The 57180-nt window shown below is 73.1% G+C and carries 52 protein-coding genes, 1 tRNA gene and 2 pseudogenes (1 of these 55 only partly in view); 32 read left to right on the top strand and 23 right to left on the bottom strand.

What is annotated here, in order from left to right; all coding sequences use genetic code 11:
* Positions 1-40: 40 nt before the first annotated feature.
* From IF129_RS10685 to IF129_RS10700, 4 genes are all read left to right on the top strand, one after another.
* Complete coding sequence (locus IF129_RS10685) at positions 41-1315, top strand: aspartate kinase (RefSeq protein ID WP_191209323.1); 1275 nt, start codon at positions 41-43, stop codon at positions 1313-1315.
* 476 nt (positions 1316-1791) lie between these two features.
* Positions 1792-2424 (top strand): SigE family RNA polymerase sigma factor, encoded by a 633-nt coding sequence (locus IF129_RS10690; RefSeq protein WP_191209531.1) that lies wholly within the window; start codon positions 1792-1794, stop codon positions 2422-2424.
* Entirely contained in the window at positions 2421-3665 is a 1245-nt protein-coding gene (locus IF129_RS10695; RefSeq protein ID WP_191209324.1) for a hypothetical protein, read from the top strand. The genes IF129_RS10690 and IF129_RS10695 overlap by 4 nt, the downstream gene beginning before the upstream one ends.
* 91 nt (positions 3666-3756) lie before the next feature.
* Positions 3757-4590: an SURF1 family protein gene (locus IF129_RS10700; RefSeq protein ID WP_191209325.1), complete on the top strand. Its 834-nt coding sequence runs from the start codon at positions 3757-3759 to the stop codon at positions 4588-4590.
* Here the strand turns inward: IF129_RS10700 and IF129_RS10705 are convergent.
* Both IF129_RS10705 and IF129_RS10710 read right to left on the bottom strand, forming a co-directional pair.
* Positions 4493-6349, bottom strand: a complete 1857-nt coding sequence (locus IF129_RS10705; protein WP_224754738.1) for a S9 family peptidase — start codon at positions 6347-6349, stop codon at positions 4493-4495. The genes IF129_RS10700 and IF129_RS10705 overlap by 98 nt on opposite strands.
* 71 nt (positions 6350-6420) lie before the next feature.
* Positions 6421-7416, bottom strand: coding sequence for a helix-turn-helix transcriptional regulator (locus IF129_RS10710; protein ID WP_191209326.1), 996 nt, complete (start codon positions 7414-7416; stop codon positions 6421-6423).
* A gap of 352 nt (positions 7417-7768) precedes the next feature.
* Here IF129_RS10710 and IF129_RS10715 point away from each other — a divergent pair, with 352 nt between their 5' ends.
* The 9 genes from IF129_RS10715 (at position 7769) to IF129_RS10755 (ending at position 17918) form a co-directional block, all read left to right on the top strand.
* Entirely contained in the window at positions 7769-7951 is a 183-nt protein-coding gene (locus IF129_RS10715) for a hypothetical protein (protein WP_191209327.1), read from the top strand.
* Between the two features lie 267 nt (positions 7952-8218).
* Positions 8219-9538 (top strand): MFS transporter, encoded by a 1320-nt coding sequence (locus IF129_RS10720; protein ID WP_191209328.1) that lies wholly within the window; start codon positions 8219-8221, stop codon positions 9536-9538.
* A gap of 12 nt (positions 9539-9550) precedes the next feature.
* A complete protein-coding gene (locus IF129_RS10725) occupies positions 9551-10861 on the top strand; it encodes an ATP-grasp domain-containing protein (protein ID WP_191209329.1) in 1311 nt (436 codons plus the stop codon).
* A gap of 9 nt (positions 10862-10870) precedes the next feature.
* Positions 10871-11656 carry a HalD/BesD family halogenase gene (locus tag IF129_RS10730; protein WP_191209330.1) on the top strand — a complete coding sequence of 262 codons (786 nt, stop codon included), beginning with the start codon at positions 10871-10873 and terminating at the stop codon, positions 11654-11656.
* On the top strand, positions 11649-12935 hold the full coding sequence (locus IF129_RS10735) for a fatty acid desaturase (protein ID WP_191209331.1): 1287 nt from the start codon (positions 11649-11651) through the stop codon (positions 12933-12935). Before IF129_RS10730 ends, IF129_RS10735 begins: the two co-directional genes overlap by 8 nt.
* Positions 12932-14299 carry a phosphoribosylamine--glycine ligase gene (gene purD / locus IF129_RS10740; RefSeq protein ID WP_191209332.1) on the top strand — a complete coding sequence of 456 codons (1368 nt, stop codon included), beginning with the start codon at positions 12932-12934 and terminating at the stop codon, positions 14297-14299. Before IF129_RS10735 ends, purD begins: the two co-directional genes overlap by 4 nt.
* Positions 14300-14305: 6 nt before the next feature.
* Positions 14306-15649, top strand: coding sequence for a diaminobutyrate--2-oxoglutarate transaminase (ectB, locus tag IF129_RS10745; protein ID WP_318153658.1), 1344 nt, complete (start codon positions 14306-14308; stop codon positions 15647-15649).
* The gene (locus tag IF129_RS10750; protein WP_191209333.1) at positions 15646-17298 is read left to right on the top strand and encodes a rhodanese-like domain-containing protein; all 1653 of its coding nucleotides are present in this window, start codon (positions 15646-15648) and stop codon (positions 17296-17298) included. The genes ectB and IF129_RS10750 overlap by 4 nt, the downstream gene beginning before the upstream one ends.
* Complete coding sequence (locus tag IF129_RS10755; RefSeq protein WP_191209334.1) at positions 17295-17918, top strand: GPP34 family phosphoprotein; 624 nt, start codon at positions 17295-17297, stop codon at positions 17916-17918. The genes IF129_RS10750 and IF129_RS10755 overlap by 4 nt, the downstream gene beginning before the upstream one ends.
* A 35-nt stretch (positions 17919-17953) precedes the next feature.
* Here the strand turns inward: IF129_RS10755 and IF129_RS10760 are convergent, their stop codons facing one another.
* Together IF129_RS10760 and IF129_RS10765 are read right to left on the bottom strand one after the other, a co-directional pair.
* The gene (locus IF129_RS10760; RefSeq protein WP_191209335.1) at positions 17954-18430 is read right to left on the bottom strand and encodes a RidA family protein; all 477 of its coding nucleotides are present in this window, start codon (positions 18428-18430) and stop codon (positions 17954-17956) included.
* Positions 18427-18585: a DUF4177 domain-containing protein gene (locus tag IF129_RS10765; RefSeq protein ID WP_003967454.1), complete on the bottom strand. Its 159-nt coding sequence runs from the start codon at positions 18583-18585 to the stop codon at positions 18427-18429. The genes IF129_RS10760 and IF129_RS10765 overlap by 4 nt, the downstream gene beginning before the upstream one ends.
* Positions 18586-18681: 96 nt before the next feature.
* On the opposite strand from IF129_RS10765, the gene IF129_RS10770 reads away from it, so the two are divergent.
* Together IF129_RS10770 and IF129_RS10775 are read left to right on the top strand one after the other, a co-directional pair.
* Complete coding sequence (locus IF129_RS10770; protein ID WP_191209336.1) at positions 18682-19755, top strand: ArsA-related P-loop ATPase; 1074 nt, start codon at positions 18682-18684, stop codon at positions 19753-19755.
* Entirely contained in the window at positions 19752-20942 is a 1191-nt protein-coding gene (locus tag IF129_RS10775; RefSeq protein ID WP_191209337.1) for an ArsA family ATPase, read from the top strand. The genes IF129_RS10770 and IF129_RS10775 overlap by 4 nt, the downstream gene beginning before the upstream one ends.
* Positions 20943-21019: 77 nt before the next feature.
* Here IF129_RS10775 and IF129_RS26255 read toward each other — a convergent pair whose 3' ends face one another.
* Positions 21020-21376 (bottom strand): WhiB family transcriptional regulator, encoded by a 357-nt coding sequence (locus IF129_RS26255; RefSeq protein WP_224754739.1) that lies wholly within the window; start codon positions 21374-21376, stop codon positions 21020-21022.
* Positions 21377-21896: 520 nt separating this feature from the next.
* Between IF129_RS26255 and IF129_RS10785 the strand changes: the two genes are divergently transcribed.
* Positions 21897-24281, top strand: a complete 2385-nt coding sequence (locus tag IF129_RS10785) for a transglycosylase domain-containing protein (RefSeq protein WP_191209338.1) — start codon at positions 21897-21899, stop codon at positions 24279-24281.
* Between the two features lie 74 nt (positions 24282-24355).
* Here the strand turns inward: IF129_RS10785 and IF129_RS10790 are convergent, their stop codons facing one another.
* A complete protein-coding gene (locus tag IF129_RS10790; RefSeq protein ID WP_191209339.1) occupies positions 24356-24811 on the bottom strand; it encodes a GatB/YqeY domain-containing protein in 456 nt (151 codons plus the stop codon).
* A gap of 135 nt (positions 24812-24946) precedes the next feature.
* Positions 24947-25636 (bottom strand): DUF4760 domain-containing protein, encoded by a 690-nt coding sequence (locus IF129_RS10795; protein ID WP_425579816.1) that lies wholly within the window; start codon positions 25634-25636, stop codon positions 24947-24949.
* Between the two features lie 35 nt (positions 25637-25671).
* On the opposite strand from IF129_RS10795, the gene IF129_RS10800 reads away from it, so the two are divergent.
* From IF129_RS10800 to IF129_RS10840, 9 genes and pseudogenes are all read left to right on the top strand, one after another.
* Positions 25672-26397: a dienelactone hydrolase family protein gene (locus IF129_RS10800; RefSeq protein WP_191209341.1), complete on the top strand. Its 726-nt coding sequence runs from the start codon at positions 25672-25674 to the stop codon at positions 26395-26397.
* 139 nt (positions 26398-26536) lie between these two features.
* Positions 26537-27232, top strand: coding sequence for a 4'-phosphopantetheinyl transferase family protein (locus IF129_RS10805; protein ID WP_318153661.1), 696 nt, complete (start codon positions 26537-26539; stop codon positions 27230-27232).
* A gap of 77 nt (positions 27233-27309) precedes the next feature.
* Positions 27310-28239 carry a metallophosphoesterase gene (locus tag IF129_RS10810; protein ID WP_191209343.1) on the top strand — a complete coding sequence of 310 codons (930 nt, stop codon included), beginning with the start codon at positions 27310-27312 and terminating at the stop codon, positions 28237-28239.
* Between the two features lie 61 nt (positions 28240-28300).
* A tRNA-Pro gene (locus IF129_RS10815) sits at positions 28301-28374 on the top strand.
* A gap of 394 nt (positions 28375-28768) precedes the next feature.
* A complete protein-coding gene (locus IF129_RS10820; protein ID WP_191209344.1) occupies positions 28769-29524 on the top strand; it encodes a hypothetical protein in 756 nt (251 codons plus the stop codon).
* 258 nt (positions 29525-29782) lie between these two features.
* Positions 29783-30550, top strand: a complete 768-nt coding sequence (locus tag IF129_RS10825) for an SDR family NAD(P)-dependent oxidoreductase (protein ID WP_191209345.1) — start codon at positions 29783-29785, stop codon at positions 30548-30550.
* Between the two features lie 26 nt (positions 30551-30576).
* Positions 30577-30948: a MerR family transcriptional regulator gene (locus IF129_RS10830; RefSeq protein WP_318153662.1), complete on the top strand. Its 372-nt coding sequence runs from the start codon at positions 30577-30579 to the stop codon at positions 30946-30948.
* 7 nt (positions 30949-30955) lie between these two features.
* Positions 30956-31138 (top strand): annotated as a pseudogene (locus IF129_RS10835) (AAA family ATPase); the annotation flags it as partial.
* Complete coding sequence (locus tag IF129_RS10840) at positions 31135-31695, top strand: phosphotransferase-like protein (protein WP_191209347.1); 561 nt, start codon at positions 31135-31137, stop codon at positions 31693-31695. The pseudogene IF129_RS10835 and the gene IF129_RS10840, both read left to right, overlap by 4 nt.
* A 32-nt stretch (positions 31696-31727) precedes the next feature.
* On the opposite strand, the gene IF129_RS10845 is transcribed toward IF129_RS10840, so the two are convergent.
* Both IF129_RS10845 and IF129_RS10850 read right to left on the bottom strand, forming a co-directional pair.
* Positions 31728-32585, bottom strand: a complete 858-nt coding sequence (locus IF129_RS10845; protein ID WP_191209348.1) for an NAD(P)-dependent oxidoreductase — start codon at positions 32583-32585, stop codon at positions 31728-31730.
* Positions 32582-33256: an HAD family hydrolase gene (locus IF129_RS10850; RefSeq protein ID WP_191209349.1), complete on the bottom strand. Its 675-nt coding sequence runs from the start codon at positions 33254-33256 to the stop codon at positions 32582-32584. Before IF129_RS10850 ends, IF129_RS10845 begins: the two co-directional genes overlap by 4 nt.
* Positions 33257-33368: 112 nt before the next feature.
* Here IF129_RS10850 and IF129_RS10855 point away from each other — a divergent pair, with 112 nt between their 5' ends.
* Positions 33369-34073 carry a nucleotidyltransferase domain-containing protein gene (locus IF129_RS10855; protein ID WP_191209350.1) on the top strand — a complete coding sequence of 235 codons (705 nt, stop codon included), beginning with the start codon at positions 33369-33371 and terminating at the stop codon, positions 34071-34073.
* A 43-nt stretch (positions 34074-34116) separates the two neighbouring features.
* On the opposite strand, the gene metG is transcribed toward IF129_RS10855, so the two are convergent.
* Complete coding sequence (metG, locus tag IF129_RS10860; protein ID WP_191209351.1) at positions 34117-35838, bottom strand: methionine--tRNA ligase; 1722 nt, start codon at positions 35836-35838, stop codon at positions 34117-34119.
* A 221-nt stretch (positions 35839-36059) separates the two neighbouring features.
* Positions 36060-36536: pseudogene (locus IF129_RS10865) on the bottom strand (CBS domain-containing protein); the annotation flags it as partial.
* A gap of 322 nt (positions 36537-36858) precedes the next feature.
* Here IF129_RS10865 and valS point away from each other — a divergent pair.
* On the top strand, positions 36859-39450 hold the full coding sequence (valS, locus tag IF129_RS10870; RefSeq protein ID WP_191209353.1) for a valine--tRNA ligase: 2592 nt from the start codon (positions 36859-36861) through the stop codon (positions 39448-39450).
* A 106-nt stretch (positions 39451-39556) separates the two neighbouring features.
* On the opposite strand, the gene IF129_RS10875 is transcribed toward valS, so the two are convergent.
* Positions 39557-40246, bottom strand: coding sequence for a hypothetical protein (locus IF129_RS10875; protein WP_191209354.1), 690 nt, complete (start codon positions 40244-40246; stop codon positions 39557-39559).
* A 170-nt stretch (positions 40247-40416) separates the two neighbouring features.
* Here IF129_RS10875 and IF129_RS10880 point away from each other — a divergent pair, with 170 nt between their 5' ends.
* Positions 40417-41640 (top strand): C40 family peptidase, encoded by a 1224-nt coding sequence (locus IF129_RS10880; protein ID WP_191209355.1) that lies wholly within the window; start codon positions 40417-40419, stop codon positions 41638-41640.
* Positions 41637-42257 carry a hypothetical protein gene (locus IF129_RS10885; RefSeq protein ID WP_191209356.1) on the top strand — a complete coding sequence of 207 codons (621 nt, stop codon included), beginning with the start codon at positions 41637-41639 and terminating at the stop codon, positions 42255-42257. The genes IF129_RS10880 and IF129_RS10885 overlap by 4 nt, the downstream gene beginning before the upstream one ends.
* 42 nt (positions 42258-42299) lie before the next feature.
* Here IF129_RS10885 and IF129_RS26705 read toward each other — a convergent pair whose 3' ends face one another.
* From IF129_RS26705 to IF129_RS10905, 4 genes are all read right to left on the bottom strand, one after another.
* Positions 42300-43619, bottom strand: a complete 1320-nt coding sequence (locus IF129_RS26705; protein ID WP_191209357.1) for a MinD/ParA family ATP-binding protein — start codon at positions 43617-43619, stop codon at positions 42300-42302.
* A gap of 101 nt (positions 43620-43720) precedes the next feature.
* Positions 43721-44242: a hypothetical protein gene (locus tag IF129_RS10895; RefSeq protein WP_191209358.1), complete on the bottom strand. Its 522-nt coding sequence runs from the start codon at positions 44240-44242 to the stop codon at positions 43721-43723.
* A 74-nt stretch (positions 44243-44316) separates the two neighbouring features.
* Positions 44317-44856, bottom strand: coding sequence for a hypothetical protein (locus IF129_RS10900; RefSeq protein WP_191209359.1), 540 nt, complete (start codon positions 44854-44856; stop codon positions 44317-44319).
* Positions 44857-45088: 232 nt separating this feature from the next.
* A complete protein-coding gene (locus IF129_RS10905; protein WP_191209360.1) occupies positions 45089-45961 on the bottom strand; it encodes a hypothetical protein in 873 nt (290 codons plus the stop codon).
* Positions 45962-46139: 178 nt separating this feature from the next.
* Here IF129_RS10905 and IF129_RS10910 point away from each other — a divergent pair, with 178 nt between their 5' ends.
* Entirely contained in the window at positions 46140-47345 is a 1206-nt protein-coding gene (locus IF129_RS10910; RefSeq protein ID WP_191209361.1) for a hypothetical protein, read from the top strand.
* Here the strand turns inward: IF129_RS10910 and IF129_RS10915 are convergent.
* From IF129_RS10915 to IF129_RS10925, 3 genes are read right to left on the bottom strand one after another with little or no spacing between them, the layout of a single operon-like run.
* The gene (locus IF129_RS10915) at positions 47333-47803 is read right to left on the bottom strand and encodes a hypothetical protein (protein ID WP_191209362.1); all 471 of its coding nucleotides are present in this window, start codon (positions 47801-47803) and stop codon (positions 47333-47335) included. The genes IF129_RS10910 and IF129_RS10915 overlap by 13 nt on opposite strands.
* 17 nt (positions 47804-47820) lie before the next feature.
* Positions 47821-48420 (bottom strand): hypothetical protein, encoded by a 600-nt coding sequence (locus IF129_RS10920; RefSeq protein WP_191209363.1) that lies wholly within the window; start codon positions 48418-48420, stop codon positions 47821-47823.
* Positions 48417-51287 carry a hypothetical protein gene (locus IF129_RS10925; RefSeq protein WP_191209364.1) on the bottom strand — a complete coding sequence of 957 codons (2871 nt, stop codon included), beginning with the start codon at positions 51285-51287 and terminating at the stop codon, positions 48417-48419. The genes IF129_RS10920 and IF129_RS10925 overlap by 4 nt, the downstream gene beginning before the upstream one ends.
* A 178-nt stretch (positions 51288-51465) precedes the next feature.
* On the opposite strand from IF129_RS10925, the gene IF129_RS10930 reads away from it, so the two are divergent.
* Complete coding sequence (locus IF129_RS10930; RefSeq protein WP_191209365.1) at positions 51466-52125, top strand: hypothetical protein; 660 nt, start codon at positions 51466-51468, stop codon at positions 52123-52125.
* Between the two features lie 52 nt (positions 52126-52177).
* Entirely contained in the window at positions 52178-52759 is a 582-nt protein-coding gene (locus IF129_RS10935) for a hypothetical protein (protein WP_191209366.1), read from the top strand.
* Between the two features lie 40 nt (positions 52760-52799).
* On the opposite strand, the gene IF129_RS26935 is transcribed toward IF129_RS10935, so the two are convergent.
* The 4 genes from IF129_RS26935 to IF129_RS10955 all read right to left on the bottom strand — a co-directional run.
* On the bottom strand, positions 52800-55502 hold the full coding sequence (locus IF129_RS26935) for an ATP-binding protein (protein WP_191209367.1): 2703 nt from the start codon (positions 55500-55502) through the stop codon (positions 52800-52802).
* A gap of 3 nt (positions 55503-55505) precedes the next feature.
* On the bottom strand, positions 55506-56147 hold the full coding sequence (locus tag IF129_RS10945; RefSeq protein WP_191209368.1) for a hypothetical protein: 642 nt from the start codon (positions 56145-56147) through the stop codon (positions 55506-55508).
* A gap of 54 nt (positions 56148-56201) precedes the next feature.
* On the bottom strand, positions 56202-56507 hold the full coding sequence (locus IF129_RS10950; protein WP_191209369.1) for a hypothetical protein: 306 nt from the start codon (positions 56505-56507) through the stop codon (positions 56202-56204).
* Between the two features lie 181 nt (positions 56508-56688).
* Positions 56689-57180: the end of a conjugal transfer protein gene (locus tag IF129_RS10955; RefSeq protein ID WP_191209370.1), read on the bottom strand. 999 nt of this gene lie beyond the right edge of the window; only the last 492 of its 1491 coding nucleotides appear in the window; its start codon lies beyond the right edge, outside the window; its stop codon occupies positions 56689-56691.

Raw genomic sequence — 57180 nt, forward strand, 5'->3', positions numbered from 1 at the left:
GGCGAAAGGGTCCGGTGAGACTGAGAATCGAGGAGCGCACGTGAGCCTAGTCGTGCAGAAGTACGGCGGCTCCTCCGTTGCCGACGCAGAGGGCATCAAGCGCGTCGCCAAGCGGATCGTCGAGGCGAAGAAGCGCGGCCACCAGGTGGTCGTGGTGGTCTCGGCGATGGGCGACACGACGGATGAGTTGATCGATCTCGCCAGTGAGGTGTCTCCCATCACCTCCGGCCGCGAGTACGACATGCTGCTGACCGCCGGAGAGCGTATCTCCATGGCCCTGCTGGCGATGTCCATCAAATCCCTGGGGCACGAGGCGCAGTCGTTCACCGGAAGCCAGGCCGGGGTGATCACCGACTCCGTGCACAACAAGGCCCGGATCATCGACGTGACGCCCGGACGCATCCAGGCCGCGCTGGACGAGGGCAACATCGCCATCGTGGCGGGTTTCCAGGGCGTGTCCCAGGACAGCAAGGACATCACCACCCTCGGCCGCGGCGGCTCGGACACGACGGCGGTCGCCCTGGCCGCCGCGCTGAACGCCGAGGTCTGCGAGATCTACACGGACGTCGACGGCGTCTTCACCGCCGACCCGCGGGTCGTCAAGAAGGCCCGGAAGATCGACTGGATCTCCTTCGGTGACATGCTGGAGCTGGCGAGCTCCGGCTCCAAGGTGCTGCTGCACCGGTGCGTGGAGTACGCACGCCGATACAACATTCCGATCCATGTCCGGTCGTCGTTCTCTGGCCTGCCGGGCACCTGGGTCAGCAACGAACCGCGAGTAGGGGACGACGCGATGGAGCAGGCGCTCATCTCGGGTGTCGCGCACGACACCTCCGAGGCCAAGGTGACGATCGTCGGCGTGCCCGACAAGCCGGGCGAGGCCGCCGCGATCTTCCGTACCGTCGCGGACGCCGAGCTGAACATCGACATGGTGGTGCAGAACGTCTCGGCCGCGTCGACGGGTCTGACCGACATCTCCTTCACGCTGCCCCGGACGGACGGCAAGAAGGCGATCGAGGCGCTGGAGCGGCGCAAGGCGCAGATCGGCTTCGACTCGCTGCGCTACGACGACCAGGTCGCGAAGATCTCCCTCGTCGGCGCCGGTATGAAGACGAACCCGGGCGTCACGGCCACGTTCTTCGAGGCCCTGTCCAACGCGGGCGTGAACATCGAGCTGATCTCCACCTCGGAGATCCGCATCTCGGTCGTCACGCGTCAGGACGACGTGAACGAGGCCGTGCGCGTCGTGCACACGGCGTTCGGTCTGGACAGCGACTCGGAGGAGGCGGTCGTCTACGGCGGCACCGGCCGCTGAGACACCCCGCCACCCCGGCCCGCGCTCGGCGGGCCGTCGGCGCGCGCCCGAGGGGGCGCCGGGACCCGGTTCCGGCGCCCCTCGGCCGTGCCGGGGGACGCCGACGCGCCCGGTGTCCGTGTGGCCGGCAAGGACCGCGCTTGCTGCTTCATATGACGGCGTTTGACGGCGTATGACGTCGTATGTGGAGCAGTTGTGATCAACCTGTGGTGGGACGGACTTGCTCACCGTGAGCCTGTGGCCGAAGATTTTCGCGGCGCCCGGAACCATGGAGCGCCCCGGCGCGTCTTCGCGGCTACCACCGCGGCCTTCAGCGTCGGTGGAGGGGCAGGGCGAAAGAGGCGAGTACGCATGGGGGCGTTCGTGGCGTCGTCGAGAACCACGCCCGACGCGTACAACCCTGACGGGGGGCAGCGTGTCATACAGGCGTGGCAGTGGCAGAGGTACTCGTGCAGACGACGGCGCCCCTCGGTGGCATGCCGGTGACGGCGCCCTGGTCGACCGCGCCGCGGCGCCCGGCGCCGACCGGTCGGCCCGCATCCGTCCCCGCCCCGGCCGCGGAGCGTCCCGGGCCGACGCCGGGCGCCCGCGCCGAGACTGACGACGCCGCTGTCGTGGGGACCACCGTCGACCACCTGACCGAGACCTACCGCACCCACTACCGCTCCCTGCTGGGCCTCGCCGCGCTCCTGCTGGACGACACCGCCTCCTGCGAGGACGTCGTGCAGGAGGCGTTCATCCGCGTGCACTCCGCGCGCCGCCGGGTGAAGGACCCGGACAAGACGCTGGCCTACCTCCGCCAGACCGTCGTGAACCTCTCCCGCTCCACGCTGCGTCGGCGCATCCTCGGGCTGAAGCTGCTCGCGAAGCCCATGCCGGACGCCGCGAGCGCGGAGGAGGGCGCGTACGAGGCGCTGGAGCGCGACGAACTGAAGCGGGCGCTGCGCGGGTTGCAGCGTCGTCAGCGGGAGGTGCTGGTTCTGCGATACTTCGCGGACATGACCGAGGAGCAGGTGGCCCAGGCGCTGGGCATCTCCAAGGGTTCGGTCAAGGCGTACGGTTCGCGCGGCATCGCCGCGCTCCGGGTGGCGATGGAGACACCGGCATGAGCTCGGGCCCAGAACGTGACGAGTCCCTCGACCCCGACGGTCGCGGCGGCGGCTCCGAGGGCGTCCCCGACGGTGGCTCCGGGGACGAGCCGGAGCTGCGACGGCTCCTGCGGGACGCCGTGCGCGACGTCGAGCCGTCCCACGACGCGTTGGAGCACCTGCGCCACGCGGTGCCCGCCCGCCGCGCCCGCAAGCGGCAGGTCATGGTCGGCGCGACGGCGGCCGTCCTGGTCGCGGCGGTGAGCGTGCCCCTGATGACCACCGGCGTCGTCCCCGGTCCGCTCGGGACCGACGAGCGGACCAACGCCGCGCACAGCACCGACGCCGGGGACGGCAAGCCCTACGGCGGCCGGGACAACGCCGGGGCCGACGGTTCCTCGGGCGCGGCCGCCGACGGCGGGCCCCGGGAGGACGGCGCCCCGGCGGCGCCGACCGAGGGCACCACGCGCTCCCCGGACGACCCGGGGCTCGGCTCGTCCTCACCGCGCTGCCTGCGCGACCAGCTCGGCGAGGCCGCCGCCCAGGTGGGCGACCCGGACGCGGGAGGGGTCGTCCACGGCTCCTTCCGGCTCACGAACGTCTCCGGCGACAGCTGCCGGGTGGACCCGGAGGACCAGCTGACGGCGACGGCGCAGGGTGAGGCCGACGCCGACGCCGTCACCGTGCTCGACCACACCGACGGCGGCCGGGCCACGGGCCTGCCGAGCCCGTCGACGTCGGAGCGGGCGCTGATCCTGCGGCCGGGCGAGTCCTACGAGGTGCGGTTCGCGTGGCTGCCCGACACCGCGCGCGGCCCGGCGGGCTGCCCGGTGCCCGAGCCGGAGCCCGAGCCGTCGGAGGGCGGCACGGACGGCTCGGCGGCCTCGGGCGGCGACGGCGGCGACGGCGGCTCCGGCGGGAGCGACGGCGGGAACGGCGCCGCCGCCGGTGGCGGTGACGGCGGTACGGAGGGCGGCGACCAGGTCGCGGGCGGCGGCGCCGGGGGCGACGGCGGCTCCGAGGGCGGCGAGCAGACTCCGCCCTCCGGCGACTCCGGGGCCGGCACGAGCGAGCCGTCCGGTATCAGCACGCTGTCCGACACCGGCACGGGAACGAGCGGCGGAGACGACGGCACGGGCGCGGCGACCGGCGTCGTGCTGCGCTACACCCCGGCCCCCGGGGAGCCGACCGTGCCCCGCGCCCACCTCGACGGCGTCTGCGCCGGAACGGTGTACCGGACGGCGCCCCTGCCGGTCGGCTGACGGCACCGCCCGCCGAGCGCAACGCCCGCCGGTCCCGCCGCGGGCGGGGGCGGCTCAGGGGCGCCGGATTCGCCCCCGTACCGTGGGATGCGTGTACCGGTTCCTGCTGACGCCCCGCTGGTGGGGGCTCAACGTCTTCCTCGCGCTCTCGGTGCCGTTCTGCCTCGTCATGGGCAGCTGGCAGCTCAGCCGCTTCGAGGACCGCGTCGACACCCAGCGCCGGTACGACCGGCTGGCCGAGCAGGGCGTCCGGGAGGACGCCGAGCCGCTGGCCGCACTGCTGCCGGTCACCAAGCAGACCTCGGGCCGGATGGCGGAGGCCGAGGGCCGGTACGACCCGGGCCACGAGTTCCTCGTGCCGGACCGCTCCCTCGGCGACGACCGGGGCTCCTACGTCCTGACGATGCTGCGGACCGACGACGGGTCCGCCCTGCCCGTGGTGCGCGGCTGGCTGCCGGGCACGCCCGACCCGGCCGAGGTGCCGCCCGCGCCGACGGGCGAGGTCCGTGTGACGGGCGCCCTCCAGGCGTCCGAGCACGGCGGTGCGACGGGTCTTCCGGCCGGGCAGCTCGGCACGATCAGCGCCGCCGCGCTGGTGAACCTCGTGCCGTACGACGTGCAGGACGTGTGGATCACCGTGCAGGACGCGCGGGCGCCGCTGAAGCCCGTCCCGCCCGCCGCCGCGAAGGGCAGCGGGCTGGACATGAAGGCGTTCCAGAACCTCGGCTACACCGCCGAGTGGTTCGTCTTCGCGGGCTTCGTGGTGTTCATGTGGTTCCGCTTCTTCCGCCGCGAGGTGGAGGTCGCCCGCGACGCCGAGCTGGGGCTCATTCCCGAGACTCCCCCGAACCCCCGGGGCCCCGAAGAGCGTCCGGCATCCCGAGGTGCCGCAGAGCGAAGCGCAGTTCCAGGCCCACCTGCTTGATCCGCTCCTCCACCACGAGCGAGCCGTGCCCGGCGTCGTACCGGTAGACCTCGTGCGGGTGGTCGCGGGCGGACAGCCGGTCGATGTAGTTCTCCACCTGGCGGATCGGGCAGCGCGGGTCGTTGACCCCCGCGGAGATGTACACCGGGGCCCGCACGGCGTCCACGTAGGTGAGCGGTGACGACGCCGCGTAGCGCTCGGGCACCTCCTCCGGCGTCCCGCCGAGCAGGGTGCGGTCCAGGGCCTTCAGCGCCTCCATCTCGTCGTGGTAGGCCGTGACGTAGTCGGCCACCGGGACGGCCGCCAGGCCCAGGGCCCACGCCTCGGGCTGCGTGCCGAGGCCCAGCAGCGTCAGGTAGCCGCCCCAGGAACCGCCGGTGAGGACGAGCCGGTCCGCGTCGGCCAGGCCGGACTCCACGGCCCAGCGGCGCACGGCCGCGATGTCCTCCAGCTCGATGAGGCCCACCCGGTGCTTGAGCGCGTCCGTCCAGGCCCGCCCGTAGCCGGTGGAGCCCCGGTAGTTGACCCGCACCACGGCGAACCCGTGGTCCAGCCAGGCGGCGGGCTGGGCGGCGAAGGCGTCGGAGTCGTGCCAGGTCGGGCCGCCGTGGATGTCGAAGACCGTCGGGAACGGTCCCGGTCCGGCCGGCCGCTGCACCAGGGCGTGCACGCGGCCCCCGGGGCCCTCCACCCAGACGTCCTCCACCGGGGCCGAGCCCGGTGCCTTCCGCCCCGGCGGGTCCAGGACGACGGCGCCGGTCGTGGAGCGCAGCGCCGGCGGCTGGGCCGCCGAGGACCACATGTACTCCACGCTCCCGTCGGGGCGTGCCGTCGCACCGGAGACCGTGCCCGGCGGCGTCTCCACGCGGGTCGTCCGGCCGTCGGCGAGGTCGTGGCGCCACAGCTCGCTGCGGGCGTGGTGGCTGTGGACGACGAGCAGCCCGCTGCCGTCCGGGTACCACTCGGCGCCGACGTCGCCGGGCAGGTCGAGTCCGAGGTCGTGCGTCGCGCCGGTCGCCGTGTCCCACACCATGGGCTCCCACCGGCCGCGCCGCTGGTGGGCGACGAGCAGCCGCGCGTCCCCGGCGGCGGGCGCGAAGCCGAGCACGGCCAGGCCCAGCTCCTTCGTGCCGCCCTCGCTGTCGTCCAGCTCGGCGACGGTCGTGCCGTCCGGGCGCACGACGCGCAGGGCGGAGTGCATCGCGTCGCCGTGCTCGGTGTGCTCGATGACGATCAGGTGACCGTCGTGGCTGAGGTCGGCCACTCCGGCCGACTCCCGGTGCCGGTAGATCTCGACCGGCTCCCCGCCCGGCGGGACGACGTGCACGGTCGTGCCCTCCTCGTCGGTGGAGCGCCCCACGACGGCCGTGCCGTCGCGGCCGAGCGCCAGGCCCGCCGGGTAGGCGGGGGCCAGCCCGGGAACGGCCGGGGCGTCCGCGCCGCCGCCGAACGGCTGCCGCATCCAGACGCCGAACTCGTCGCCGTCGGTGTCGGCGAACCACCAGATCCACGCGCCGTCCGGGGTGAGGGTGCCGTCCGTCGTGCCGTTGGGCCGGTCGGTGACCTGCCGCTGCTCACCGCTCGACCGGTCCCAGGCGTACAGCTCGAAGGTGCCCGTGGCGTTCGAGACGAACAGCGACCGGTCCGGGGCGTCGTCGGCCCACTCCGGCAGCCCCACCCGAGGCGCCCGGAAGCGGGCCTCCCAGTCCGGCATGGGCTTGGTGTGCTGTGCGTCCTGTGCGTCCTGTGCGTCCGTCATGGGCCCATGGTGTCGCCGCCCGTGCGGTCGCCGCCCGGCGGGGTCGACGCCACCGCACCGGCGGGTGGTGTTCAGCGGTCCAGGAGGTCGCGCTCGGCGAGGAGGTAGCCGAGCTCCAGGCGGCTGCGGGCGCCGAGGCGGGACATGATCTCCGAGACGTGGCGCTGGCAGGTGCGCACCGAGATGCCGAGGGTGCGGGCCACCCCCCGGTCGTCGGAGCCCTGGGCCAGCAGGCGCAGGATGGCCTGCTTGGGCTGCTCGCCGACGTCCTCCGGTGCCTTGTCCTGACAGCGTCCCATGGGTCGTCCCTGGGCCCACAGCACCTCGAAGAGGTCGGCGGCGAAGGAGCTCAGGGCGGCGTCCCGCAGGACGAGCGCGCCCTCGGGGGCGTCCGGCAGGGGCAGGACCACCGTCTCCCGGTCGAAGACGAGGAAGCGCGTGAGTCCGGCGCTCAGGGTCCGGATCTCGGCGCCGTGCGCGGTGAGCCGCGTGGCGTGCCGCACGGTCGCGCTGTCGAAGCGCGCCGAGTGCTGGTACAGGGAGCGGAGTTGGACGCCCCGGCCCAGCAGGTCCAGATCGCGGTCGACGGCCTCGGCGAGGACGGCGGCCGGGCGGGGCCCGCCCGGCTGGGCGGCCAGGACCTCCTTGGCGCACGTCGTGGCGAGCTGGGCCAGGACCTCCCGCACCGCGCGGGTGGACGTCAGCCGCTCCTGGGAGGGCGCGTCCAGCTCGCCGTGCTCCCGGTGGACGGCGTCCAGCAGGTGGAGCTGGTCGCGCAGGGTGGCGATCCGGCGCCGCTGCTCGGCGAGGCGTTCCTCGTGCGCGTGCAGCACCGCCGTGGAGGCCGCCGCCGGGTCGACGGCGGCGATGCGGTGTCGCCCGACGGTGCGCAGCAGCCCCAGCCGCAGCAGGGTGTCGACGGTCTCCCCGGCGGTCGTCCCGTCCTCGGCGGCCATCCGCGCGGCCTCCTCGAGGGAGAGCACGGTGTGCTGGACGACGTGGCGGTAGAGCCGGATCGCGGCAGGACTCAGGACGGGCGGTAGAGACCGCGCGTCTTCGCTGGTCATCGGTGCTGTCCTTCTTGAGACTGTCACGATTACGACGTCACGACGAACGTGTCACAGGATAATGCGACGTGTGGGGCCCGAGAAGGCCGCGTGGCGTCTCCCCGGCGCCCGCCCGCCGCCCCGGCCGCTCCGGGACGGGCCCCCGGGCCCCGATCCGACGCCTGTCGGGCGGGCGCGGCCGGACAACCCCGAGGTCCGCCGGGCTGTCCTAGACGCGCATGTCCGGAACACGACAACCACTGCGTGTTGCCGTCCCACTGCGGAGCGGGGCAGTCTCTTGGACGAGGAAGCGCGCCACCACCACCGGCGCACTCCTTCGGCGAACAATCTTCACAGGATTGGACAACGGGGAATGACGAACAAGGCAGCACGTGCCGCGACGGCCTCGGCGCTCGCGGTGGGCATGGTGCTGGGCGGGGGACTTCTGCGTGACCACGCGGAATCGTCCGACGGACTCCACTCGGCCCGCGAACGCGGCGGGGACGTGGCACCGCGGCTCGCCCGGGCCGGAGTCGACGACACCGGCTGGGGCTGAGCCCGGCGACCGGCGGGGCACAGCACCCCTTCGGTCCGGCGGACCGGGACGGACACGGCCCGGCGTCACCCCGAGCGCGCCGAAGCCCGCCCACGACCGTCGGGCGCCGAGCGCGTCCGGGCGACGGCGCGCCCCGGACCCGGCGTGCCCGGCCACCGCCGTGTCTCCACCGACCGGGCGGGCCTTGTCACCGGCGCGACGTCCGACCGGGTTCCAGGCGTGTGAACAGCGACCGTGACGCCTCGCGAACAGAAAGAAACCCCTGACATGCGTGTCTACCTGCACCGCAACTTCCTGCTCAGTTTCCTGGCCTCCTTCATCTCGCTCTTCGGCTCGAAGCTGCTGATGATCGCGTACGTGGCGTTCGTCTTCACCGAGAGCGGCAGTGCCACCCTGGCCGCGATCGTGTTCGCGGCGGACTGGATGGCCAACCTCTTCATCGGCGTTCTCGGCGCCCAGTACATCGACCGGCAGGACGCCAAGAAGCTGCTGATCTGGCTCAACCTGGTGACCGCCGCCGTCACGCTGCTGTTCCTGGGCTTCACCGACCCGGACCTGTACGTGTACGCCGTCTTCATCATCTTCGTGCGGGCCCTGTTGAAGAGCGCGGTGCAGAACGCCCGGGTGAAGGCACTCGTGCAGTTCTTCGACGAGAAGGAGACCAACACCTTCTCGCCCCTGTTCAACTCGGCGCTGCCGATCGCGATGGCGCTGGCCGGAGCGGTCGGGGTGTTCCTGCTCAACGTCGTCGGCATGGCGGTCGTGGTGCTGATCGACGCCGCCTGCTTCCTGGTGGCCGCCTGGCTGATGATGCTGGTGCGCCCGAACAAGGCGCGGCTGGCGGCGTCGCTGCACTCCTCGCGCGGTGAGGGACGCCGCAGCAGCCTCTCGGGCGTACGGGACGCGGCCACGCTCATGACCCACAACGACACGATCGGCACGGCGGTGTTCTACATCGTCCTGTCCGTCACCGCCTTCCAGGCCACCTACGAGTCGCTGATCACCGTCATCCCCGAGATCTGGTTCGGCTACGGCGAGTCCGGGATCGCGCTGTTCTTCACCTTCGAGTCCGTCAGCATCATGGCCGGCGCGTTCATCTACCAGTACTTCAGCCGCCGCGACCTCATCAACGACTCCAACAAGGAGAAGGTCAACCTCGCCGTGGTGGCGGCGATCACGGTGCTGTACCTGGCGATGCCCAGCGCGAGCGACAACATCGTCCTGGCGGTCGTCATGTTCTCCCTCATGGTGCTCGGCGGGGAGATCATCTGGGTCCACCACTTCAAGCTGATGATCGCCCACACCCCGGGGGCCCGGGTGTCCTCGGTGGTGGGTCTCCAGACCGCCATCGGATACAGCCTCATGGCGGTCTTCGCCTTCGTCTTCGCCCGCGGCCTCGACAGCATCGGCGTCGACACCACCGTCTACCTCAACATCGCTCTCACGGTGGCCCTCGTCATCGGCTGGGAGCTGGTCCGCAGGAAGATCCAGCACCGCGAACGGCAGGCTGCCGCCGGCGTCCCCGGCGCAGCGGCGTCCGAGACGCCGGAGACGCCCGACAAGCCCGCGAAGAGCACCGCGCAGTAAGGGGAGCACGCCATGACGGCGCCGGAGAAGAAGCAGGCCTTCGTCCTGCTGGAACTGATGAACCACATGCTGCTCATCGCCCGGGAGGCCAAGCGGCGCGGGTTCCACGTCATCGCCCTCAACCACGGGCCGTTGCAGGACCAGGGCCCCTTCGCGGTGCCCGACGGCGTGGTGGACGAGGTCGTCCCGGTGGCGTCCTGGTCGGACGCCGAGCACGTCGGGAAGCTCGTCGAGGCCGTCCGTACCGCCCACGACGTCGTCGGGACCTACGCCGCCTTCGAGCCGACGCTGCGCTTCGAGGCGGAGCTGCGGGCCGGGGCCGGACTGCCGACGAGTGGACCCGACGCCGTCGACCGGGCCCTCGACAAGGCGCACGTCCGCCGCGAGCTGTACGCCGGGGGCCTGTCCACCCTGCGTTCGGTGTCCCTCACCGAGGCGCTGGCCTGGGAGAGCTGGGAGTTCGAGCGGCCCGCCGTGCTCAAGCCCGCCAACGGCACCGGGAGCGCGCTGTGCTTCATGGTGGGCTCCATGGAGGAGCTGCGCGCCGCCGCCGACCAGGCGTCCGCGGGGGCCGTGGTGAACCCGATGATGAAGGACTACATCCTCGCGCACGGCGAGTTCGTCCTGGAGGAGCGGGCCGAGGGCGAGCTGCTCTCCGTGGAGTCGCTCGTGGACCGCGGCGAGGTGCACGTCGTCGGCCTGACCGGGCGCTACGTCTCGGCGCTCGACCCGGTCGTCGAGCAGGGCCTCGTCTTCCCCTACCCGCATCCGCGCCGGGCCGAGATCGAGGCCGTGACCAAGGAGTTCCACGCGGCTCTGGGCATCGTGCACGGCCCGACGCACCTGGAGGTCATGGTCCCCGACGAGGGGCCGGTCGAGCTGATCGACTTCAACGTCCGGACGGCCGGGCTGGCGATGGTCGTCTGCATGGGCAACGCCTTCGGGATCGACTACGCACGGCCGCTCACCGACCTCGCGTGCGGCACCGCCCCCGACCTCTCCTTCCTCGGCAACCCGCTGCGGGCCTCGGCCGACCTGCTCCTCCTGCCCCCGCCGGAGGCCACCGAGATGCGGGAGATCGTCTTCCCCGAAGGCACCGAGTACGGCAGGCACATGAAGGCGATCGGGCAGCCGCTGTCCGGTCGCGCCGACCAACTCGACGTCGTCGGCATGGTGATCGTCACCGCCGACACCGTCGCGGAACTGCACGACGCGGCCCTCGCCGTCCGCCGGAACACCCTCTTCGACGGACGGCCGCTGGGCGACAACCCCAACAACCAGCTCCTGTTCCCCAGATTCCACCACTCCGCAACCCTTGCCTAGGAGTCGAACATGACGGTTACCGAGTCCGGTGCACCAGCGCCGACCCGCGAGATGCAGGAAGTCGACGCCCGATACGAGGAGCACTTCGCCACCCGCTTCACCGGGGAGGCCCTCGGCGGGTTGCAGGAGCGGTTCCGCGCCGAGAACATCGTCCCCATCCGCGGGTTCTGCCCGCCGGACCTGCTGGCCGAGCTCCAGCGGGAGGCGTTCGGGATCATGGACGAGCACGGTGTCGACCGCAAGTTCTCCTTCGAGATCACCGACGGCACCCCGCGTCAGATGACCACCGTCGGCCAGCCCGTCATCAAGGACCACGGCCCCCTCATCCACGCCACGTACTTCTCCCCGGCCGTCAAGAGCCTGCTCGGCTCGGTCGTCGGCGAGGACGTGTACACCTGCCCCTACGCCGGTGAGCACTACGTCATCAGCCGGCTCGGCAAGAACGGCGACACCCACGGCTGGCACTGGGACGACTACACCTACGGGTTCATCCTCGTCCTCCAGGCCCCCGGCTACCGGGACGGCGGCTTCGTCCAGGCCGTCCCGCACACCTCGTGGGACAAGGAGAACCCCGACGTGCACGGGGCGTTGCTCAAGAGCCAGGTGCGCTCCTACCACCTGGAGGCGGGCGACGCGTACGTCGTCAAGACCGACACCACCATGCACCGCGTCTACCCGATCCGGGGCGAGACGAGCCGCACGATCGTCAACATGACGCTCGCCAGCGGCGCCGACCTGACGCGAGAGATCACCCACGAGACCAACGACGCCCTGTTCGGAGGCGACGGTGCCTGAGTCACGACAGCGGCAGAGCCCGGCGCGCCGGGCCCCGGAGCGCGACGCCCAGAACCGCACGGACGCCGAGCGCGAGGCGTCCCGGCGGGAGAGGCCGCCGCGCGAGACCATGCGGTCCCTGCCCGGCTTCGTCCAGCCCTACCTCACGTGGATCACCGGCGTGCCGCTGGAGGGCGGCAAGCAGCTCATCCCCTGGAGCCCGGTGAAGGCGGGCCTGCTGGGCCTGGTCCAGATGGCGGGCGGCATCACGCTCGGCGCGTTCGCGCTGCACCCCTTCACCGCCTGGTCCATACCCCTGCTCGTGCTGGGCTGGCTGTTCACCAGCGGCGGCATGCGCCGGCTGGACGTGGTCGTCGTCCACCAGACGCTGCACCGCATGTTCTCCAAGTCGACGCGCGTCAACCGGGTGGTGGGCGAGATCATCACCACCGCGTTCTGGCGCACCCCCTACGACAAGAACCGCGAGGAGCACCTGGCGCACCACGCCTACCCGTGCTCCATGAAGGACAGCGACACGCTGTACCTGCTCAACACCGGCATGCGGCCGGGGATGACCCGCTCCCAGTTCCGCCGGTACCTGTGGAAGGCGCTGGTCTCGCCCCGCCACCACCTGCTGGGCTTCTTCGGCCGGGTGAAGGGCAACTTCGTCGGCGTCGCGCCGCGCTACCGGCTGTGGATGTCGCTCGGCTACGCGGCCGCCACCGCGACGTTCCTCGTCCTCACCGGCTGGTGGGTCGAGTGGCTCGTCCTGTGGGTCGTGCCCGTCTCCGTGGTGTTCCAGAACTGCACGTTCCTCTACACCATGACCGAGCACCGCTGGTGGCTGTTCGGCAACCAGGAGCGCCTCAGCCGCGACAAGCGCGACCTGCTCACCTTCGGCCGCTTCTGCGGCGAGCCGGTGCCGGACGCCTCGCTGACCGGGCTGCGCAGGGCCGGGGCCTGGTCCCGGTGGACGTTCCGGATGCTCGTCGTGCACTCGTCGTACCGGATGTTCGTCCTGGTCGGCGACACGGTGCAGCACGACCTGCACCACGTCATGCCCGCCTGCGACTGGGCCAACTCGCCCTGGATCAGGGCGGACGACCAGGGCAACCGGCCGGAGCGCTACACCGAGGTGTGGGGGTCGCTCGCCGACCACCTGCGCGCGGCCGGCCAGGTCGACGACGCCCGCACCGGGCTGCCGGAGGACACCGAGCCGACCCCGTGGAAGGAGTCCGTGCCCGTCCTGACGGGCGTGGTTCCCGGCGGCGACGGCACGAGCGCGGGGGAGACGCGGTGACTGACGTACTGGTCGTCGACGGCACGGGGCGCGGACACGCGATCTGCGACCTCTTCGTGCGGACGGACCCCGACACGACCGTCTACTACGGACCCGGGTGCGACGCCCTGACGGCCGAACGCATCGTGCCGGTGCCCTCGGTCCGGCTCGACGCGCCGGAGAGCGCCCTCGCGTTCCTGGCCGACCACCCGGTGGACTTCGTCTTCGTCTCCAACATCGACGCGCTGTCCATCGGCTACGCGGACGTGCTCGCCGCGCACGGTCACCGGGTGATCGGCCCCTCCCAGGAGGCCGCCCGGCTGGAGGCCAGCAAGGAGCGTGGCAAGCGGTTCTGCGACGACCACGGGCTGCCCACCGCGCGGTACGCGGCGTTCACCGACCCGGCCGCCGCCCGCGCCCACGTCCGCGCCCTGCCGTACGCCTGCGTCGTGAAGACCGACGGGCTGACGCCGGACGGCGACGGCTCCGTGGTGTGCGACACGGCCGCCGAGGCCGAGGTGGCGCTCGACGCGTTCGCCGCGGCGCAGGGCGAGGCGTTCCAGGTGGTGGTGGAGGAGCGCCTCTACGGGCGGGAGATCTCCGTCTTCGCCCTGCTGGACGGCGAAGACTACCTGCTCTTCCCGACCGCGCTGGACTTCAAGCGCACCCTGGAGCGGGACGCCGGGAAGAACTGCGACGGGATGGGCTCCATCGCCCCGCACCCGCAGGCGTCCCCGCTGCTGATGGAGGAGATCCGGCGCACGCTCGTGGACCCCCTGGTCCGTGGTCTGCGGGCGGAGCGGCTGACGTACTCGGGGTTCGTCTACATCGGCGCCATGATCACCAGCACGGGCCTGCGGGTGATCGAGATCAACACCCGGTTCGGCGACTCGGAGGCCGAGGCCGTCCTGCCGGGCGTGCACAGCAACTTCACCCGGCTGTGCCGCGCGGTGCTCGACCAGGACGTCGCCTCGCACCCGCTCGTCACCGACGGGCTGGTGCGGTGCAGCGTCGCCCTGACCCAGGGCTGCCTGGACCTCGCCGACCCGGCGACGGCGCCCGGCTGGCCGTTCGGCGCCTTCGAGACGGGCCAGCCCGTCACCGAGCACACGGCGGACGCGCCGGACGCCAGCCAGGTGTTCTACGCGAACGTCCGGGCCGGCGAAGGCGGTTCCACGGTCTCCAGCGGCGGCCGCGTGCTGCACGTGGTGGGCACGGGCATCACCCTCGCCGACGCCCGCAGCGCCGCCTACGCACGCGTCGGGCGGATCTCGTTCCCCGGCATGCGGTACCGGTCCGACATCGGAGCCGTCTTCGAGACGGCCCCCGCCCCCGACGCCACCGGGGCGCGCGGGGAACTGGCCGTCGCGGACAGCGGAAGGTGAGGAAACGTGACCACTGACACCGTGACGCCGACGCTGTTCGAGACGACCGAGTCGGCCGTGCGCTCCTACTCCCGGTCCTTCCCGGGCGTCTTCACGAGCGCCAAGGGCGACCTGCTGTTCACCGAGTCGGGGGAGCGGTACATCGACTTCCTCTCCGGCGCGGGCACCCTGAACTACGGCCACAGCCCCGACTGCGTCAAGCAGGAGCTGATCGACTACCTGGACCGCGACGGGCTGATGCACGGCCTGGACCTGTCCACGACGGCCAAGGCGGACTTCCTCGACGCGCTGCGCACCTTCGTCCTCCAGCCGCGCGGGCTGGACTACCGGGTGCAGTTCACCTCGCCCTCGGGCACCAACGCGGTCGAGGCGGCGCTGAAACTGGCCCGGCTGGTCACCGGCCGGACCACGGTGGTCGCGTTCAGCGGCGGGTTCCACGGCGTCAGCGCGGGCTCGCTCGCGGCGACCGCCTCCGGCTACTTCCGGCAGGGGCTGCACGCCACGCTGTCGCACGTCACGCACGTGCCCTACCCGGACTCCCCGCTCGGGGAGTTCGACAGCCTCGGCCTGCTGCGCCGGATGGTCGAGGACCCGAGCTCGGGCGTCGAGAAGCCGGCGGCCGTCGTCCTGGAGACCGTCCAGGGCGAGGGCGGGGTGTGGGTGGCGCCCGTCGCGTTCCTCCAGGGGCTGCGGGAACTGTGCGACGAGCACGGCATCCTGCTCGTCGTCGACGACATCCAGGCGGGCTGCGGCCGGACGGGGACGTTCTTCTCCTTCGAACGGGCGGGCATCGTCCCCGACCTCGTCACCCTCTCCAAGTCGCTCGGCGGGTACGGGCTGCCGCTGGCGGTGCTCCTCCTCAAGCCCGAGCTGGACATCTGGCAGCCGGGCCAGCACAACGGCACCTTCCGGGGCAACCAGCTGGCCTTCGTCGCGGCGAGCGCGGCCCTGCGGCACTTCTGGGGCGACGACGCGTTCAGCCGCCAGGTGCGGACGAAGGGCGAGCTCGTCACCGAACTGCTCATGCGCCGCGTGGCCGGGCCCCTCGGCGTCCACGTGCGCGGCCTCGGCCTCATGCAGGCCGTGGACGTCGGCGGCGTGCCCGGGCTCGACGCCGCCGAGGTCTCGCGGCGGTGCTTCGCCAAGGGTCTCGTCATCGAGACCTGCGGCCGCCGCGACGAGGTGCTCAAGATCCTGCCCCCGCTCACCGTCAGCCAGGTCAACCTGTCGGCGGGCCTGACCATCCTCATCGACACCCTGACGGAGCTGTACCGGGCGGACGCGGCCGCCGGGACCACCGGGGCCGCGGCCCCGTACGAACTGACCACGAACGGAGTGCCGGCCGGATGAGAACAGCCGTCATCATCTCCACCCGCGGCTTCGCCGCGTTCCGCCACGACCTGCTGGAGGACCCCGACTCCGTGCGGTTCGTCGGGATCTTCTCCGACCTGGACGTGGAGAACCTGAGCGAGGAGCAGCGCGCGCGGTTCCACCGCGTCCACGTCGTCCCCTGCGGGCTGCCGGACCCGAGCCCCATGCTGTACTCCCTCGTCGACGAGGACGCGGCGCGCGGCGTCGTGGCCGACCTCCTGCACCGGACGCCGCGGGAGGACGTCACCGTCCACTGCTACGACGAGCAGGACATGATGGTCGCGGCGAACCTCCGCACCCACTTCGGCCTGCGCGGACCGGGGACGGACGACATCCTGCCCTTCCGCGACAAGATCCTCATGAAGGAGCGGCTGCGCGAAGCGGGTGTGCGGGTCCCGCTGTTCGGGGCCTTCGCCCCCGAGCGGTTCACGCTCGACGCGGCCGGCTACTTCAAGGAGATCGTCGGCGAGGTGGGCCTGCCGTTCATCCTCAAGCCCACCGACTCGGCGGGCTCCGAGGGCGTCCTGAAGATCGGCGACCGGGCCGCCTTCGAGGCGCTGCCCCGCGACCTCGGCCGGCCCTACGAGTACGAGGAGTTCGTCGAGGGGACGATGTACAGCGTCAACATCGTCTCCGAGGCCGGGCGCACCGTCTTCGGCGGGGTGACCGAGTACCTCGTCAACTCGATGGAGATCCCCGGCGGCAAGGTCAACGCCGACATCAACCTGATCGACTCCGACCCGCGCGTGGCCCGCATGGTCGCCTTCGGCGAACGCGCCCTGGACGCCCTGGGCCGCCCCGACGGGGGCTCCCACCTGGAGCTGTTCCACACCGCCGACGACGAGCTGGTCTTTCTGGAGGTCGCCGCCCGCTTCAAGGGCATGGCCGGACTCGCCGCCATGCAGCGCAACTACGCGATCGCGTTCATCAACCTGGCCTTCCAGATCGAGAGCGGGGTGCGCAGCCGCCCCTACGACGGCGAGCAGGTCTACTGCTACGACGGCGTGGTGCCCAAGAGCCACGGCGTCGTCTGCGAACTGGTCGAGCCGGAGCTGGAGAGCGACGTCGAGATGACGTGGACGGTGCGGGTGGGGGAGGAGATCGAGCAGAGCAACTCGCTGCTCGCCAACGGCGGCACCTTCCTCGTCCTCAACAAGGACTACGACGCCGCCTACCGCGACTTCCGCCGGCTCGCCGACTACCGGCCGATCCGCTACCGCGCCCTCAGCCGGACGCTGGGCACCCCGCCCGCCGCTCCGGAGCGCGCGGTCGCGTACTTCCAGCAGACGCGGCTGGCCTGCGAGACCGACCCCTACGACGTCCACCACGACCTCGACACCGAGGCCGGCGGCTTCGTCCTGATCGACGCCCGGCGGCCCGAGGCGTACGCGCGCGAGCACCTGCCGGGCGCCGTCAGCCTCCCGCACCAGGACATCACCGCCGAGACGACCGCCGGGCTCGACCCGGACGTCCCGTGCGTCACCTACGGCTGGGGGCCCGCCTGCAACGGCGGGACGCGCGCCGCCGCGAAGCTCGCGGCGCTCGGCTTCCGGGTCAAGGAGATGATCGGCGGAGTGGAGTACTGGAAGCGCGGCGGCTACCCGACCCAGGGGGACGGCCCGACGTGACGTCTCCCCGGCCCCGCCCCGGCCGGCTCGCCGACGCCCTCCTGCTGCACGTCGCCGCCGCGTCGCGGGGACGCCCCGACCGGTGGCGCGTCGAGCTGGGGCTCGGGACGGCCGGGGCCGTCCTCGTCGACCTGGCGCTGGCCGGGCGCGTCGCCGTGCGCCCCGGCCACGTCACCGTCCGGTGCGCCGACCGCGTCGACGACCCCGTCGCGGACGAGGTGCTGGGCGCCCTGCTCCTGGACCACCGGCGGCGCTGCCTGGAGGACCGCCTCGAACACCTCGCGCCGCACGTGTACGAGGCGGTGCTGGACCGGCTCCTGGCCGAGCGGCGGCTGGTGTTCGTACCCGGCGGGTCCGGCGACTCCCGTGCGTCCGGCCGGGCCGGTCGGCTCGCCGGGTTCGCCGACCGGCGGCGCGGCGGACGCCACCTGCCCGCCCGGCCCCCCGCGGCACCGCCCCCCGGACCGCACGCCGACGCCCTCGCGGCGCTGCTGCGGGCGACCCGCCGGGAGCGGACGCCGCCGGGCGCACCGACGCCGCCCGAGCCGGCCGGCACGGTCTGCGCCGCCGTCGCCGCAACGCTGCGCTCGGCGGCCCAGACCCTCACCTGTCCGTTCTGACCCGGAGCGCGGCGCGCCGCACTCCGGAACCGGCGTCAGTCCCGCAGCTCCACCTGGATCTCGACCTCCACGGGAGCGTCGATCGGCAGGACGGAGACGCCGACCGCGCTGCGGGCGTGCACCCCGGCGTCGCCGAGGACGGTGCCCAGCAGCTCGCTGGCGCCGTTGACGACGCCGGGCTGGCCGGTGAAGTGCGGGGCGGAGGCGACGAAGCCGACGACCTTCACCACGCGGGCGATCCGGTCGAGGTCACCGGCGACCGACTTCACGGCCGCCAGGGCGTTGAGCGCGCAGACGGCCGCCAGCTCCTTCGCCTGCTCGGGCGAGACCTCGCTGCCCACCTTGCCCGCCACCGGCAGCGAACCGTCCACCAGGGGCACCTGGCCCGAGGTGTAGACGTAGCGGCCGGTCCGCACGGCCGGGACGTACGCGGCCAGCGGCGGCGTCACCTCGGGCAGCTTCAGGCCCAGCTCGGCGAGTTTCGCCTCGACCCGGCCCGCCGGGGCGCTCACGCCTTCTCCCGCTTGAGGTAGGCCACCAGCTGCTCGGGGTTGTTCGGGCCGGGCACGACCTGGACGAGCTCCCAGCCGTCCTCGCCCCAGGTGTCCAGGATCTGCTTGGTCGCGTGCACGAGGAGCGGCACCGTCGCGTATTCCCATTTCGTCATGGGCCCGAGCGTAACGGCTGCGGCGGGGCCCGACGGGCCGTGCCCCGGAGGCGGGCGGCGTCGCCCGCCCAGGGGCCAGGAACTAGGCTCCTGGCCGTGAGCAGGCTGCATGTGGTCACCGGCAAGGGCGGCACGGGCAAGACGACGGTCGCCGCCGCACTCGCGCTCGCCCTGGCGGACGCCGGGAAGCGCACACTCCTGGTGGAGGTGGAGGGACGACAGGGCATCGCCCAGCTCTTCGAGACCGAGGCGCTCCCCTACGAGGAGCGCAAGATCGCGGTCGCGCCCGGCGGGGGCGAGGTCTTCGCGCTGGCCATCGACGCCGAGCGCGCCCTGCTGGACTACCTCCAGATGTTCTACAAACTCGGCAGCGCGGGCCGTGCCCTGCGCAAGATCGGCGCGATCGACTTCGCGACCACCATCGCCCCCGGCGTCCGGGACGTCCTGCTGACGGGCAAGGCGTGCGAGGCGGTGCGGCGGCGCGACCGCGCGGGCGCCTTCGTCTACGACGCCGTGGTCATGGACGCCCCGCCGACCGGCCGCATCACCCGGTTCCTGGGGGTCAACGACGAGGTCGCCGGGCTCGCCCGGGTCGGGCCCGTGCACCATCAGGCGCAGGCCGTCATGCGGGTGCTGAAATCGCCGGAGACGGCCGTGCACCTGGTCACCCTGCTGGAGGAGATGCCCGTGCAGGAGACCCTGGACGGCGTCGCCGAACTGCGCGGGGCCGGGCTGCCGGTCGGCGCGGCCGTGGTGAACCTCGTCCGCCCGGCGGTGCTGGACGCGGCGGACGTCACGGCGGCCGACGGCGTCCGCGCGGAGCTGGCCGAGGCGTTCGCGACCGCCGGGCTCGGTGGCGCGCGGCGCGGCGGCAAGGCGCAGCGGCTCGTGGACCCGCTGCTCCGGCAGGCCCGCGAGCACGCCGAGCGGGTCACCCTGGAGGAGCGGCAGCGGGCGGAGATCGCCGCGCTGGACCTCCCCACGCTGGAACTGCCGCTGCTGTGGGACGGCGTCGACCTCGCCGGCCTCTACACGCTCGCCGCCGCCCTCCGCGCCCAGGACGGGCACGCGGTGACCGGAGACCTCGGGGGTTCTTCCGGCGGCCCGGGGGGCGGCCCGTCCGGCGCCCCGGACGACGACGGCGACGAGCGGGAAGGAGCCGGGGCATGAACCCGGAGGTACTGCGGGACGTCCCCGTGCTGGAGACCGACCCGCTGCTGGACGACCCGGCCACCCGCATCGTCGTCTGCTGCGGCGCGGGCGGCGTCGGGAAGACGACCTCGGCGGCGGCCCTCGGCCTCCGCGCGGCCGAGCGCGGCCGGAAGGTCGTCGTGCTCACCATCGACCCGGCCCGGCGGCTCGCGCAGTCCATGGGCCTGACCGAGCTGGACAACACCCCCCGGCGGGTGCCCGGCATCGACACCGCCCGGGGCGGTGAACTGCACGCGATGATGCTGGACATGAAGCGCACGTTCGACGAGATCGTCGAAGCGCACGCGGACGCCGACCGGGCCCGCGCGATCCTGGACAACCCCTTCTACCAGTCCCTGTCGGCCGGCTTCGCGGGCACGCAGGAGTACATGGCGATGGAGAAGCTCGGCCAGCTCCGCGCCCGCGACGCGTGGGACCTCATCATCGTCGACACCCCGCCGAGCCGCTCCGCGCTGGACTTCCTGGACGCCCCCGGCCGCCTCGGCTCGTTCCTCGACGGCCGCTTCATCCGGCTGCTCGCCGCGCCCGCGAAGGCGGGCGGCCGGGCCGGGCTCAAGATGTTCAGCCTCGGCATGACCGGGGTGTCCATGGTCACCGGGACCCTGGGCAAGCTGCTCGGCACGGGGATGCTGCGCGACGTGCAGACCTTCGTCGCGGCCATGGACACGCTGTTCGGCGGCTTCCGCACCCGGGCCGACGCCACCTACCGGCTGCTCCAGGCCCCGGGCACGGCGTTCCTCGTCGTCGCCGCCCCCGAGCGGGACGCGCTGCGGGAGGCGGCGTACTTCGTGGAGCGGCTGCACGCCGACCGGATGCCGCTGGCCGGGCTGCTGCTCAACCGCGTCCACGGCAGCAGCGCCGGGGAGCTCAGCGCCGAGCGGGCCCTGGCCGCCGCCGAGACGCTGGAGGAGGACGCGGACGGCGGGGCTCCGCACCGCCTCGCGGCCGGCCTGCTGACCCTGCACGCCGAACGCATGCGCGTCATCGCCCGCGAGCGCCGGATGCGGGACCGGTTCACCGCCCTGCACCCGGAGGTGCCGGTGGCCGAGGTCGCCGCCTTGCCCGGCGACGTCCACGATCTGGCCGGGCTGCGGGACATCGGCGACCTGCTCGCCGCACAGCCGCCCGTCCCGCAGCAACGGTAGCGGCGGCCGGCCGTCCCCCTCGGCCGCCCGTCGTCGAACGGGTGCGGCGGCCCGTGCGGGCCGCCGGGCCGGACCCGTCAGCCCGCGGCCACCGGTACGCCACCGCGCTCGTGCGCCTCCACGTCCGCCGAGGCCTCGGCGTACTCACGCCCGAAGGACTCGTACTCCGCCCTGGCCGTCTCCAGCAGCCGACGCCAGGAGCTGACCATGGGGCGCCGGCGCAGCAGCGCTCTGCGCTCCCGCTCCGTCATGCCGCCCCACACGCCGAACTCCACGCGGTTGTCGAGGGCATCGGCGAGACATTCGGTGCGTACCGGACATCCGGTGCACACCGCCTTGGCCCTGTTCTGGGCCGCTCCCTGTACGAACAATTCATCCGGATCCGTCGTACGGCAGGCGGCCTGCGTACTCCAGTCGGTTGCCCAGCTGCTCATGCTGGCGCCGTCCTCTCCCGAAATCGAGGCTCCCCCACGACGACAAACGGCATATGCTCCGTCGCCAGTTGGGACGTTACGGAAGGCGAGCAGGCGACAACACCCCCGTCGGGCCCAATCTTGAATGGCCCGAACGGACTATGTGTGCGCGGCAGATCACCCAACGGAGTGACCCCACGTCGGACGGGTTGTCAGGTGCCGTCGTCCGCAGTTCGCTGGCATATTCCGCCCATACGGACGGGTCTCATCACTCACAGGAGTGAGAAACGGGACGTTCCGGCCGTTGCGGGGCGTGACCTGACCGAACACCGGCCCGGTTGTTCGCACGTTCCGACCGTCCGTTCGGTGCCGCCCGGCTCGCCCCTGAGTTGAACGGCGGCTCTCCGGACGTCCCCCGGCGCCCCGCGGCATCCGCCCGGCGGCGTCCGTCGGCGTCCGGTCAGGGCCCACCCCCCGGCGGGCGGGCCCTCGCCGTACCGGCACCACGGGGACCGCGACGCGTCGGGCTACCCTTGCCCGCATGGCAAACAAACGCTCGGGCGGTGGGCTGTCCGCGACGCAGCAGGCCGCCAAGTTCCTCGGCGTCAGCGTCCTCGCCGGAGCCGTCATGGCCGGCCTCGCGCTGCCGGCCGTGGGCATCGCGGGGCTGACCGCCAAGGAGACGGCGCAGGGCTTCGACGAACTGCCCATCGACCTCAAGCGGCCCCCGCTGAGTCAGAAGACGCAGATCCTCGACGCCGAGGGCGGGGTGATCGCCGACGTCTACTCGCGCAACCGCGTCGTCGTCGGCCTCGACGAGATCTCCCCGTGGATGCGGAAGGCGATCGTCGCCATCGAGGACTCCCGGTTCTACGAGCACGGTGCCGTCGACCTCAAGGGCATGCTCCGCGCGCTCAGCGAGAACGCCCAGAGCGGCACCGTCACCCAGGGCGGGTCCACCCTGACCCAGCAGTACGTGAAGAACGTGTTCGTGGAGGAGGCCGGCAACGAGGAGGAGGCGTTCAAGTACGCCACCCGCCAGACGGTCGGCCGCAAGATCACCGAGCTGAAGTACGCCATCGCGCTGGAGCAGGAGCTGACCAAGGACCAGATCCTGGAGAACTACCTCAACATCACGTTCTTCTCCGAGCAGTCCTACGGCGTCGAGGCCGCGTCCAAGCGGTACTTCTCCAAGTCCGCGAAGGACCTGGAGCTCCACGAGGCCGCCCTGCTCGCCGGGATCGTCCAGTCCCCGACCCGCTACAACCCGATCAACGACGGGCCCACCGCCAAGCAGCGGCGCGACACCGTGCTGGAGCGGATGGCCGAGGTCGGCGACATCAGCCCCGAGGAGGCCGACGCCGCCCAGGCCAAGGACCTCGGCCTGAACGTGAGCGAGGCCCGGCAGGGCTGCATCACCGCCACCAAGGACGCCGGCTTCTTCTGCGACTACGTCGAGGAGGCATTCCTCGGCGACCCCGCCTTCGGCGAGACCGACAAGGAGCGCCAGGCCCGGTGGAACCGCGGCGGGCTCACCATCCGCACCACCCTCCGCCCCGAGGCGCAGAAGGCGGCCTCCGAGGCGGCCAGGAGCAAGGTGAACCAGGACGACCCGGTCGCCGCCGCCGTCGTCTCGGTCGAACCCGGCACCGGCAAGATCACGGCGATGGCGCAGTCCCGGCCGTACGGGACGAACCCCGAAGAGAACCAGACGATGCTCAACCTCTCCGTCGACAACGACATGGGCGGCTCGGCCTACGGCTTCCAGGTGGGCTCCACCTTCAAGCCCGTCGTGGCCGCCGCCGCCCTGGAGAACGGCATCAGCCCGGCGCACACCTTCAAGAGCGGGTACAAGCACACGTTCGACCAGAGCAAGTTCCTCACCTGCGACGGAACGCCGTACGCGGACGCCGAGTACGAGGTGCAGAACGAGCTGGAGACCGAGCGCGGCACCTGGGACATGACGAGCGCGCTCGGCAAGTCGATCAACACCTACTCCATCGACCTGCTCCAGAAGACCGGCATGTGCGAGGCCGCCAAGATGGCCAAGGCCATGGGGATCCGGCAGGGTTCGGGCAAGCCGCTCGACATCAGCCCGTCCATGGTGCTCGGCGCCCAGGCGAGCAGCCCGCTGACGATGGCCGCCGCCTACGCCACGTTCGCCAACCGCGGCACGTACTGCGCGCCCATGGCGATCGAGTCCGTGACCGACGCGGAGGGCAACGAGCTGCGGCCGCCCGGCCCGGACTGCACCCGCGCGATGTCCCAGCGCACGGCCGACACGATCAACCAGATGCTCAAGGGCGTCGTCCAGGACGGCACCGGCACCTCCGCGGGCCTCACCGACCGGCAGAACGCGGGCAAGACCGGCACGACGGACGGCCGCAAGCACGCCTGGTTCGTCGGCTACACCCCGCAGCTGTCCACGGCCGTCTGGGTCGGCGGCGACGGCGCGGAGCAGCCGGAGATGTTCAACATCACCATCGGCGGCCAGTTCTACGAGAAGGTCTGCGGCGGCTGTGTGCCCGGACCGATCTGGAAGGCGGCCATGACCGGCGCGCTGAAGGGCGTGCAGGCCACCGAGTTCAACCCGGTCGACGTCCCGCGCGGCAAGCCCGAGGGCAAGCCGGAGGACGAGGACGAGGAGGACGACGACCGGGACGACGACCGTCCCGGCGACACCCCGCCCCCCGGCGACCCGGACTGGCCCGGCTTCCCCTGGGACCCCACGGCCGGCGGCCAGACGGGCGGCCCCGGCGGCGGCAACGGCGGACCGGGCGGCGGTGGCCCCGGTGGCGGCGACGGCGGCGGCCTCAGCGGTGGCGACTCCGGTGGCGGCGACATCGGCGGCGACGGCGGCTGGTCGGAAGGCGGCGGCTGGAACGGCGGCACCGGCGGCCCCGAGTACCCGCCCACCCCGCAGTAGCGCGGTGGCCGTACGGCACGAGGGCCCTCCCCCGCAGCGGGGGAGGGCCCTCGTGCCGTACGTGCTCCCCGGTCTCAGCCCGCGAGGGCCTTCTTGACGGCGGCGGCCACCCGGCCGCCCTCCGCCCGGCCCGCGACCTTCGGGCCCGCGGCCTTCATGACCTGGCCCATCGCCTTCGGCCCCGCCGCGCCCGTCTCCGCGACCGCCTCGGCGACGAGCACGTCCAGCTCGGCGTCGGTCAGCTGCGCGGGCAGGTACTCGGCGAGCACACGCCCCTCGGCCCGCTCCTGCTCGGCCGACTCCGCCCGGCCGCCCTGCTCGAACGCCTCGGCCGCCTCACGGCGCTTCTTCGTCTCGCGCGTCAGGACCTTCAGGACCTCGTCGTCGGAGAGCTCGCGGGCCGTCGTGCCCGCGACCTCCTCCTTGCTGATCTCGGTGAGGGTCATCCGGAGAGTGGAGGAGCGCAGCGTGTCGCGCTCCTTGATCGCTGCGGTCAGGTCGCCCTGCAGCCGGGCCTTGAGCGTGGTCATGCCGGTCAGTGTGCCAGGAAGGCGCCGCTCACGCGTCTCCGTATGACCCAGGGCCCCGGCGTGCGGGCCCGACGCCCGGGATCGAACGCCACGCACACGGTCACGAGCTCCTCGCAGGGCCCGGCGCTGACGTGCTCAGCCGGGGACCGCGCCGTGTTCGTCGTCGGCACGCGCGGTGGCCTCCGGGCCCACCGACGGTGCCCGGTCCGGGACGAAGCCGTCGCGGTGGCGGAGACCGGCCTTGCGGTAGAGGTCGACGGGGGATGTGGAGCGGGCCTCCAGGTAGAGGTGCTCGAAGAAGGCCAGGAACGGACTCAGGCGGGCGGCCCGTTCCGCCACCACATACGGCTCAAGGGCTTCCCACACCTGCACGATGCGGAAGTTGAACGTGCCCAGGGCGATGCGCCGGTCCATGTTGCCGAGCACGTACATCATGCCGAGGCTCTCGTACAGGAAGGCCACGTTCCACACGGCGTGCTGGGCATCGTCGGGAAGGTTCCTGATGCCGTCGGCCGGGGGGTGCTCCACCGCGAGGCGGGAGAGGACGTACGACTGGTCGCGCTGGTAGTCCTTGTCGCGGACGTCGCGCAGGTACACCTCCAGCACTGTCGCGAAGGCGCCCGCCGACCTCGCGTTGCGGATCTGTCGCCATACGGCGAGAGACGAGACCACCAAGGCTAAGAGCGAGATGGCGAGTGTCGCGGCGTTGTACACGGTCCCCCCAGGGAAGCGTCCGGCGTCTGTGCCCCCACGATAGGAGCGACCCCACCGTTGCCAAGGGCCGCAGGTCGGGACAGGCAGCCGTCTGCCGTAGGTGAACACCACGCCGGTGCGGGCGCATCGGTGACTACCGTCCGGTCATGACGACGCTCACCACCCGTACCGTCACCTACCCGGCCGACGACCTGACGATGGTCGGGCATCTCGCGCTCCCCGCCGGAACCGGGCGCCGGCCCGCCGTCCTGATCGGGCCCGAGGGCGTCGGGCTCGGCGACGTCGAGCGCCGCCGGGCCGAGGCGCTGGCCGAGCTGGGGTACGTGGCCCTCGCCTTCGACCTCCACGGCGGACGCTATCTGGCGGACCCGGAGGAGATGCTGGCCCGCTGCCTGCCGCTGCTCGCCGACCCCGACCGGATGCGCGGAATCGGGCACGCCGCGCTCGACGTGCTGCGTGCCGAACCACGCGCCGACCCCGACCGGACCGCCGCCGTCGGCTACGGCACCGGGGGCGCGGTCGCGCTGGAACTCGGTCGCGACGGCGTCGACCTGCGCGCGATCGGCACCGTCAACGCACTGACCACGGGCCGACCGGGGGAGGCGGCCCGCATCCGCTGCCCGGTGTGGGCCGGCGTCGGGTCCCAGGACCCGATCATGCCCGCCGCGCAACGGGAAGCGTTCACGGCGGAGATGGAGGCCGCGGGCGTCGACTGGCGCCTCACGGTCTACGGAGGCGCCCTGCACGCCTTCCACCACCCACCGGTCGACCACACCGTGCTGCCCGGCGTCGGTCACCACCCCCGGCACGCACAGCGGGCCTGGCGCGACATCCTCGCCCTGCTCACCGAATGCCTGCCCGGCACGGAGTGACCCGATCCGGTTTCCGACTCCCACACCGCCGACCGTCCACCGCCCACGGGCCGCTGAAACCGACCCCGTGGCCGGGCCCCATCCGGCGGCGATGGGCCGTACGATCACGTACGGCCCATCGCCACGGGAGGGGAGCCCTGTGTACAAGCCGTCGGAACTCGTCGTCAGCGACGCCGCGTTGCAGCCCGCCCCCCTCGTCGACGGCACGCCCGCCCTGTGGACCGTGCGCGTCGCCGACCACGTGGGGGACGCCGCACGGCTCGCCCCGCACCTCCTCGACCAGGACGAGCGCACCCACGCCGACGCCTTCCGCCGCGCCACCGACCGCGACCTCTACGTCACCTCGCACGTCGCCCTGCGGCTCCTGCTCGCCGCCTACCTCGACCGGCCGCCCGCCACGCTCCCCCTCACCCGGCTGGCCTGCCCCGGCTGCGACAAGCCCCACGGCCGTCCCGCCGTCGCCGGCGCCCCCCTGCACTTCTCGCTGTCCCACACCGGCGACCTGGCCCTGATCGCCGTCGCCACCGCGCCCGTGGGCGCCGACGTCGAGACGGTGCCGACCCCCGACACCGTCGCCACCGTCGCGCGCTCCCTGCACCCCCGCGAAACCGCCGAGCTGGGCACCCTCCCGCCGCACGAGGCCCCGGCCGCGTTCACCCGCGCCTGGACCCGCAAGGAGGCCTACCTCAAGGGCCTCGGCATCGGCCTGGCCCGCGACCCCTCGCTCGACTACCTCGGCTCCGGCCCCACCCCCGCCCCCCTCGTCGGCTGGACCGTCACCGACGTCCACACCCCCACCGGCTACGGCGCCGCCGTCGCCCTCGCCACCCACTGACCCCGGCCGCTCCCGGCGGGCCCCGGGCGACCCCGGCCCCCGCTGTGCCCTCCCGCGCCCTCTGAGACGATGGGACGATGCGCGCGCGATACGGAGTCCCCCTCGGTCTGGCCGCCTTCGGAGCAGCCTGCGTCGGCTACGCGGTGGCCATCGAGCCCCGCGCCTTCCGGCTGCGGCGGGTCACCGTCCCGGTGCTGCCGCCCGGCATGCGCCCCCTGCGGCTGCTCCAGCTGTCCGACATCCACATGGTCGGCGGCCAGCGCCGCAAGCAACGCTGGCTCCAGTCCCTCGCGGGCCTGCGCCCCGACCTCGTCGTCAACACCGGCGACAACCTCTCCGACCCCGAGGCCGTTCCCGAGCTGCTCGACGCCCTCGGCCCCCTCATGGAGTACCCCGGCGCCTACGTCTTCGGCTCCAACGACTACTACGGCCCCCGGCTGCGCAACCCGGCCCGCTACCTCCTGGAGAAGGCCAGCGGACGCCACGGCCTCAACGGCAACCCGCCCGTCGAGAACGCCGTGCACATCCCGTGGGAACCCATGCGCGACGCCTTCGACGCCGCCGGATGGGCCGGGCTGACCAACACCCGGGGGCGGATCAAGCTCGACGGCTGCGACCTCGCCCTCACCGGCCTCGACGACCCGCACATCAAGCGCGACCGCTACAGCGAGGTCGCCGGCGGCCCGGACCCGGACGCCGACGTCTCCCTCGCCGTCGTCCACGCCCCCTACCTCCGCGCCCTCGACGCGTTCACCGCCGACGGCTACCCCCTCATCCTGGCCGGTCACACCCACGGCGGCCAGCTCCGCATCCCCGGCTACGGCGCCCTCGTCACCAACTGCGACCTCGACACCGCCCGCGCCAGCGGCCTGTCCGCCCACACCACCCCCGGCCACCGCTCCTACCTCCACGTCTCCGCCGGCTGCGGCGCGGGCCGCTACACCCCGGCCCGCTTCGCCTGCCCCCCCGAAGCCACCCTCCTCACCCTCACCCCGCAGCCCCGGTGACCACCCGCGAAACCGGATTTCGCGTCCACGCGACGGTGGGCTAAAGTAGTCCCCGTTGCTTCGGGGTGTGGCGCAGCTTGGCAGCGCGCTTCGTTCGGGACGAAGAGGTCGTGGGTTCAAATCCCGCCACCCCGACTGAAGAAACACAGGTCAGGGCCACCGACTCACGTGAGTCGGTGGCCCTGAGCCGTTCCTGGAGATCGTTTGGGAGAAATCTGGGAGAAGATCTTGGTCGGCTTCTCCCAGCAGACGACCACCCGGCAGAGGCAGCACGCCCCCGGCGTGTCACCTCGCACCTGCGCGTTCGCGAACTCCAGTTGCCCACTCGACCCTGCGGACGACCTGTGGACCACGGCTTCGACAGCACCGAAGACGCCAGCACCAGCGCCTCCGAGCGAGCGGGGCGCCCGTTCGCGGTCTGCGGCACAGAGATGGAGTATCGGCGCCCGCGCAGCCAGAAGTACTGCTCCCGAAGGACGCGCCGAGGGTGCCTCGCCCGAGGCAGACGCTCACGCCGGGGACACCGCCGGTGCCCGACCTCTCCAGGACCCGCGAGGTACGCGGTGATCCTCACTGGAACCCGATCCTCGCCGCTGCCGAACGTGCCACTGGCGGCGAACCCTGCCGGATCTGCGGCGAGCCCGTGCAGAGGAGCGCGCACTGGGAGCACCGTGACCGGCAGGTCTGCTCGGCTCGGTGCAACACGACGCTCAAGCGGCGCACGAAGGTCCGGATCGAAAGGGGTGAGATCGACGTGTCCGCCATCGCGGATCACGGAGACCGCTCCTCCGCCGATGCCGGCCAGCGCGCTCGGTTCGGAGAGGCACGGGAGCCTCGAGTCTTCCGGACCAGGACCGCCGACGGCGACTTCCCCTACGAGTTCTACGGGTTGAACCCCATCGAGGGCGATGTCATCGAACGGCACGGCTCCATCACGACGTACGCCACCGCCACCTCCCTTGGAGCCGTCGAGCTCGTCGCACTAGTGCGGGCCAACTCCGAACCCGACGCAGAGCCGATGGTCGCGATCCACCAGCAGACCGGCGCACTCGTCGCGTACACGGACCGCGTCCTGTGGTGGACCAAGGTGCCCGGCCAGGAGCACCCCATGGTCCAGCAGACGTCGTTCAAGGGAGACGACGGGCAGGCGATCCACCTTCGCCCGTTCCCGCTCCGTTCGACGGGATGCTGCTGGACTACCTGGACCAGCGACCGAACACCAAGACCGCGACCAACCCCGATGCCCGATGGCTCTTCCCAAGGCGCCGGGCCGGACAACTCATGACCCCGGAAGCCATGGCGCCTCGGCTCCGTCAACTGGGCTTCCCGACCCGGCCAGGACGTACAGCGGCGATCCGCCAACTCGTCCGCCAGGCCCCTGCTCCGGTGATCGCCCGGATGCTCGGCTACAACGACGACCACACCACCCGAATCGCCGAAGAAGCCGGAGGAACGTGGCGTCGCTATGCCCCAGGTGACCACCAGCGGTGACTATCGCCCGTCAGGCGCTGCTTGACGTTGCCGCTGGCGGCAGGGTTGCACGATGACCGGCATGAACAGCACCGCATCGCAGAGCAGCAGGGTCGTCGCCGTCACCGGAGCCGGCACCGGAATCGGACGGGCCACCGCCCGCGCCTTCGCCGCTGAGGGCGCCCACGTGGTCGCGATCGGGCGGCGGGCCGAGCCCCTCGAGGAGACCGCGGCCCGGCACGACCGGATCACGCCGCTGGCCGCCGACATCACCGCCGTGGGCGAGCCGGATCGGATCATCCGGGCCGTGCTGGAGACACACGGCCGGCTGGACGTGCTGGTCAACAACGCAGGCATCGTGCGCAGCGGCGCCCTCGGCACGCTGACGCCGGAGATGATCACGGCTCAGCTTGCAACCAACCTCGTCGCGCCCATCCTGCTGACCCAGGACGCGCTGCCACTCCTGGAGAAGTCGGGCGGGGTGATCGTCAATGTCAGTACGTCGGTGGGGCAGCGGGCCTGGCCCGGCAGTTCGGTCTATGCGGCTACCAAGACCGCTCTGGAACTGCTTACCCGCAGCTGGGCGGTTGAGCTGGCACCCCTCGGAATCCGGGTGGTGGCGGTCGCCCCCGGCGCTATCGACACTCCCATCGGCGAGCACCAGGGCCTGACGCCGGAGCGGATGGCAGCGGTGCGGGAGTGGCAGCTGGCGCACACCCCACTGGCTCGGATCGGCCGCACCGAGGAGGTGGCCTGGGCAGTCACCCAACTTGCCGCACCAGCCGCGTCGTTTGTCACCGGTGTGGTGCTCCCAGTTGACGGCGGAGCGGTCGTGGCGTGATAGGAGTGGCCCGGGAGGTGGGATGGGTGCGGATCGGTGAGCTTGCCAGGGCGACGGGGACAACTGCCCGTGCACTGCGGCACTACGAGGAGGCCGGACTGATCTCCTCGCAGCGGGCCCCCAACGGCTACCGCATCTACGATGAGCGGGCGGTGGTGCGGGTGCGCAATATCCGCTACCTGCTGGCCGCCGGGCTCACCCTGGACGACGTGCGGGTGTTCCTGCCGTGCTTGGACGGCGATGTGGCCGCCGCACCGCCCTCGGACAAGGGGCTGCGGGTCGCGTTGGAACGGCTGGGGGTCCTCAACGAACGCATCGCTGCCCAGACCGAGGCCCGCGACCGGCTGGAAGCCGCGTTGCGACAGGCAACCGGTGGCCGGATCCGCCCAGTGGCCTGACACCGTGTACATCAGGTTCCGGTCCGCCGCCCGGGACAGCTGGAAGCTCCAGAACTGGGACACGTACGCGGCAGGGATCGACCTCGACCTGCGCCCCGTCGTACCGCACCTGAACGTCGACAACAGGCTCGGCGCCGCGATATCGCTCACGGACCAGGTGCGGCAGGTCTTCGGGACGGTGTTCCCGTGAGGCGGGGCGTCCTGCTCTACGGGCCGCCGGCGGCGGGCAAGGACACGGTCACGGCAGCGCTCACCGAACTCGACTCCGGGTACGTGCTGTTCCCCCGTCTGAAGATCGGCACCGGGAAGACGCGGGGCTACCGGATGGGCACCCCGGAGCAACTGGCCGACCTGGAGGCCCGCGGCGACGTCATCTACCGAAACGACCGTTACGGCAACGTCTACGTCGTGGACCGGCCCGGCCTCGATGACGTCCTGGACGGCGGCAGGACGCCCGTCGTCCACCTCGGTCAGATGGCGGGGGTGGAGCGGGTGGCCGCCCTCTTCCCGGCGCGCTGGGTGCGCGTTCTGCTGTGGTGCTCCAAGGAGACCACCGCCCGACGCTCACCGGGTCGGGGTGACACGGACACGGTGGCGCGGCTGGCCGCGTGGGACGCCACGCAGGCCGATCTCGCGGACCATCCGCAGGCGGGGTGGGAACTGCGCATCGACACGGAGACGACCGCGCCCCGGGAGGCCGCGCGAAGCATCGATCACCTCGTCCGCAGCACGTCGTCGGGTTCCTGACGGTCGGGGCGGGCGGGCGCGGGCCACGCGGCTCAGGTCGAGGCGGCCGGGCCCCGGCCTCGGCGCAGTGCTTCCAGTGCCTCTTCGACGTCCAGTTGCTCGTCCCTTTCATCCTCCCACCGGGCCAGGGTCGCGGCGGCGGCGCGCAGCAGGGAGTCCGGCAACCCTGCATCGGCGATCACCGTGGCCGCGTCCTCGATCTCGGGCCTCCAACGCCAGGCGCGGGCTGCGGTTTTGGGGATGTAGTCGGTCTCCACGAGGTAGCTGCGGGTCCGCTTGGCCGCGATCGCCAGCAGCTCGTCCGCGACGCCGTACGACTCGGCCGCCCCGTACGCCACGGCGGCCAGGACCCGGGAGACCTTCTGGTAGCTGGAGTACGCCAACTTGAGCGCGGAGGCCTGACCGACATCCTCGCCCAGGACGTGGGTCCGCACGTCGGTGCGTGCGAAGAGTCCGGCGATCCGCTCGGTCTGCTCGCCGGGGCCGGACAGGTAGACGGTCGGGTGCTTGCCGCCCACCGGAGGCGATCCGACCACCGCGGCGTCGACGACCGGTGTCGGAGCCAGACGGTCGGCGATGCCGCGTACCCGGCCCGGCGCCACGGCGTTCGCCTCCACATAGATCGTGCCCGCGCGCACGGCGTTCTGCCCGGCCACCTGGGCGGCGGTCGCCTCCGCGGCGGCCGGTGGGCACAGGGACAGCACCACGTCGGAGCGGGAGACGAGCTCGGGCAGGGCGGCGGGTTCGAGGCCGGCCCGTTCCGCCCGTCGGTGGGTGGCGTCGCCGCGTCCGTCCGGGCACCACAGCACGACGTGCCCCCGGGCGCGCAACTGGGCGCCGACGGCGGATCCCATGCTGCCGGGGTGCAGCAGCCCGACGACGTCCGTCACGCCGTGGTCCTCTCGTGGTCGGTGGTGTGCAGCAGCAGGTCGATGGCGGCGCGGACGTCGGGCACCGTGTGGTCGGGCCCGTGGCCGGAGGTGTTCGGCCAGGAGCGGCCGTTGTGGACCCAGACGGTGCGCAGCCCCGCCGTTCGCCCGCCACCGATGTCGTTGACCACGCTGTCGCCGACCATCCAGCCGCCGTCGTCCAGCGTGGCGCCGCAGCGGGCGGCGGCCAGGGCGAAGTGCCGGGTCCGCGGTTTGCGCACGTCGACCTCCCCCGAGACGAACACGCCGTTCACGTGCTGGAGGATCCGCGTGGACCGCAGCTTGGCACGTTGGATGTCCGACGCCCCGTTGGTCGCCACGCCCACCCGCCAACCGGCCGACCGTAGTGCGTCCAAGCCGTCGAGGACCTCGGGCGGGCATGACACCAGGGCGGCGATGTCGGCGCAGTAGGCGCGCCACAGTTCCGTGGCCGACGGGGGCAGCCGGTAGCGAGCGCGGATCGCGTCGAAGGTGGGCGGGTGGGCCCGCGCGGCGACCATGCCCACGAGGTGGCTCTGTTCCTCGGTGTCCAGGCCGTGCCGGGCGACGAACCCGGCGGCCCATTCGGCGAGCGTGCCCTGCCGGTCCACGAGGGTGTTGTCGAGGTCGAAGAGAGCGAGGGGATGCCGCACGCCACTCACCCTAAGGCGCGGAGCTGGGCCCCCGGCCTCTGCCCCGGGCCGCGAGCCGGCCGCGCCCGGAAAACCGGGTGCGGGGGGTGGGGTGGGTGGGGAGAGTGGGGGGATGGAGGCGATCGGGGCCGCGCGGGCGGTGGTGGAGGAGCGTCATCCGGGGGCCAGGGCGGCGTTTCTGGGGGGCAGTGCCGCGAGCGGGCGTCGCACGGCGACGTCGGACCTGGACGTCGTGGTGCTGCTCCACGGTGCGCCGGCCCCCTACCGGGAGAGCCTGCGGTTCGCCGACTGGCCGGTGGAGTTGTTCGTGCACACGGAGGCGACCTGGCACGCCTACGTCGAGCGGGAGGTGCGCGGGCGCCGGTCGCCGTTGGTGTGGATGTGTGCGGAGGGGCTGCTGATCCGTGACGTGGACGGGCTCGGCGCGCGCCTGGCCGCGACGGCCCGGAAGGTGGTGGCCGCCGGGCCGCCGCCGGTGTCGGCCGAGGAGGTCGAGGACCGCCGGTACGCGCTGACCGATCTCCTCGACGACCTCGTCGGCTGCGGCGACCAGGCCGAGCGCCTGTTCATCGCCACCGAACTCGTCACGAGGACGGGGCAGTTGGCGCTGGCGCTGGAGGGCTCCTGGCTGGGCGGTGGGAAGTGGCTGGCGCGGCGCCTTGAACCGGTCGACCCCGGTCTCGGCGGGCGTCTGCACCACGGCCTGCGGGAGGTGCTGGAGGGGCGGGTGGAGCTCCTGGTGCGGGTCGTGGACGAGGTGGTCGCGCAGGCGGGCGGACGGCTGTGGGCCGGGTACCGGCGGGACGGCGTCCGCTGACGGGCTCAGGGGCGGACCGCGTCCCGGCGCCCGTCAGCCGGGCTCAGGACTCGGCGCCGCCGAAGCGTTCGCGGTAGGACTCCAGGTCCTCCTCCGTGATCTTCGCGAACAGCACGGGCGGCACGGTGAACGGTGTGTCGGCCGGGACCGTGTCCAGGGACGTCGCCTGCTCGGCCGTCACCCAGGTCGCGGTGTCGTCGGGCAGGGCGAACGCGCCGCGCATCGCGGCGGACGTGGCCGGGATGACGGGTGCGGAGACGACGGCGTAGAGGTGGATGAGGTTCATCGCCGTGCGGAGGGTCAGGGCGGCGCCGTCGGCGTCCGTCTTGATCTCCAGCCAGGGCGCCTTCTCCTCCAGGTAGGCGTTGCCGGCCGACCACAGGGCGCGCAGCGCGGCGGCGGCCCGGCGGAACTGGAGTGCCTCCAGGTGCTCCTCGTACTCGGCCAGCAGGCGCGCGGCCTCCGCGCCCAGCCGCTCCTCCGCCGTCCCCGCCGGGTGCCCGGCCGGGACGGTGTCGCCGAAGCGCTTGCGGCTGAAGGACAGGACCCGGTTGACGAAGTTGCCGAGGGTGTCGGCGAGGTCCTTGTTGACCGTGGCGGCGAAGTGCTCCCAGGTGAAGGACGAGTCGTCGGACTCGGGGGCGGACGCGACGAGGAAGTAGCGCCAGTAGTCGGCCGGGAGCAGCTCCAGGGCGGCGTCGGTGAAGACGCCGCGCTTCTGCGACGTGGAGAACTTGCCGCCGTAGTACGTGAGCCAGTTGAAGCCCTTGACGACGTCGACCTTCTTCCACGGCTCGCGCACCCCGAGCTCGGTGGCCGGGAACATGACGGTGTGGAACGGGACGTTGTCCTTGGCCATGAACTGCGTGTAGCGCACGGTCGTGTCGGCGTCGTACCACCACGCCTTCCAGTCGCGGTTCTCACCGGCCGGGGCGGCGTCCGCCCACTCCTTCGTCGCGCCGATGTAGGCGATCGGGGCGTCGAACCAGACGTAGAAGACCTTGCCCTCGGCCGCGAGCCTCGGCCAGGTGTCGGCCGGGACGGGCACGCCCCAGTCCAGGTCGCGGGTGATCGCCCGGTCGTGCAGGCCCTCCGTCAGCCACTTGCGGGCGATGGAGGAGGAGAGCTGGGGCCACTGCTCCTCGTGCCGCGCCACCCAGGCCTCGACCTCGGGCTGGAGCTTCGACTGGAGGAGGAAGAGGTGCGTCGTCTCGCGCACCTCAAGCTCCGTGGCGCCGCTGATCGCGGAGCGGGGGTGCAGCAGGTCGGTCGGGTCGAGGACGCGGGTGCAGTGTTCGCACTGGTCGCCGCGGGCCCGCTCGTAGCCGCAGTGCGGGCAGGTGCCCTCCACGTACCGGTCGGGCAGGAAGCGGCCGTCGACGGGGGAGTACACCTGCCGTACGGCCCGCTCCTCGATGAACCCGTTCTCGTGGAGTCGACGGGCGAAGTGCTGCGTGATCTCGACGTTCTGCCGCGCGGAGCTGCGGCCGAAGTGGTCGAAGGCCAGGTCGAAGCCGTCGTAGACGGCCTTCTGGGCGTCGTGGGCCCGGGCGCAGAACGCGGCGACGGACAGGTCCGCCTCCTTGGCGGCGAGCTCGGCGGGGGTGCCGTGCTCGTCGGTGGCGCAGATGAAGAGGACGTCGTGGCCCCGCCGGCGGAGGTACCGGGCGTACACGTCCGCCGGAAGCATCGACCCGACCATGTTGCCCAGGTGCTTGATCCCGTTGATGTAGGGCAGCGCGCTGGTGATCAGGTGTCGAGCCATCCTCGGATGCTCCGTTTCGTGCGTCGGGGGCCGGCGGCGGTGCTCCGGCGGCGGTGCTCCGGCGGGGCCCGGGTCGGGGAGGGCCGGCTGGCGCGGTCCGGCGCCTGCGGAGCCGCCGCAATCGTAGGGCACCGGGAGCACGCCGCCCCGAGGCCGTTCGTCCCTCGGACGTCCGGGAGGGGCCCGCACGCGGTGACGGGGGAGCCTCAGCCGTCCGGACGGTCGGCGACGATCTCGTCGCGGACGGCGTCGTCACGGCGCAGGTGGACGCGCAGCAGGTCGCCCCGGCCGACGATGCCCCGCAGCCGGTCGGCCTCGTCCACGACGGGCGGTCGCTTGACGCCGTGGGCCGTCATGAGGCGGGCGGCCTCGGCCGCCGTCCACTCCGGGCGGGCGCACACCGCCGGGGCGGACATCACCTCCTCCGCCCTGCCGCCCTCGGTCTCGGCGCGCTCCCACTCCTGCGGGTGGACCACCGGGACGGGGCTCGACCGGTCCGCGTCGGCGGCGGCCTTGCGCAGCGGGTCCGCCTCCGAGACGACGCCCATGGGGCGGTCGAGGTCGTCGACGACGGGCACGGCGGTGCCGCTGTGCCCGGTGGTCTCCGCGAGCAGCCGGACGATCTCCCTGGAGGGCAGGTCCCGCGCGGCCCGTACGGCGTCCCGGGGCGGGATCTCCGCGACCGTACGGTGGTGCATCTCGCCTCCTTCGTTCGTGGTGCGGACGTCCCGGTCGTGGGCACGGTGGGCGTGGTGGCCGGTCGGCCCGGCGCGCGCCCTACCGGCATGGTCGGAAGGGGACGGCGCTCACGCGCGCTCAGAGCGGCGATCGGCAGACACGGGCCCCTCGCCCGGCCCCTCTACACTGACCCTGGGGTGGAGTCTCGACTCCTCGGCGTGCCGGTTCCTCCGGCCGCGCGGTGGCCGCTCCCGCGGTGGCCGTCGTCGCAGTGGTTGCCGTCGGCGGGCCCGTGGCCCGGCCGCCCCGACGTGTAGAACTGACTGGGAAGGGTGTGTCGGCGTGACGCGCTATGGGTCTCCGCTCCCGGAGAAGCCCTCACTCGACGGACTGGAAGCGAAGTGGTCGAGTTTCTGGAGCGAGGCGGAGGTATACCGCTTCGACCGTCCGGGCAGCCGTGACGCCGTCTTCTCCATCGACACCCCGCCGCCCACGGTCAGCGGTTCGCTGCACGTCGGGCACGTGTTCTCGTACACGCACACGGACATCGTCGCGCGCTTCCAGCGCATGCGCGGCAAGCACGTCTTCTACCCGATGGGGTGGGACGACAACGGGCTGCCGACCGAGCGCCGGGTGCAGAACTACTACGGCGTGCGCTGCGACCCCTCGCTGCCCTACGACGCCGACTTCACGCCGCCGACGCCGGTGTCCGAGCGGACGGGCAAGGACAAGAAGGCCCCCGCGGTCAGCATCTCCCGGCAGAACTTCGTGGAGCTGTGCGAGCGGCTGACGACGGAGGACGAGCTGGTCTTCGAGGAGCTCTGGCGCAAGCTGGGGCTCTCGGTGGACTGGTCGACGACGTACACGACGATCGGCAAGGAGGCCCAGCGGGTCTCCCAGGCGGCCTTCCTGCGGCTGCTGGCCCACGGCGAGGTCTACCAGGCCGAGGCGCCCACGATGTGGGACGTCTCCTTCCAGACCGCCGTCGCCAACGCCGAGGTCGTCGACAAGGAGGTCGCGGGCGCCTACCACCGCATCGCGTTCCAGCACGGTGCGGAGGACGTCTGCATCGAGACGACGCGGCCGGAGCTGCTCCCGGCCTGTGTCGCGCTGGTGGCGCACCCGGACGACGAGCGGTACCAGCCGCTGTTCGGCCAGGAGGTCGTCTCGCCGCTCTTCGGCGTGCGGGTGCCGGTCGTGGCGCACGAGGCCGCCGACCCGGAGAAGGGCAGCGGCATCGCCATGATCTGCACCTTCGGCGACATGACGGACGTCATGTGGTGGCGGGAGTTCCGGCTGCCCAGCCGGACGGTCGTGGGCCGCAACGGGCGGCTGCTGCCGGTCGACTTCGCGGCGCTGCCGACGGAGGACGCCGCGCGGGCCCAGGGCGTCTACGACCAGCTCGTCGGCAAGACCGTGCACACCGCGCGGGAGCTGCTGGTCGAGGAGCTGCGCCGGGACGGCAGCCTGATCGGGGAGCTGCGGCCCACCACGCGGGCGGTGAAGTTCTTCGAGAAGGGCGACAAGCCCCTGGAGATCGTCAGCAGCCGGCAGTGGTTCATCAAGACGGTCGACCACCGGGAGGCGCTGCTGGCGCGCGGTGACGAGATCGCCTGGCACCCCCCGCACATGCAGTCGCGCTACAGCGACTGGGTGAAGGGCGTCAACATCGACTGGCTCGTCAGCCGGCAGCGCTTCTTCGGGGTGCCGTTCCCCGTCTGGTACGCGCTGGACGAGGCCGGTGAGCCGGATCGGGGCGAGCCGATCGTGCCGGAGGAGTCGACGCTGCCCGTCGACCCGTCCAGCGACTGCCCGCCCGGGTACACCGAGGACCAGCGCAACAAGCCGAACGGCTTCATGGGCGAGCCGGACGTCATGGACACCTGGGCGACGTCCTCGCTGAGCCCGCAGCTCGCCTGCGGCTGGCTCTCGGACCCGGAGCTGTTCGCGCAGGTCTACCCGATGGACCTGCGTCCGCAGGCGCACGACATCATCCGCACGTGGCTGTTCACCACCGTGGTCCGCTCCCACCTGGAGGCGGGCACCACGCCGTGGAGGCACGCCGCGCTCTCCGGCTGGATCCTCGACCCCGACCGCAAGAAGATGTCGAAGTCGCAGGGCAACGTCGTCACGCCGGGGCACCTGCTCGACGAGTACGGCGCGGACGCCGTCCGCTACTGGGCGGCCAGCGGCCGGCCGGGGACGGACACGGCGTTCGACCCGCAGCAGATGAAGATCGGCCGGCGGCTGGCCATGAAGCTGCTCAACGCGAGCCGCTTCGTGCTGTCGCTGCCCGCCCCGGGGCCCGACGCGGCGACGACGGACCCGCTGGACCGCGCGCTGCTGGCCAAGCTCGCCCAGACGGTGGAGGGCGCCACGGCCGCCCTGGAGGGCTTCGACTACACCTCCGCGCTGGACGGCATCGAGCGGTTCTTCTGGTTCTTCTGCGACAACTACCTGGAGCTCGTCAAGGAGCGCGCCTACGGCAAGGGTGACGTGGCGGGCGCCGAGTCGGCCCGCGTCACGCTGCGGCGTGCGCTGGACGTCGTGACCCGGCTCCTGGCGCCCGTGCTGCCCTACACGGCGGAGGAGACGTGGTCGTGGACGCACGACGCCACCGTCCACCGCGCCGCCTGGCCGACGGTCGCCGAGCTCGGTCCGGGCGCCGGGGAGGGACGGCCGGAGCCCGCCGACGTCGCCGCGGCGGCGATCGCCGCCGTCCGCAAGGCCAAGTCGACCGCCAAGGTGTCGATGCGTGCGGAGGTCGCGCGGCTCGTCGTGCGGGCGCCGGACGCGGTGCTGGCGGACGTGCGGCTGGTGAGCGAGGACCTCATGGCGGCGGGCAAGGTCGCCGAGGTCGAGTACCGGGCCGAGGCGGACGGTGAGCTGGCGGTCGAGGTGGAGCTCGCGGAGCGTCCCGACGGCGAGGCGTGACCCCGGGTTCGTCCGGCGTGTGGACGGCGGAGTGCCGGTGCCCCTGCGGCGCCGGTGCTCCGCCGTTCGGCGTCGGGCGGCCCGCCCCCGCGGGCGCGGGGCGCGTTCAGCGGCGGGAGTCCTTGCGCTGGTTCTCGGCGGGGAGGAAGGCGTCCGGGTTGACGTAGCGGACCCGGCGCAGCCACAGGGCGCCGCCTCCGACGGTCGCGCCGGCGAAGCCCGCCAGGGTCAGCAGCAGGAGGAGCGGGCGCAGGAAGGCGACGTCCAGGTGGCGGTACCCGGCCCAGCTCGCGACGCAGACGACCGTGCCCGCGAGGAAGAGGGCGAGGGAGCGCCAGGACATCCAGGTCCGCAGGGCCTCCACCGGGTCGCCCGGAACCCACAGGACCTGTGAGCGTCCGGCGCGCACGGAACCGCGCAGGTGGCCGAGGGCGTTGTCCGGCTCGCCGTCCGAGGTGAGTTCGAGGTACTCCCACAGGTCGGCCAGCGCCTCGTAGGTCTGCTGGTCGTCGTAGGTGAGCGCGTCCGGGTCGACCTTCTCGCCGCCGGCCGCCATGTGCTCCTCGGCGCGGCGCCGGAACTCCGCGTTGACGGCCTCCGTCGGTACGGGCGCCTCCCCGCCGAGGACGCGCCCCAACTCCCGGCAGAAGGAGGCGATGACCGGTTTGCGCACCCGTGCGTGGACGTCGCGCCTCAGGTCCTCCATGCCGCTCTCGCCGTAGGAGAGGTAGTCGCGCAGCACCACGGTGAGGGCGTGGTAGGTGGGTTCGGGCGCGGGGTCGGGCTGCTCGGTCACGGCGTCGTCCTTCTGTCGTTCCGCCCCCGGGCAGGGCGCTGCGTCGGCGAGTCGTGCCAGTGTATAGACGCTCCGGCGGGCCGCCCGTCGGTCCCGAAACCGGCTGCTAGTCTGGGCGCCTGTCCGCGAATGTATAGACACAGTCGTTCGGTGAGGGGGACCGCCGGCAGGTGGACAAGAAGCTGATCGTGGTCGGTGTCCTGCTGCTCGCGTTCCTCTTCGGCGGGGGCGGCATCCTCGTCGTGGGGATCGGGATCGTCGCGGGGATGGCCGGTTCGGTCAACGCGTTCTGGGACGAGGACGCGCAGGACGAGGACACCGGACCCCTCCCGCCCGGCACCGTCTGCGACCCCGGCGGGGAGAGCATCGCCGAGTACGTCCCCGGCTACGGCTACTACGTGGTCACCCCCGAGCAGATGGGGCACGCCGCCACGATCGTGCACGTCGGCGAGGGGAAGGACGTGCCGGAGAAGGGCCTCGTCATCGCCATCATGACGGCCCTCCAGGAGAGCAAGCTGGACAACCTGGACTACGGCGACCGCGACAGCCTCGGCCTCTTCCAGCAGCGCCCCTCGATGGGCTGGGGCTCGGAGGCCCAGGTCACCGACCCCGTGTACGCGGCCGGTGCCTTCTTCGGCGGACCCGAACCGCCCACCCCGCCCGGACTGTTGGACACCGCCGGCTGGGAGCAGATGGCGCACGGCGACGCGGCGCAGGCCGTGCAGCTGTCCGGGTTCCCCCGGGCGTACGACAAGTGGCAGAGCATATCCGGCAAGATCGTCGGTCGGGCCCAGGACATCGAGTGCGACGGGGTGGGCGTCGGCGGGGACGTGGGGAAGGTCATCCAGGCCGCCAGGAGCCAGCTCGGGGTCCAGTACTGCTGGGGCGGCGGCGACGCGAACGGTCCGACGTACACGCCGGACTGCCCGCGCGGCGTCTCGGAGGGGTTCGACTGCTCCGGGCTGACGCTGTACGCCTACGCCCAGGTGGGCATCACGCTCGGCCACTACACCGGCCTCCAGTGGAACGCCGGGAAGCGCGTGCGGACCTACGAGCAACTGCGCCCGGGCGACCTCATGTTCTACCGGCGCCAGGGCACCGACTACATCCACCATGTGAGCATGTACCTGGGTGATGACCAGATGATCCACGCGCCCCGCACGGGCAGCCCGGTGGAGATCGTGTCCGACGTCAGCAAGAGCTTCTACATGGACACGTTCATCGGCGGCTCCCGCCTCATCGAGGACGGCGACGACACCGCGCGGGCGTCCGTCCGGCCCGGGACGGCGACACCCGGGCTCACCGGGGACGGTGCGCCCGACCTCGCGCACCCGGCCCCGTGGGCGGCCCCGCGCGGTGAACGGGCCGTGGCGCGGGCCCGGAGGTCGGCATGAGCGCGCGCCCGGTGACGCGGCGCCGCCGCACCCGGCGCCCGGTGGCGGCCGCCTGGGCCGTCGGCGCACTGTGCTGTGCCCTGGCGCTGAGCGGCTGTTCCCAGGACGGCGGGGCGACCCCCGGCCCCTCACCGTCCGCCGACCGGGACGCCTCCGCAGCGCCCCGGCCGAGCCCCCCGGAGCCCTCCCCGGTGGACGACGCCGGCCCCGACCTCCCCGACGTCGACCGGACCGACCCGGAGCAGGTGGCCGCCGCCTTCGTCCACGGGTTCGTCCACCGCGCCCCGGACGACCCCACCGTCCGGGAGTACCTCCGCCTCGTCGAGCCGTTCACCACCGAACGGTTGCTGACCGAGCTGCGTGAGTCGACCGAGGAGTGGTGCGACCGGTCCTGCCGGGAGGAGCGGGAGCGCGGGGTGCGGGTGAGCGCCGACGCGGTCACCCCCGCGATCTCCGACGCGGCCCCGCGCACCGAGGACGAGGTCTGGGTGCAGGTCTCCTACGAGATGGCGTGGAGCTGGCCGGGCGGCGGCGACTCGATGCCCGCCGGAGTCTCGCTGAAACTGGTCCGGGCGGACGGGACGTGGCGGGTGGACCGGCGGACGACGGCGGGCTGACCGCCCGGTGGCGCCCGGTCGCCGGGGGCGGTGCGTGCGGCGTCAGCGCCCCGGCGGCGGGGCGGCGAACCCCTCGGCCAGGGCGGCCGCCAGGTCCATGTAGGCGCCCCGGGTGGCGGGGGAGACCCGGTCGTAGTGGATGGTGCCGCCCGCGTAGAGGTGCTGGTCGTAGGGGATCTGCACCACGTACGTGCACAGCTGGCGGAAGTAGTCCACGAGCGTCCTGACGTTGATGCCCGTCGTCTTCGGGGCGTCCATGGTGATCACGACGACGGCGTCGCGGACGAGGTGGGGGTAGCCCCGGGCGTGCACCTCGTCCAGCGTCTTCGCGGCGCGGCGGGCGGCGTCGAACCGGGGCGCGGCCACGACGAGCAGCCGGTCGGTGGCCGCGAGCGTCCCCCGCATGGCCGAGTGCCGCATACCGGTGCCGCTGTCGGTGATGATGATGTCGAAGGCGCGTTCCAGCACGTCCTGGCAGACCCGGTACTGCTCCTCGTCCAGGGTCTCGCTGAGGTCCGGGCTCTGCTCGCCGGCCGCCACCATGAGCCGTCCCGCCTGCCCGAGGTACTGACCGATGTGACCCGGCTCCGTCAGCCCCCGGGAACCGAGCCGGCGCTCCCGCAGTTCCGCGTTGATGAGGTCGCGCACGGTGGGCATGACGCGCTCCCCGAGGAGCCGGTCGGCGAGCGTGCCCGCGTGCGGGTTGGCGTCCACCGTGACGACCCGGTCGTCGCGGTAGCGGGCGAGCGTCAGCCCCAGCATCGCCGAGGTGGTCGTCTTGCCGACGCCGCCCTTGATGCTGGTCACACTCAGCCGGTACGGGCGCCGGACGGGGGTCGTCAGCCGTTCCAGGCGCTTGCGCTCGGCCGAGCCGGCGGCGCGCGCCCCGACGAGACCTCCGATCCGGCGCCAAGGCGCGCGGGGCGAGGGCGGTGCCGACGCGTGCTCCGTGTCGGAGCCCGCGGGGGCCGGCGCGGGGGCCGGGGCACGGCCGTCGGCCCGCCCGCGCGGGTCGAGCGGCGCGGGCGCGGGGGCCGGTGCGACGGCCGGGGCGGGGCCGGTGCCGGGGAGCGGCGCGGGACGGGGCGGTGGGAGCGGAACCCCGGCGGCGGGGACGGCGGGCGGGCCGTCGGTGGGCCGGGGGGCGTCGGGCCGGACGTCGGGGTTCCGGAGGTCGGGGGGCGGGAGGTCCGTGTGCGGCGCGGCCGGGGGCAGTTGACGGGCGTAGGCGGGCGGCAGTTCGTCGTCGTCCGGCTCCGGGTCGGTGACGCGGGCGCTGTCCAGTCGCAGCGCCAGGGTGGAGTCCCGGGAGGGGGGCGGTTGCGTCGTGCCCCGGGCGTCCCGGCGGCTCGCATCCCGCATCGCTTCTCCCCCCCTGCGTGGCGGCGGCGGTGCGCACGGGTGGCGGCACGCGCCGCGTCACCGCGTGAACACCGCGATCGGCCCGGCGTACCGCCGTGCTGTCACTTGGTGCGAGAGTACAACCCCATCAGGCGGCGGCTGACCGTCTCGGGGCGCGTGGGCGCACCGGTGGCGTACTTGACGAGCATCTCCTCCAGGATGGCCGTCAGGTTGGTCCCCTCCAGCTCGGCTCGCGCGTGGGCGATCGCCAGGTAGCGGGGCGGGAACCGGTTGACGACGGGCACCTTCCGGGCGGTCTCCGGCGGCAGCTCGGAGGGCACTTCCGCCCGCTTCGCCCCCTCCCGCTTCGGCGCCTGCGCCAGTTCGTTCCGGCGGCGCCTGCGCAGGACGCCGAGCGCCTCCTCCTCGGTGACGGGGCCACGCTTCGCGGTCCACTCCAGGGGCTCCAACTCGCCGGGGAGCGCTTCCGCCTCGTCCACGTCCGGCGACGGCGCGGGCACCGCGGCCACTTTGGTGGACAGCATCCGGCGTCGCTGGGAGCGGGGGCTCGCGGGGGTGTCGGCAGCACCCATGGGCAACATCTCCAGCATCTCGGTCGGCGGGTCCGGCTCAGCCGTTTCCATTCCTCCGCACATCTGACGCAATGTGTAGACAGTACCCCAGCTGCCGGTGTCCGGCCCACGCCGTCCGAAACCCGTCATACCCGCACGCTGTCCACGCACACGTGGCCGAGGACGGCCTCGTGGTCGAGGAACGCGCTGAAGAATCGATCCTCCGCATCCGGGGCGTCGAGGTCCAGGTCGAAGCCCACGCCCAGGAGCCCGCCCTCCTCGCCGGAGGCGGCGGAGCCCCAGGCGTCGGCGCCCGGCACCGGGGTGCCGCGTACCAGCCAGGGCACCCCCGCCACCGTCACGGTGACACCCGAGCCGCTCACCCAGGGGCGGACGAGCGGGGTGTCCGCGATCTCCAGGACGTCCTCCTCCGGCCCGGCGGCGGTGAAGCCCCAGACCTCGGTGAGGAACCGCACGTCGTCACGGGCGGCCACCGGCCCCGGCCGGGCGCCGAGCGCGGCCATGGCGACGTCCTGCGCGGTGAACAGGCCGTGCGGAAGCGCCAGCAGGAGCATCGGCTCGCCGCCGCCCGTCACCCCTCCGCAGACCCGGACCGACCACGCCTCGTCGGGTATCCCGAGCAGCGGCACCTCGGCCGTTCCGGACAGCCAGAAACGCTCTTCCATCGCACTTCCCCCGTGTCGTGCCTGGTCCTTCCGCGCTCCGCGCCGGGCGTGCCCCGGTCCGGCGCGAGTGCGTAACGCTACGTCAACCCCGTTTCAGGTCAACGTATTTCCACGCGCCCGGCGACTATAGAACCGCACAGGTGTGCGTACGCCACCGCCGTGCGACAGGCGGGTCACCGCTCTGCACCAGGGGTGGAGTGTGCGGCCGGGCCGCGCCCGGGACGCCGGGGCGTCAGGGCGCAGTCGTGGCGCGCAACCGCGCCAACCGGCGCTCGGCCAGCCTCAGATACCTCTCGCCCAGCCCCTCCGCCGCCGTCCGGGACCACAGCTCCACGAGCTTGTCCCCTATGCGGACGGCGTCCGGGCCGCCGCGCACCCGCCGCCAGCACACATGGGCGTTGGCGGCGTTCTGCCAGGTGAGTGAGTGATGCACCCCGGCGGTGCGCAGCCACTGAGCGGCGACGTCGACGTGGATCTCCGCCGCCTGCGCCCAGTCCTCGGACAGCACCGCGAGATGGCCCTGGACGCCGCGCACCTGCAGCGTGTGCGGGTGCGACTCGCCCTGCTGCGACGCCACCGACTGCTCCAACCCCGCGGCGAGTTCGGCCGCCTTGGTGAGCCGTCCGGCCTCGGCGGCCTCGCGGACGCGCAGCAGGATCTCCCGCAGCCGGGCGGGCGGGGGCGGGCTCTGCACGCCGGGTTCGAGGACGGGCCCGTCGGCGTGGCCGGGCCCGGCGGCGTCCGGCGGGTCGGCGAACATGCCCTCCGTCGGGAGGAGTTCGGGGCCGTCCTCGGCCCCGGGCCCCCACGCGCCCGTCGGCGGGACGAACGGCAGCGGCCCGTCGGCCTCCTCCACCCGGCCGTCCGGGTACAGGAGCGCGGCCCAACCGGTGCCGTCCGGCTCGACGGCGGTCGCCCGCACGGGGTGCGACAGCACGCTGACGATCTCCATCGCCGTGTGCACGGCCGCCATCCGCAGGCCCGTCGTCCCGGCGGCGTCCGGCACCTCCACCGGGACGCCCGCCACGTCGGCCGTGCCGTCCGCCCGCAGCACGATGGGGAGCGGCGCGTAGCGCGCGGGGTCGGGGCGGAGGCCGGCGGTCATGGCGTCTTCTCCTTGGTCCACGGCTGCCCGGCGCCGGGTTCGGCGGGGGCGGCGCCGTCCAGCCTAACGGCCTGGTCGGGAGAGGCGACGGCTGGTCACGGCCCTGTCGGAGAGGGCGGCTTCCGTACACTGTCCGAGAGGAACGAGGGGGACGATGAGTACGAACGGCTGGTCTGACATGGCGATTTGGCTGGAACTCGCAGTGCGCGCGGTGGGGCCCCTGCACGGCCGGGAGTACACCGAGTGGCTCGCGGAGGTCGACCGCGTGGCACTCGATCTGAGAGTGAAGGCCGCTGCGGGGAAGGCGTTCGCCGGGCACGCCGCCGACCTCGCCGACTGCCTCCCGGTCGAGGGAGTCCTGCTGCACGCCGGGGTGGACGGTGAGCACGGTCGCCTCGTCGTGCGGGTGCCGGACCCGTCCACCGGCGAGACCGGCGAACGCATCCTGTACACCGAGCCGTTGACGCTGCGCCGGGGTCAGGAGACGCTGCGGGCCGCCCGGTCGGGCATCGGCCGGTGGACACGCCTGCTCATCGAGGACGCCCCGGAGGACGAGGCCCGGGTCCTGTACGTGACGGGGGACGGCCCGGACGAGGTCCCGGACGACGGCCCGGACGAGGTCCCGGTCGGTGCGGCACCGCAGGTGCGCGAGCCCGAGCCGGAGGAGCCCCCGCATGGGCCCGGGCCGGTGCGGGCCGCGCGGGAGCAGGAGGCGTCCGCACCGGTCGAGGCGCGTCGGACCGGGGGGTACGAGGCCGCCGCGACCCCCGCGCCCCTCGGGGTATCGTCTGCCGCCGAGGCGCCACGCCACACCGCCGAGGCGTCACGCCACACCGCCGAGCCGGCCCCGGCGCCCGTCGACGAGCCCGCGGAGGAGCCCGCCGGGTCGCCGACCGTGGAGCCGTCCACGATGATCCTGCCCGCGGCCGCCCTGCGGGAGCGGGCCCGGGCCGCCCGTGCGGCCGCCCCCGCGCCCGCCGCCCCGCCCGCCGAACGGCGGCTGCCGGAACCCGCGCGGGAGCCCGCGCCGGAGCCCGTCCGGCCGCTCGCGCCGCCTCCGCGCCCGGCTCCGCTGCCGACCGAGGGCGAGCGGGCGCCCGTGCCGGAGGAGCAGCCCGAGGCGGCGGCCCCCTCCGTGCCCGCGCCGCCGCCCGCCACCGCCGCTCCCCTGTGGGAGGACGGCTCGGTGGTCGTCTGGCGCAACATCGATCGCGCCTGGTCCCGGGCCTACCGGACGTCGTGCCTGCTGGCCCTGCGCGACCGTGCGATCGTCGACGGCGCGGGGCGGGTGCTGAACCTCGACGAACTCGTGGACCTCGCGCGTCAGTCGCCCGAGCCGGACACGCCGCGCGGCCGGGACCTCGTCGCCCGCTACCCGGCCTGACGCCGCGCGCGCAGGTGGCGGACGGCCCGTCGGCCGCGTTCCTCACCGCGCGCCCACAGGACGGCGGCGGCGGCGAGCAGGGCTCCCGCGAGCCCGGCCCGTCCGCCGAGGGCCGCCTCGGCCAGCGCCCCCACGACGGTCGAGGCGAGGAACGTCCAGGCCAGGGTGCGCCATCGGGCCGTCCGGGGCGGGTAGAGGTGGACGGCGACGAGGGCGCACACGGCGATTCCGGCCGCGGCGACGAGGGTCTGGGCGGAGTACTGCGGCCAGGCCGCCAGCAGCCGCGCCTGCTCGCGCAGCAGGGCGATCCACGCGACGAAGGCGCACGCCACCTTCAGGTGCGCCCCCAGGTTCCGCCCCCTGTCGCGTCCCGCGCCGTGTCCGGTGTCGCGCGGGCCCGCGACGGCGCGGGCGCGGGCCGTGCGCGTGGCGCTCCGCCGGTCGTCGTGCCGGGACATGTGCGGTCCTCTCCGTCCTACGGGGTCTGCTCGCCGGTCTCCACCGAGGCGACCAGCCAGCCCTCCGCGGCGTCCCGTACGAGGTGGACGAGGACGCGCCGTTCGGTGCCGTCCGCCGCTCCCGCGCCCGTCGCGGCGAAGGTCACCTCGACCGTCGCCCGGTCGGAGTCCTCGGAACCGTCGTCCGTCCCCGGGCCCCGGACCGTCTCGACGCGTGTCACGCGCGGTGCGGGGAACGGCCGGTCGCCGTCCGGGTCGCTCCACTCGGCGGCGAAGTGCCCGACGATGGTGTCACGTTCGCCCGGGAGGACGCGTGGCAGGTCGGTGCCGAAGCCCCTGGTCGAGACCTCCCGCGGGTCGAGCCCGGCGAACCCGGTCGCGAACGCCCGGACCACCGTGCTCGGTGCGGAGTCGGTGGCGAGTTCCCGGTACAGCACCTCGCCTGGACGCGGCACGTAGATCGGGGCCACCGGCGGCGGGGGCGGCCCGCCCTCCTCGCCGGGCCCGGGCGGAGCCACCGGTGCGGGGCGGTTCTGGGTGGCGACGATGTTCAGGCCGAAGCCGAGGAGGACCAGGGCCATGATGAGCTTGGCGACGAGCCGTCCGCGGTGGGTCATGACGGGCTCCCCGTGTTCTGGGCCCTGCGTACCGCCTCCAGGGCCTGCGTGAGCTGTTCCTGCGGCGCCCTCGCGTTGGCCACGACGCCGCGCAGGTCGTTCAGGGCGGTGGACATCGTGGTGCCCACCGGGACCTGCTGCGCGAGCTGCTCGACGCGCATCAGGTACTGCATGCGGTCGCGTGCCGTGGAGTCGGGCGTGAGGGAGCCCCGGCTCAACTCGCTCGCGACGTCGACCCGGACCCGCGACGGTTCGCTGGAGGGCAGCCCCACCACGTCGATGCGGTCGGGGATGCCGTGGACGGACACCGCGCGGGCCGCCTCCTGCCGGGCGACCGCCGTGTTGGGGTCGCCGGACGCCACCTGGAGGGCGAGGGCCCGCAGCGCGAAGCCGGCGTGGTGGGTGTTGTCGATGTGGGCGGCGTTGTCGTACATGCCGAGCACGCGGTCGAGGTTGGCGGCGGCGGCCTGGTTGTCCGCCAGCCCGTGCTGTGCCAGGAGCTCCGGCCCCTGCGCGGTGGCCCGCACCCCGCGTTCGGGGTTGACGACGCCGAGGTTGCGGCTGCGGACGTTGTCGGGGTGCTGCGGGTCGTCCGGGTGGACCCAGCCGGTGCGCGGGTCGCGGAGCCGGTCGAAGTGGTGCCGTTCCAACCGGTCCGCACCGGCACCGTCGCCGCGTGCCCGGCGTTCGTCGACGCCGTCCCGTGCGGCGTCGTCGATGTCGTCGTGGACGCGGCGCCGCCGCCGGTGGGCGAGCCCCTCGCGGGCCGCCGGGTCGTCGCGCAGGGCCTCCGTCCGCTCCCGCCGCTCCCGCCGCTCCTCGGAGGCGTTGAAGGAGTCGACGCCGGTCCGCCGGCCCGCGAACGCGGTGCGGGTGCGGCGTCCGACGTCGGGGAAGGTCTGGGCCAGCCCCAGGCCGGCGGCCTTGAACCCGTCGGCGGCGGAGAGCCGCTGGCCGGAGGCGGCGGCGGTGCTGGCGGCGCCGCCGACGGCCATGGCGGCACTGGCGCCGCCGGTGGCCACGGCCATGCCGACCGTCGCCGCGCCCTGCGCCGTCTTCCGGGCGAAGTCGGACGCGACGCCCTCGATGGCGCCGCCCGCCGCCTTGTCGCCGACGGCCATGCCGGAGAGGGCCCGCAGCGTGGGGCGGGCGTAGACGCCGAACATCACGGTCATCAGGGCGCAGGTGAGGACCTTGAGCACCCAGTTCTGCTCACCGCCCGGTGCCAGGATCAGCGTGTACATGTAGGTGATGATCACCAGGCCGAGGCTCCAGCCGACCTGCCGGAAGAGGTTGGCGAGGATCAGCTCGCCCAGCTTGATCGCCGCGACCCGGGACGGTCCGGGGAAGATGCCCATCAGGAGGTAGAAGGGCGCGAAGATCATCAGCACGAACACGCCGAGCTTGGCGGCGAGCAGCATGGCGCAGATGAAGTAGACGGCGCTGTTGATGACCAGGCCGCCCATGATGCTCATGGCGGCGGCGGACAGGCGGGCCGAGAAGTCACCGCCGCCGGCGATCTTGAGGGTCGTCTCGTCCTCGGCCCTGACCTGCCGCTCGTCGCTGGAGAAGAAGCCGGTGTCCGGTCCCCAGCAGACCCGGAAGTTCTCGTCCCCGTCGGCGTGGCAGAGGTCGTTGGCCCACAGCTTCAGGTACGGGATGTCGTTCACGTACCCCCCGTCCCAGGGCTTGCTGCCGGACTTCGACTCGCCGCCGACCTCGTCGCCGTCGCCGTTCCACTGGGCGATGCGCCGCATGAGCACGGCGCCCTCCTCGTCGAGGGAGCCGTCCTCGTCGGTGCCGATGAACTGGGCGTTGAGCATCTGCGGGCCCCACTTCTCGGCCGCCGCACCGTTGTTCCCCACCTGGCCGTACAACCAGGGCTGGTACACCAGCGGCACCCACAGGGCGTCCTGGACGCACGCGGCGGCGGCGTCGGCCGAGGGGCCGTCGCGCTGCGGCGCGTCGGACCCCCCGCCCTCCTCGCGGGGGGAGAGGGAGGACCCGTTGCAGACGGACGTCTGGTCGGCGCCGCCGGTCACGGGGATGTTCGCCAGGGACTGGTAGCCGGTCGCCGTGATGTCTCCGACGAGCCCGTTGATCTTGGTTCCGAGCAGGGTGGGGTTGGCCGCGAACCAGAAGAAGAGGCCGGCGATGAGACCCATCCAGCCGACGCCCTTGAGGACCGCCGACACCCGCCCGGCCGGCCCCCAGTGTTTGACCCCCAGGTAGACGGCGCCGAGCACGCCGACCAGGCCCAGGTAGGCCCCGGCGATGTCGGACACGGCCCCGGCGACGTGCCCCACGGGTTCGTTGAGGAAGGAGAAGGGGTCCTCGCCGAAGGACCAGCCCACCAGCGCCATGGTGAACGTCGCGAAGGTCTTCGAGGCGTTGAAGATCATGTTGGGGACGAAGTTGACGTACCGGTTCACCGAGAAGCAGCCGGGGTCCCAGCCGTACACGTGCCAGCTGAGGCCGGCCATCCCGTAGCGGTGGTAGGACGCGTCCGGGCCGTCGTAGCGTTCGTCGCCCGAGGGGATGTACGTTCCGGCGTCCTTGACGAAGCCGTCGGCCCGGTCGAGTGCGAAGAAGGCCTCCAGTCCGGAGGACCTGGCCTCGGGTATCGGTACGTTGACGGGCCCGCAGGCCGCCTCGATGTCGTCGGTGATGGCCATCGACGGCGTGGCCATGGTGAACCACAGCGTGAAGGCGGAGACGACCATCAGGAACAGGGCGCCGACGCGTCGGGCCACCCGCCGCGAGCCGCTGCGCTCCGCTCCCCGGTCCGGACGTCCGCCCGAGGGCGCGGGGGCGTCGCGGAACGAGGTCAGCCTGGTGCGGGGCGCAGTCGTCGGGGCGTTGGCCATGCGGATCCCTCACTGCCGGGGCCGGGGGCCCGCTGGCGGGGCCGAACGCCCCTCTTCACCTAGTGTCTATACACTGGGTACGTTAGCACGCGGGGCGCGGGTGGAGTTGAGGCACCGTCAGCGGTCGACGGGGGCCGAACACGCGCCAGGCGAGCCGCCGACCGAAGCGGGAGCGAGGGTGAACAGCACGCGCAGGGGCCGGTCCGTAGGGCACTCGATCCACCGGGACGCCCTCGCAGACCTCAGACGCGCCGGGAAGCCCGCCGGGTTCTTCCTCCTGGCACTCTTCGTCGTGCTGGCCCTCTTCGTCGGCGGGGGTGCGCTCGTCGCCCTCCGAAGCGTCCCGACCCCACCCGCACAGGGCGGGGGCACCGACGGCGCCGCCGAAGGGGGCACGGACGAGGGGCCGGACGCCGCGCACGGGGCCGACCCCACCGCCTGGCAGGAGGCGGTCACGGCCTTCCTCACGACGGCCGACGACCCCGGGGCGGCGGACGCCGCCCGCTGGTTCCCGGGCGCCGCCGCCCCGACGGACCGCTTCGCCTACACCCCGCTCGGGCCCGGCGACCCCGGTGAGCAGCAGGACGACGGCACGGTCCAGGTGCGGCACACCGGGCTGCCCGAGTCCGACGTCCGCGCGGTGCTCGACGCCGTCGCCGGGGACGGCGCCGTCGACCCCGACACCCTCGCCGTCTCGGAGACCTCCGGCAGCGACGCGGGGTGGAGCCTGCGCTTCGTGGTGCGCGCCGGGGACGACGTCTGGTGGCAGGGCCGCGCGGTCGGGTACCTCACGCCCTCCGGGCGGCCCGTCCTGCTGCGTCTGGTGTACGAGAAGTGATCACCGGGGGCAGCATGGCGTCCGGCACGCGGTCCGACGGAAGGGGAACGGCATGGAACGGCTGCGCACGGCGGGGTCGGCCACGGCGCTGCTCGCGCTCCTCGCGCTGAGCGGCTGCGGGGACGGGGGCGGCTCCGGCGGTGGGAACCCGGACGGCCGCGGTCCGGTCCCCTCGGCCTCCCCGTCCACCGGCCGCCCGTACGACGACGCGTACTACCGCCTCCAGGTGGTCGCCTTCCTCGACTCCCTGGCGGCGCCCGAGAACGGCGGCTACCGGGCCTGGCTCCGGGACGACCCCGCGTACCTGGACTCCTTCGTCTACACCCCCCGGGACGCCCGCGACCCCGACGGCGACGAGCGGGGCGAGGACGGCGCGGTGTCGGTCGTCCCCAACCGGTTCACGCCCGGCGAGCGGACGGCGTTCTTCGCCGCCCTCACCCGGGACGGCACCGTCGTCCCCGACAGCCTGACCGTCACCCGGCCCTGGAACCCCGGACCGAGCGACAGCGACTACACGTTCACCTTCACCGTGCGCACGACCGACGGCCGCGAGCTGACGGGCACGGCCGGCGGCGCGCACAGCGGCACGCCGGACGAGGGGGCGATCACCCGGCTCACCTACGACCTCCCCTAGCGGGCGCGGGAGCCGCGTCGGGACGACCCACCGCCCCGGATCACCCCCGCTCGAACAGGGCCGCCGTGGGCACCGGGTCGTCGTCCGGCGGACCGCCGCCCGTCCCGGCCTTCTCCAGTGAGACGGCGTCGTCGTCCTTCGGACGGTCGATGCGCTGCCGGGCCGCCGCGGCCTCGTCGCCGAAGATCTCGGCGATGATGCGGGCCATCTTGTCCGGGTCCTTCTCCGGGTTGGTGTCGAAGATGTCGAGCACGAAGTCGTAGATGAACTCGACCTTCACCCGGGCGAGTTTGCCCGTGCGGTCCTTGACGACGCACACGCCCTTCTCGCCGCTGCCGAGCCCGAGGACCACGCCCGTGTTGTCGTCGTCCGGTTCCACGCCCAGGAACGCGCACGTCTTCGCCGCCTCCTCCTTCGACGTGGTGCCGAAGGCCCACACACCCGTGACGAAGCTGGAGTCGAAGTCGGCCGCGGACTGCGAGATCAGGCGCAGGAAGGTGTTCCGGGACCGGCCGAGCCGCTTGATGCGGTCGACGAGCGTGCGCGCCCGGGGGTTGTCCTTGCTGGTGTGCCACTCGTCCCAGGTGATGGCCTTCGGGATGGCCGGGTCGAGCGTGGCCATGATGTTCCAGGTGTTGTCGGCCATGAGGCCGGCGATCACGTCGGACAGCAGCTCCCGCTCGGACATGCTCTCCGGCGTCTTGCCCGGATCGGGCATCTGCAGACCGAGCGTGCAGAAGATGACGGTGTAGCCGACCGGGATGCGGAAGGGCCGCGTCGCCCGCCCGAAGACGAGCTGCCCGAGCCGGGTGCCCGAGACCTCGCGGAAGCGACGCCCCGGCGAGCCGGAGAACTGGCGGCACCGCTCCTGGTTGATGTTGGTCGGCGACGGCGGCAGCTTCTCCCACGCCTCCAGGATCTCCACGACGCGCATGAGGTAGGTGGTGCCGTTCCCCTCGGCGACGGCCGCGCCGACGGCCTGCCGCACGACGTCGCCGAAGTCGCTGCCGTTCTGCCCGGCGAGCAGGTCGGGGATGAGCCGCAGCAGCGTCTCGCGCATCAGCTGCGCGGCCTCCTCCGGGTTCTCCGCCTGGGCCGCCGGGTCCAGGACGCCGGGCTCGGCGTCGTAGATGTTGATGCACAGGACCTTGTCCGGGTTGAGACCGAGCTCCTCCGCGTACTTCTTGAGCACCAGGTAGTCGCCCTTGGGGTCCCAGACGATCTGGGTGATCCCGCGCAGGGCGTCCTCCCAGACCGGCTTCAGGCCCCGGCTGACGGTCTTGCCGCCGCCCGGGTCGCCCGGCACGCCCTCGGTGGGCGCGAGCTGGGAGGCCGTCGCGTACAGCATGTGGTCCAGGAAGACGGGCTCGGCCGGCTGGCCGCCGGGGCCGATCGTGTAGCCCTGGTAGAGCCCCTCGCCGTCCCCGACGGAGGGGGAGATGTGAGGCATGCCGGCGGCGAGGTAGTCCAGCGGCACGCGGCGGATGTAGTCGGAGTCCCGGGTCCGGCCGCCGGGCAGGGACTCGTAGAAGAAGAACTTCTGGTGGGTGGGCGGTGCGTCCATCGTGTACCCGCTCTCCCGCATGGCGCGGACGAGGTCGCGGGCACGGTCGCGCAGGAGCTCCTTGTCGGTGGCGGAGACGCCGAAGAGGGCCCGCATCCGCAGGAACGGCGTGCGGTGCTGGTCCACCAGGAACTTCATCTGGGTGACCATCTCCTTCTTCTGGTGGTACGTGAGGTCGGTGGCGACCCCGGCCTCCTCGTCGTTGAAGAACTGCTCCTCGATGTTGCGCAGGGCCCGGTCGGCGTCCTTGCGCGTGTCGGACAGCTCCTGGACCTCGAAGCCGACCGACTGGACGACGGGGAAGGGCAGCGCCTCGGTGCCGTTGAGCCAGAGCGTGCCGGGGAAGTTGACCTCGTCCGGCCCGACGGAGAGCGCGAACCACAGCTGGTACGAGGTGCCGGTGACGGTCTCGTGGCGCAGGCACTTGTACTGGTACTTGCCGATGCGGCCCAGCGGCTCGCGGGTGACCTCGCCGCCGCACAGGGCCTGCAGCTCGCCGGGCCCGTAGCGCTGGGGCGCCACGGCGGACGGGTCGGGCGCGGGCAGACCCGGGTGGGTGAGGTGGAGGAGCAGCATCTCCGCCTCCTGCCGTCCCACGGGCCGGCAGCGCAGCGGCGAGCCGCGCAGCGTGTCGCGGACGTCGTCGGCGGCGTCGTGCCAGACCGCGACCTCCGCCGGCGACGGCATCTCGTCGTCGAGGTCCAGGGGCTTGCGCACCTGGTCCAGCAGGCGCTGGACGCGGCCCCAGGCGCCGTCGTAGGACGCCCGGTCGCCCAGGCGGACGACGAGGTAGACGCGCTTGATCGGCCAGTCCGCCGCGTTGATGCGCTCGCGGACGTCGGCGAGCAGCAGGGGCCAGCCCTTGGCCGGGATGCCGTGCCGCTGGGTCCGCTCGTCCAGCCGCTCGGCCCACAGGTCGGCGTTGAACGGGAACTCCGTGGTGATCAGCCGCGTGTGGTGTGCGGCGCCGCGCGGCAGCCCGGACAGCGTGGCGTACATCTGGGCGAGGGCGGCCCGCTTGTCGAGCGGGCTCATCAGCTCCCAGCTGCGCGTCGGCACGCTGACGAGCGTGTAGGCGCCGTCGCGGTCGAGCATGATCCGGTCGTCCAGGTACCGGTACCCGATCCGCGACGGGGCCTGGTAGCCCTCCGGCCTGAGCCGGGACGTCACGTTCTTCACAGGTCAGGCCCTCCGCGCCGTGATGAGGAAGTCTTCGGCCGGTGCCCGCCGGTCACGGGCCCCGGGGGCCGCCGCCGGCCCGGTGGGCGGGTCGGCGGGGTGTTCCGCCCGCACCCCCGCCCGCGTCTCCTCCGGGGTCCGCACGGGCGTGGCGCCGCGGCTGTAGCCGTTCGGGAGCGGCAGCCGGGACGCCAGCTTCGGCAGGACGTCCGGGCAGGCCCGCCACACCGTGACGTGGTGGCGCGGCGCGCCGTGTCCCTTGCGGACGGGCACACCCCGCCGGTGCACCGGATCGTCGAGCAAATCCCGCCACAGGGCGCGCACGAGCCCGAAAATGCCCAGGTTGTGCCGGACGGGACGGCGGGACGCCATGGCCGCGACCAGCGGAGGGGTGAACAGGATGAGGAGGTACGGCAGGCCGACGGGAGGGCTCGTCCCGAGGAAGGCCGCCGCCGCCCGGATCGGTGGGGCGAGCACCATGGTGTAGGTGAGGAGCCAGACGACCAGGGTGATGCCGAAGACCTTGATGTCGTCGACGAACAGCCCCTCCTTGAGCGGGACGTTCGCCTTCCCGACCCTGCGCAGCGCCTTCTTGACCTTGAACGCCTCGGTGTAGTCGCGCAGGGTGATCCGCTCGTCCTCCATCACCCCTCCCTCCCCGTCACTGCCCGCGCCACCGGTCCGTCCCCGTCAGCCGGGTCACACCGCTTCCCCGGTCCCGAGCATCGGGTCCCAGACGTTGGTCTTGATGAAGCCGCCGATGTCGCCCAGCGTCTCCTCGGGCGCACCGACGATCATGAACGTGAAGCCGCCGATGAGCACGATGCTGCCCACCACGACCCACTTGCGCTGGCTCTCGCTGAAGAAGGCGGTGACCAGGGCGAGGATCACGGTGATGGCGAGGATCGCCTTGCCGTAGGTCTCCGCCGTGGTGACCACGCCGCCGGGGGCGGCCAGGACGGTGTGCGCGCCGGCCGGTATGCCGTTCATCGTCTGCTGGAGCATGTGTCCTTCTGTCCTCTCCTGTGGGGCGTGCGCCGGGGGCGCCCCCTCGGTTGACCGGGGCCCTGCCGATGAGGGCGGCCCGGTCGGCGCGACGGTCCGCGCGGTCCGCGGGTGAGCGGACCGGTGTGGCGTTCTTGTGTATAGACGTTGAGCAGCGGTCTCCGGATGCGGTCAGCGCCGCTCAATCGGCGGGATTCCCCTCCGGAGAGGCGGTCGGCGACTGACTCGGCGAGAACAGGTCCGCGGGCCCCTCCGTGGGCCGTACCTCCGGCACACCCCCGCCGCCGCCCACCGTGCCGCCCACCGGCGGCGTCGGGTCACCGGCGAAGTACCACTGGCCGTCCTTCCGCTGCGCCGCGACCGAGTACCGCGAGGTCTGCGCCGACTCGCCGTCGAGGCCCAGCATCGTCACGGTGAACGTCACCGTGCGGCGGTCGCCCGACCCGCCCTTCTTCGGCACCGGCACGAACACGTCGTCGACGGTGGGGCGGCCGCCCGTCCCCGAGCCGGTGAAGGCGCCGCCGAGACCGAACGACGTGACCCCGGGCAGCAGGTAGCGCTTGAGGTTCGTCTTGTCGCCCTGCTGCCACGCGGCCATGAAGGGCGGCAGCAGCTCGGTGGCGAACGTCGCGGCGAGCTCGGTGTCGTTGTCCGCCCCGCCCTGGCGCTCCGG

The organism is Streptomyces chumphonensis (assembly GCF_014779715.1).
GTDB classification, from domain to species: domain Bacteria; phylum Actinomycetota; class Actinomycetes; order Streptomycetales; family Streptomycetaceae; genus Streptomyces; species Streptomyces chumphonensis.

Bases quoted from the DNA above. Each gene is read 5' to 3' on its own strand.
- IF129_RS10690 (WP_191209531.1), top strand. From the start codon at position 1,792: ATGCCGGTGACGGCGCCCTGGTCGACCGCGCCGCGGCGCCCGGCGCCG.
- IF129_RS10695 (WP_191209324.1), top strand. From the start codon at position 2,421: ATGAGCTCGGGCCCAGAACGTGACGAGTCCCTCGACCCCGACGGTCGC.
- IF129_RS10705 (WP_224754738.1), bottom strand. From the start codon at position 6,349: ATGACGGACGCACAGGACGCACAGGACGCACAGCACACCAAGCCCATG.
- IF129_RS10710 (WP_191209326.1), bottom strand. From the start codon at position 7,416: ATGACCAGCGAAGACGCGCGGTCTCTACCGCCCGTCCTGAGTCCTGCC.
- IF129_RS10715 (WP_191209327.1), top strand. From the start codon at position 7,769: ATGACGAACAAGGCAGCACGTGCCGCGACGGCCTCGGCGCTCGCGGTG.
- IF129_RS10720 (WP_191209328.1), top strand. From the start codon at position 8,219: ATGCGTGTCTACCTGCACCGCAACTTCCTGCTCAGTTTCCTGGCCTCC.
- IF129_RS10725 (WP_191209329.1), top strand. From the start codon at position 9,551: ATGACGGCGCCGGAGAAGAAGCAGGCCTTCGTCCTGCTGGAACTGATG.
- IF129_RS10730 (WP_191209330.1), top strand. From the start codon at position 10,871: ATGACGGTTACCGAGTCCGGTGCACCAGCGCCGACCCGCGAGATGCAG.
- IF129_RS10750 (WP_191209333.1), top strand. From the start codon at position 15,646: ATGAGAACAGCCGTCATCATCTCCACCCGCGGCTTCGCCGCGTTCCGC.
- IF129_RS10765 (WP_003967454.1), bottom strand. From the start codon at position 18,585: ATGACGAAATGGGAATACGCGACGGTGCCGCTCCTCGTGCACGCGACC.
- IF129_RS10775 (WP_191209337.1), top strand. From the start codon at position 19,752: ATGAACCCGGAGGTACTGCGGGACGTCCCCGTGCTGGAGACCGACCCG.
- IF129_RS26255 (WP_224754739.1), bottom strand. From the start codon at position 21,376: ATGAGCAGCTGGGCAACCGACTGGAGTACGCAGGCCGCCTGCCGTACG.
- IF129_RS10785 (WP_191209338.1), top strand. From the start codon at position 21,897: ATGGCAAACAAACGCTCGGGCGGTGGGCTGTCCGCGACGCAGCAGGCC.
- IF129_RS10790 (WP_191209339.1), bottom strand. From the start codon at position 24,811: ATGACCACGCTCAAGGCCCGGCTGCAGGGCGACCTGACCGCAGCGATC.
- IF129_RS10800 (WP_191209341.1), top strand. From the start codon at position 25,672: ATGACGACGCTCACCACCCGTACCGTCACCTACCCGGCCGACGACCTG.
- IF129_RS10810 (WP_191209343.1), top strand. From the start codon at position 27,310: ATGCGCGCGCGATACGGAGTCCCCCTCGGTCTGGCCGCCTTCGGAGCA.
- IF129_RS10825 (WP_191209345.1), top strand. From the start codon at position 29,783: ATGACCGGCATGAACAGCACCGCATCGCAGAGCAGCAGGGTCGTCGCC.
- IF129_RS10855 (WP_191209350.1), top strand. From the start codon at position 33,369: ATGGAGGCGATCGGGGCCGCGCGGGCGGTGGTGGAGGAGCGTCATCCG.
- metG (WP_191209351.1), bottom strand. From the start codon at position 35,838: ATGGCTCGACACCTGATCACCAGCGCGCTGCCCTACATCAACGGGATC.
- IF129_RS10885 (WP_191209356.1), top strand. From the start codon at position 41,637: ATGAGCGCGCGCCCGGTGACGCGGCGCCGCCGCACCCGGCGCCCGGTG.
- IF129_RS26705 (WP_191209357.1), bottom strand. From the start codon at position 43,619: ATGCGGGATGCGAGCCGCCGGGACGCCCGGGGCACGACGCAACCGCCC.
- IF129_RS10895 (WP_191209358.1), bottom strand. From the start codon at position 44,242: ATGGAAACGGCTGAGCCGGACCCGCCGACCGAGATGCTGGAGATGTTG.
- IF129_RS10900 (WP_191209359.1), bottom strand. From the start codon at position 44,856: ATGGAAGAGCGTTTCTGGCTGTCCGGAACGGCCGAGGTGCCGCTGCTC.
- IF129_RS10905 (WP_191209360.1), bottom strand. From the start codon at position 45,961: ATGACCGCCGGCCTCCGCCCCGACCCCGCGCGCTACGCGCCGCTCCCC.
- IF129_RS10910 (WP_191209361.1), top strand. From the start codon at position 46,140: ATGGCGATTTGGCTGGAACTCGCAGTGCGCGCGGTGGGGCCCCTGCAC.
- IF129_RS10915 (WP_191209362.1), bottom strand. From the start codon at position 47,803: ATGTCCCGGCACGACGACCGGCGGAGCGCCACGCGCACGGCCCGCGCC.
- IF129_RS10920 (WP_191209363.1), bottom strand. From the start codon at position 48,420: ATGACCCACCGCGGACGGCTCGTCGCCAAGCTCATCATGGCCCTGGTC.
- IF129_RS10925 (WP_191209364.1), bottom strand. From the start codon at position 51,287: ATGGCCAACGCCCCGACGACTGCGCCCCGCACCAGGCTGACCTCGTTC.
- IF129_RS10935 (WP_191209366.1), top strand. From the start codon at position 52,178: ATGGAACGGCTGCGCACGGCGGGGTCGGCCACGGCGCTGCTCGCGCTC.
- IF129_RS10945 (WP_191209368.1), bottom strand. From the start codon at position 56,147: ATGGAGGACGAGCGGATCACCCTGCGCGACTACACCGAGGCGTTCAAG.
- IF129_RS10950 (WP_191209369.1), bottom strand. From the start codon at position 56,507: ATGCTCCAGCAGACGATGAACGGCATACCGGCCGGCGCGCACACCGTC.